The sequence below is a fragment of the Nonomuraea sp. NPDC050478 genome, from assembly GCF_044458265.1.
Classification (GTDB): Bacteria; Actinomycetota; Actinomycetes; order Streptosporangiales; family Streptosporangiaceae; genus Nonomuraea; species Nonomuraea ferruginea.
This window is the reverse complement of record NZ_JBITHT010000003.1, coordinates 1021637-1078644: the sequence shown is the minus strand read 5'-3', so window position 1 is coordinate 1078644 and position 57008 is coordinate 1021637. Positions and strand designations below refer to the sequence as shown.

At 71.7% G+C, this 57008-nt stretch carries 48 protein-coding genes (2 of these 48 running past the window's edge); 26 read left to right on the top strand and 22 right to left on the bottom strand.

Annotated elements, in window-relative coordinates; all coding sequences use genetic code 11:
* Positions 1-1553 carry the 3' portion of a transglycosylase domain-containing protein gene (locus tag ACIBF7_RS19260; RefSeq protein WP_397197732.1) on the top strand. Its footprint begins 556 nt before the window's first position, so 1553 of the gene's 2109 nt are visible here — the last part of the coding sequence; the start codon falls outside the window, past its left edge; the stop codon is at positions 1551-1553.
* A gap of 2 nt (positions 1554-1555) precedes the next feature.
* Here ACIBF7_RS19260 and ACIBF7_RS19255 read toward each other — a convergent pair whose 3' ends face one another.
* Together ACIBF7_RS19255 and ACIBF7_RS19250 are read right to left on the bottom strand one after the other, a co-directional pair.
* Positions 1556-2524: a TIGR03557 family F420-dependent LLM class oxidoreductase gene (locus ACIBF7_RS19255; protein ID WP_397197731.1), complete on the bottom strand. Its 969-nt coding sequence runs from the start codon at positions 2522-2524 to the stop codon at positions 1556-1558.
* 7 nt (positions 2525-2531) lie between these two features.
* On the bottom strand, positions 2532-2975 hold the full coding sequence (locus ACIBF7_RS19250; RefSeq protein ID WP_148030135.1) for a hypothetical protein: 444 nt from the start codon (positions 2973-2975) through the stop codon (positions 2532-2534).
* A 153-nt stretch (positions 2976-3128) separates the two neighbouring features.
* On the opposite strand from ACIBF7_RS19250, the gene ACIBF7_RS19245 reads away from it, so the two are divergent.
* On the top strand, positions 3129-6278 hold the full coding sequence (locus ACIBF7_RS19245) for a S41 family peptidase (RefSeq protein WP_397197730.1): 3150 nt from the start codon (positions 3129-3131) through the stop codon (positions 6276-6278).
* Between the two features lie 50 nt (positions 6279-6328).
* Here the strand turns inward: ACIBF7_RS19245 and ACIBF7_RS19240 are convergent, their stop codons facing one another.
* The 3 genes from ACIBF7_RS19240 to lexA all read right to left on the bottom strand — a co-directional run bounded on the left by ACIBF7_RS19240 (position 6329) and on the right by lexA (position 8839).
* Entirely contained in the window at positions 6329-7441 is a 1113-nt protein-coding gene (locus ACIBF7_RS19240) for a MalY/PatB family protein (RefSeq protein ID WP_397197729.1), read from the bottom strand.
* A 34-nt stretch (positions 7442-7475) separates the two neighbouring features.
* Complete coding sequence (locus ACIBF7_RS19235) at positions 7476-7883, bottom strand: DoxX family protein (RefSeq protein WP_148030137.1); 408 nt, start codon at positions 7881-7883, stop codon at positions 7476-7478.
* A 248-nt stretch (positions 7884-8131) separates the two neighbouring features.
* Positions 8132-8839, bottom strand: coding sequence for a transcriptional repressor LexA (lexA, locus tag ACIBF7_RS19230; protein ID WP_148030138.1), 708 nt, complete (start codon positions 8837-8839; stop codon positions 8132-8134).
* Between the two features lie 1164 nt (positions 8840-10003).
* Between lexA and ACIBF7_RS19225 the strand changes: the two genes are divergently transcribed.
* The 3 genes from ACIBF7_RS19225 (at position 10004) to ACIBF7_RS19215 (ending at position 15484) form a co-directional block, all read left to right on the top strand.
* Positions 10004-10660, top strand: coding sequence for a hypothetical protein (locus tag ACIBF7_RS19225; protein ID WP_397197728.1), 657 nt, complete (start codon positions 10004-10006; stop codon positions 10658-10660).
* Positions 10661-11165: 505 nt separating this feature from the next.
* Positions 11166-11621, top strand: coding sequence for a transcriptional regulator NrdR (gene nrdR / locus ACIBF7_RS19220; RefSeq protein WP_148030140.1), 456 nt, complete (start codon positions 11166-11168; stop codon positions 11619-11621).
* Complete coding sequence (locus ACIBF7_RS19215; RefSeq protein ID WP_397197727.1) at positions 11618-15484, top strand: vitamin B12-dependent ribonucleotide reductase; 3867 nt, start codon at positions 11618-11620, stop codon at positions 15482-15484. The genes nrdR and ACIBF7_RS19215 overlap by 4 nt, the downstream gene beginning before the upstream one ends.
* Before the next feature lie 95 nt (positions 15485-15579).
* On the opposite strand, the gene ACIBF7_RS19210 is transcribed toward ACIBF7_RS19215, so the two are convergent.
* The gene (locus ACIBF7_RS19210) at positions 15580-15978 is read right to left on the bottom strand and encodes an ester cyclase (protein ID WP_148030142.1); all 399 of its coding nucleotides are present in this window, start codon (positions 15976-15978) and stop codon (positions 15580-15582) included.
* 137 nt (positions 15979-16115) lie between these two features.
* Between ACIBF7_RS19210 and ACIBF7_RS19205 the strand changes: the two genes are divergently transcribed.
* Positions 16116-17213, top strand: a complete 1098-nt coding sequence (locus ACIBF7_RS19205) for a PrsW family intramembrane metalloprotease (RefSeq protein WP_187281028.1) — start codon at positions 16116-16118, stop codon at positions 17211-17213.
* Between the two features lie 63 nt (positions 17214-17276).
* Entirely contained in the window at positions 17277-17903 is a 627-nt protein-coding gene (locus ACIBF7_RS19200; protein ID WP_148034382.1) for a pyridoxamine 5'-phosphate oxidase family protein, read from the top strand.
* Here the strand turns inward: ACIBF7_RS19200 and ACIBF7_RS19195 are convergent.
* Together ACIBF7_RS19195 and ACIBF7_RS19190 are read right to left on the bottom strand one after the other, a co-directional pair.
* Entirely contained in the window at positions 17900-18073 is a 174-nt protein-coding gene (locus ACIBF7_RS19195; RefSeq protein WP_187281029.1) for a hypothetical protein, read from the bottom strand. The two genes, ACIBF7_RS19200 and ACIBF7_RS19195, sit on opposite strands and share 4 nt — an antisense overlap.
* A gap of 280 nt (positions 18074-18353) precedes the next feature.
* Positions 18354-18806, bottom strand: a complete 453-nt coding sequence (locus ACIBF7_RS19190; RefSeq protein ID WP_148030144.1) for a carboxymuconolactone decarboxylase family protein — start codon at positions 18804-18806, stop codon at positions 18354-18356.
* A gap of 146 nt (positions 18807-18952) precedes the next feature.
* On the opposite strand from ACIBF7_RS19190, the gene ACIBF7_RS19185 reads away from it, so the two are divergent.
* Positions 18953-19204: a hypothetical protein gene (locus ACIBF7_RS19185; RefSeq protein ID WP_148030145.1), complete on the top strand. Its 252-nt coding sequence runs from the start codon at positions 18953-18955 to the stop codon at positions 19202-19204.
* A 51-nt stretch (positions 19205-19255) separates the two neighbouring features.
* Complete coding sequence (sthA, locus tag ACIBF7_RS19180) at positions 19256-20659, top strand: Si-specific NAD(P)(+) transhydrogenase (RefSeq protein WP_148030146.1); 1404 nt, start codon at positions 19256-19258, stop codon at positions 20657-20659.
* Here sthA and ACIBF7_RS19175 read toward each other — a convergent pair.
* Entirely contained in the window at positions 20656-21378 is a 723-nt protein-coding gene (locus ACIBF7_RS19175) for a DoxX family membrane protein (RefSeq protein ID WP_397197726.1), read from the bottom strand. The two genes, sthA and ACIBF7_RS19175, sit on opposite strands and share 4 nt — an antisense overlap.
* A gap of 35 nt (positions 21379-21413) precedes the next feature.
* The gene (locus tag ACIBF7_RS19170) at positions 21414-22943 is read right to left on the bottom strand and encodes an MFS transporter (RefSeq protein ID WP_148030148.1); all 1530 of its coding nucleotides are present in this window, start codon (positions 22941-22943) and stop codon (positions 21414-21416) included.
* A gap of 209 nt (positions 22944-23152) precedes the next feature.
* Between ACIBF7_RS19170 and ACIBF7_RS19165 the strand changes: the two genes are divergently transcribed.
* The 8 genes from ACIBF7_RS19165 (at position 23153) to ACIBF7_RS19130 (ending at position 34181) form a co-directional block, all read left to right on the top strand.
* Positions 23153-24049, top strand: coding sequence for a haloalkane dehalogenase (locus ACIBF7_RS19165; protein WP_397197725.1), 897 nt, complete (start codon positions 23153-23155; stop codon positions 24047-24049).
* Positions 24050-24115: 66 nt separating this feature from the next.
* Positions 24116-26458 carry an AAA family ATPase gene (locus ACIBF7_RS19160; protein WP_271278988.1) on the top strand — a complete coding sequence of 781 codons (2343 nt, stop codon included), beginning with the start codon at positions 24116-24118 and terminating at the stop codon, positions 26456-26458.
* Positions 26459-26559: 101 nt separating this feature from the next.
* On the top strand, positions 26560-27546 hold the full coding sequence (locus ACIBF7_RS19155) for an ABC transporter permease (protein ID WP_219551337.1): 987 nt from the start codon (positions 26560-26562) through the stop codon (positions 27544-27546).
* On the top strand, positions 27543-28454 hold the full coding sequence (locus ACIBF7_RS19150; RefSeq protein ID WP_271278989.1) for an ABC transporter permease: 912 nt from the start codon (positions 27543-27545) through the stop codon (positions 28452-28454). Before ACIBF7_RS19155 ends, ACIBF7_RS19150 begins: the two co-directional genes overlap by 4 nt.
* Positions 28451-30460 (top strand): dipeptide ABC transporter ATP-binding protein, encoded by a 2010-nt coding sequence (locus ACIBF7_RS19145; protein WP_397197724.1) that lies wholly within the window; start codon positions 28451-28453, stop codon positions 30458-30460. Before ACIBF7_RS19150 ends, ACIBF7_RS19145 begins: the two co-directional genes overlap by 4 nt.
* A 32-nt stretch (positions 30461-30492) precedes the next feature.
* A complete protein-coding gene (locus ACIBF7_RS19140) occupies positions 30493-32181 on the top strand; it encodes an ABC transporter family substrate-binding protein (RefSeq protein ID WP_364230229.1) in 1689 nt (562 codons plus the stop codon).
* A gap of 35 nt (positions 32182-32216) precedes the next feature.
* Positions 32217-33326: a winged helix DNA-binding domain-containing protein gene (locus ACIBF7_RS19135; RefSeq protein ID WP_364230227.1), complete on the top strand. Its 1110-nt coding sequence runs from the start codon at positions 32217-32219 to the stop codon at positions 33324-33326.
* Positions 33327-33353: 27 nt separating this feature from the next.
* A complete protein-coding gene (locus tag ACIBF7_RS19130; protein WP_364230224.1) occupies positions 33354-34181 on the top strand; it encodes a PhzF family phenazine biosynthesis protein in 828 nt (275 codons plus the stop codon).
* Positions 34182-34202: 21 nt separating this feature from the next.
* Here the strand turns inward: ACIBF7_RS19130 and ACIBF7_RS19125 are convergent, their stop codons facing one another.
* The 7 genes from ACIBF7_RS19125 to ACIBF7_RS19095 all read right to left on the bottom strand — a co-directional run bounded on the left by ACIBF7_RS19125 (position 34203) and on the right by ACIBF7_RS19095 (position 39535).
* On the bottom strand, positions 34203-35057 hold the full coding sequence (locus ACIBF7_RS19125; protein WP_364230222.1) for a biotin-dependent carboxyltransferase family protein: 855 nt from the start codon (positions 35055-35057) through the stop codon (positions 34203-34205).
* Complete coding sequence (locus tag ACIBF7_RS19120) at positions 35054-35899, bottom strand: allophanate hydrolase subunit 1 (protein WP_364230220.1); 846 nt, start codon at positions 35897-35899, stop codon at positions 35054-35056. Before ACIBF7_RS19120 ends, ACIBF7_RS19125 begins: the two co-directional genes overlap by 4 nt.
* Positions 35896-36090: a hypothetical protein gene (locus ACIBF7_RS19115; protein WP_364230218.1), complete on the bottom strand. Its 195-nt coding sequence runs from the start codon at positions 36088-36090 to the stop codon at positions 35896-35898. The genes ACIBF7_RS19120 and ACIBF7_RS19115 overlap by 4 nt, the downstream gene beginning before the upstream one ends.
* Entirely contained in the window at positions 36087-36842 is a 756-nt protein-coding gene (locus ACIBF7_RS19110) for a LamB/YcsF family protein (RefSeq protein WP_148034384.1), read from the bottom strand. Before ACIBF7_RS19110 ends, ACIBF7_RS19115 begins: the two co-directional genes overlap by 4 nt.
* Before the next feature lie 70 nt (positions 36843-36912).
* Positions 36913-37680 (bottom strand): thioesterase family protein, encoded by a 768-nt coding sequence (locus ACIBF7_RS19105; protein ID WP_397197723.1) that lies wholly within the window; start codon positions 37678-37680, stop codon positions 36913-36915.
* 10 nt (positions 37681-37690) lie between these two features.
* Complete coding sequence (locus ACIBF7_RS19100) at positions 37691-39187, bottom strand: hypothetical protein (protein ID WP_148030159.1); 1497 nt, start codon at positions 39185-39187, stop codon at positions 37691-37693.
* Between the two features lie 123 nt (positions 39188-39310).
* Entirely contained in the window at positions 39311-39535 is a 225-nt protein-coding gene (locus ACIBF7_RS19095; RefSeq protein WP_148030160.1) for a hypothetical protein, read from the bottom strand.
* A gap of 153 nt (positions 39536-39688) precedes the next feature.
* Here ACIBF7_RS19095 and ACIBF7_RS19090 point away from each other — a divergent pair, with 153 nt between their 5' ends.
* The 3 genes from ACIBF7_RS19090 to ACIBF7_RS19080 all read left to right on the top strand — a co-directional run bounded on the left by ACIBF7_RS19090 (position 39689) and on the right by ACIBF7_RS19080 (position 44449).
* Positions 39689-40258 carry an HhH-GPD-type base excision DNA repair protein gene (locus ACIBF7_RS19090; protein WP_271279507.1) on the top strand — a complete coding sequence of 190 codons (570 nt, stop codon included), beginning with the start codon at positions 39689-39691 and terminating at the stop codon, positions 40256-40258.
* Between the two features lie 194 nt (positions 40259-40452).
* Positions 40453-42546: a SpoIIE family protein phosphatase gene (locus tag ACIBF7_RS19085; RefSeq protein WP_148030162.1), complete on the top strand. Its 2094-nt coding sequence runs from the start codon at positions 40453-40455 to the stop codon at positions 42544-42546.
* A 241-nt stretch (positions 42547-42787) separates the two neighbouring features.
* Positions 42788-44449 (top strand): RNA polymerase sigma factor, encoded by a 1662-nt coding sequence (locus ACIBF7_RS19080; RefSeq protein WP_271279508.1) that lies wholly within the window; start codon positions 42788-42790, stop codon positions 44447-44449.
* Between the two features lie 60 nt (positions 44450-44509).
* On the opposite strand, the gene ACIBF7_RS19075 is transcribed toward ACIBF7_RS19080, so the two are convergent.
* Positions 44510-45226, bottom strand: a complete 717-nt coding sequence (locus ACIBF7_RS19075; protein WP_397197722.1) for a YaaA family protein — start codon at positions 45224-45226, stop codon at positions 44510-44512.
* 367 nt (positions 45227-45593) lie between these two features.
* Here ACIBF7_RS19075 and ACIBF7_RS19070 point away from each other — a divergent pair, with 367 nt between their 5' ends.
* The gene (locus tag ACIBF7_RS19070) at positions 45594-46370 is read left to right on the top strand and encodes a GNAT family N-acetyltransferase (RefSeq protein ID WP_397197721.1); all 777 of its coding nucleotides are present in this window, start codon (positions 45594-45596) and stop codon (positions 46368-46370) included.
* A gap of 818 nt (positions 46371-47188) precedes the next feature.
* On the opposite strand, the gene ACIBF7_RS19065 is transcribed toward ACIBF7_RS19070, so the two are convergent.
* Complete coding sequence (locus ACIBF7_RS19065; RefSeq protein WP_148030166.1) at positions 47189-47419, bottom strand: hypothetical protein; 231 nt, start codon at positions 47417-47419, stop codon at positions 47189-47191.
* 247 nt (positions 47420-47666) lie between these two features.
* On the opposite strand from ACIBF7_RS19065, the gene ACIBF7_RS19060 reads away from it, so the two are divergent.
* Positions 47667-49733: a type IIA DNA topoisomerase subunit B gene (locus ACIBF7_RS19060; protein ID WP_148030167.1), complete on the top strand. Its 2067-nt coding sequence runs from the start codon at positions 47667-47669 to the stop codon at positions 49731-49733.
* Positions 49734-49748: 15 nt separating this feature from the next.
* Here ACIBF7_RS19060 and ACIBF7_RS19055 read toward each other — a convergent pair whose 3' ends face one another.
* The gene (locus ACIBF7_RS19055) at positions 49749-50240 is read right to left on the bottom strand and encodes a beta-class carbonic anhydrase (RefSeq protein WP_397197720.1); all 492 of its coding nucleotides are present in this window, start codon (positions 50238-50240) and stop codon (positions 49749-49751) included.
* 142 nt (positions 50241-50382) lie between these two features.
* Here ACIBF7_RS19055 and ACIBF7_RS19050 point away from each other — a divergent pair, with 142 nt between their 5' ends.
* Positions 50383-50730, top strand: a complete 348-nt coding sequence (locus tag ACIBF7_RS19050) for a hypothetical protein (protein WP_397197719.1) — start codon at positions 50383-50385, stop codon at positions 50728-50730.
* A gap of 18 nt (positions 50731-50748) precedes the next feature.
* Here the strand turns inward: ACIBF7_RS19050 and ACIBF7_RS19045 are convergent, their stop codons facing one another.
* The gene (locus ACIBF7_RS19045; RefSeq protein ID WP_397197718.1) at positions 50749-51312 is read right to left on the bottom strand and encodes a thioredoxin family protein; all 564 of its coding nucleotides are present in this window, start codon (positions 51310-51312) and stop codon (positions 50749-50751) included.
* Between the two features lie 41 nt (positions 51313-51353).
* Between ACIBF7_RS19045 and ACIBF7_RS19040 the strand changes: the two genes are divergently transcribed.
* Complete coding sequence (locus tag ACIBF7_RS19040; RefSeq protein WP_148030171.1) at positions 51354-51722, top strand: VOC family protein; 369 nt, start codon at positions 51354-51356, stop codon at positions 51720-51722.
* Here ACIBF7_RS19040 and ACIBF7_RS19035 read toward each other — a convergent pair.
* Positions 51719-54760 carry a glycoside hydrolase family 3 N-terminal domain-containing protein gene (locus ACIBF7_RS19035; RefSeq protein WP_397197717.1) on the bottom strand — a complete coding sequence of 1014 codons (3042 nt, stop codon included), beginning with the start codon at positions 54758-54760 and terminating at the stop codon, positions 51719-51721. The two genes, ACIBF7_RS19040 and ACIBF7_RS19035, sit on opposite strands and share 4 nt — an antisense overlap.
* A 132-nt stretch (positions 54761-54892) precedes the next feature.
* Between ACIBF7_RS19035 and ACIBF7_RS19030 the strand changes: the two genes are divergently transcribed.
* Positions 54893-56134 carry an FAD-dependent oxidoreductase gene (locus ACIBF7_RS19030; RefSeq protein WP_397197716.1) on the top strand — a complete coding sequence of 414 codons (1242 nt, stop codon included), beginning with the start codon at positions 54893-54895 and terminating at the stop codon, positions 56132-56134.
* A 63-nt stretch (positions 56135-56197) separates the two neighbouring features.
* Positions 56198-57008, top strand: the 5' portion of a protein-coding gene (locus tag ACIBF7_RS19025) for a serine hydrolase domain-containing protein (RefSeq protein ID WP_397197715.1). The gene runs 428 nt beyond the window's last position; only the first 811 of its 1239 coding nucleotides appear in the window; its start codon is at positions 56198-56200; its stop codon lies beyond the right edge, outside the window.

Below are 57008 nucleotides of genomic sequence, written 5' to 3'. Positions count from 1 at the left end.
ATCTGAACATCGCGTACTTCGGTGCCGGCGCCTACGGCGTCGAGGCGGCGGCCAAGCGGTTCTTCGGCGTCCGGGCGAGCCGGCTCACGCTGCCGCAGGCGGCCACCCTGGCCGGCGCCGTGCAGGACCCCAACGCCACGGACCCGAACCTCGGCGAGAAGCACCGCGCGCGACTGCTGAAGCGCCGCGACGTCGTGCTGAACCGGATGGCCGAACTGGGCGCGATCACCCCGGCGGAGGCGGCCAAGGCGAAGGCCACCAAACTGGGTTACAAAGGCAAGAAGCTCCCCGGTGGCTGCGAAGCCAGCAAATATCCGTACTTCTGCATATATGTCCGCCAGGAGATCGCCAACAACCCCGCCTTCGGCAAGACCGCCAGGGCGCGCCTGCGCATGCTCAACGGCGGCGGCCTGACCATCAGGACCACGCTCGACCCGGCCATGCAGGCCGCCGCCGACCGGGCCGTCAAGAGGTACGTGCACGCCTCGGACCACCCCGTCGCCGCCGAAGCCCTCGTCGAGCCCGGCACCGGAGCGATCAGGGCCATGGCGGCGAGCAGGCCGTACGGGCGGAGCAAGGCCAGGAACGAGATCTCGTACAACGTCGTCGCGGACGCCGGGCACGGCGGCGGCGCCGGCTTCCAGGCGGGCTCCACGTTCAAGACCTTCACCCTGATCACCGCGCTGAAGCAGGGCATGAAGACCGGCGACGGCCTGAGCGCGGGGGCGGGCTACCGGGCGCCGGGTCCCGCGGCGTTCAGGAACTGCGCGGGCGAGAACGTCGGCGACTCCGGCCACACGGTCACCAACGACGAGGGCTCGCCGGGATGGAAGACGCTGCGCACCGGCACCTGGAGCTCGGTCAACACGTTCTTCATGGAGCTGGAGCGGCGCGTGGGCCTGTGCGAGACGGTCACCACGGCCGAGGAACTGGGCATCCGCCGGGCCGACGGCCGCCCGCTGAGCGAGTACGAGACGTTCACGCTCGGCATCGACGAGATGGACCCGGTGACGGTGGCCGGCGCGTACGCGGGCATCGCGGCACGCGGCCGCTACTGCGCGCCGATGGCGATCACCCGGATCACCGGCCGCGACGGCGAGGCCACCGCCTACCGGCCGAAGTGCCGTCAGGCGCTGGAGCCCGCCGTCGCCGACGCGACCGCCGACGTGCTGTCCGGTGTGTTCACCGACGGCACGATGCGCGGCGTCGGCGGCATCGGCCGCGACGCGGCGGGCAAGACCGGCACCACCGACGGCTACGCGACCGCCTGGTTCGCCGGCTTCACCCCCGACCTGGCGGCGGCGGTGAGCATCGGCGACCCGCGCGGCTCCCAGGCCCACAAGCTGGCCGGGGTGACGATCGGGGGGAGGTACTACGGCGCCGTCGACGGGGCCGCCCTGCCGGGCCCCATCTGGAAGGAGACGATGATCGGCGCGCTGGCCGGCTCGCCGCCGCAGCGGTTCACCCCGATCGACTCCGCCCGGTTCGGCGGGTGCTCCCAGGACTGCCGGCCGGAGCCCGAGCCCACGGACGAACCCCGCGACGCGGAGTGAGCTCAGAGGCGGCGCAGAGCGGGCAGGAGCTCCTTCTCCGCCCACTGGAAGAACGGTTCCTGCTGGTCGGCGCCGATCTGGACCAGGGCGACGTGCGTGTGGCCGGCCTCTAGGTAGGCGCGGACGGCCTCGACGACCGCGTCCACGTCGGAGCCGCACGGGACGCTCCCCGCCACGTCGTCGGGCCTGACCGTGCCGGCCGCGGCGCGGAAGTTCACCGGGCCGGGCAGCTCGGCCATCACCTTCCAGCCGCCGACCGCCGACCAGCGCCACAGCCGGTGGGCCCGCTCCTTCGCCGCCTCCGCGTCGGTGTCGTAGGCGATCGCGAGCTGCCCGTACACCGGCTTGCCGGAGCCGCCGTCGTTCTGGAAACTCCGCACCACGTCCGGCATCGGCTCGTTGACGACCAGGACGTCCCCGTACTCGGCCGCGAGCCGCGCCGAGGCGTCGCCGGAGGCGGCGATGCCGATGGGCACCGGATCGTCCGGCAGGTCGTAGAGCTTGGCCGAGTCGACGTCGTAGAACTCGCCCTGGAAGGTGACGTAACCGCCGCCGAGCAGCTCCCTGATGATCCGCACCGCCTCGCGGAGCATGCGGTGGCGGACGTCGGCGGACGGCCAGCCCTCGCCGACGACGTGCTCGTTCAGGTTCTCGCCCGCGCCGAGCCCGAGCGAGAACCGGCCCTCGCTCAGCACCGCCATCGTGGCGGCCTTCTGCGCCACCACCGCCGGGTGGTAACGCATCAGCGGGCAGGTCACGTACGTCATCAGAGGCAGGCGTTCGGTCGCCTGCGCGGCGGCGCCGAGCACGGACCAGGCGTACGGTGAGTGACCCATCTCCTCCAGCCACGGGAAGTAGTGGTCGGAGATGACCGCGTAGTCGAAGCCGGCCTGCTCGGACCTGGCGGCGAAGTCCACGAGCTGCCGTGCGGGCGTCTGCTCGCACATCAGGGTGTAGCCGAACTCTGCCATGGTGGCCCTACTTTCCGGCGTACGGGGACGCCATCCGGTCGCCCAGCTCCTCCAGCACCAGCCCGAGTCCGATGCCGAGCATCCAGACGTCCTTGGCCAGACCGATGCCCTCGGGCGTGGGCTTGAGGCTGCCTTCCTGACGCATGCCGGGGGTCTTGAGATAGAGGCCGAGCAGCCCTCCGGCGAAGGCGGTCAATGCCGCCCCGGCCAGCAGCGAGGGCACCATCGGCAGCAGCAGCGCGGCGCCGAGCGCGATCTCGCTCTTGGCCAGCAGCCTGGTGAACTCCTGCGGCTCGTGCTTCTCCAGGAAGGGGTAGACGCCGACGGCCATCCCATGGGTGCCGGCGGCGGTCCCCTCGTCGGCGCCGGCCTTGCTCAGGCCGGAGTTCAGGATGAACGCCCCCGCCGCCACGCGGGGCGGGATCTGGTGAGGACGGGCGAAGATACGCATGTATGCCTCCCGACTATGCGTCGCAACACCCCCTTCCCGTGATTTTTCACGACATCCGGGAGTCTGTCTGGTTTTGACCGTGTCTTCATTCCTCGCAGCCCTCGGCGCGAAATCGTGTCATCCCCTCGGCGGAGCGCGCACTAGTGTCTACCTGTGACAACTGGCGCATACCTGAGATTCCCCCACCTGTGCGGTGACCTGGTCACCTTCGTCGCCGACGACGACGTCTGGCTCGCCCCGATCGCCGGCGGGCGCGCATGGCGGTTCACCGCCGACCGCACCCCCGTGTCGAACCCCCGTCTCTCACCCGATGGCGCCCGCATCGCCTGGACCAGCACCCGCGAGGGCGCCCCCGAGGCGTTCGCCGCCGAGCTCGACGGGCCGGAAGGCGAGCGGCTCACCCACTGGGGGAGCCCGTCGACCCAGGTGCGCGGATGGAGCGCCGACGGGCAGGTGCACGTCGTCAGCGCCGCCGGGCAGGGCGGCCGCACCAGGACGTGGGCCCACGCCGTCCCGCTCGACGGCGGCCCGGTCACCCGCCTGCCGTACGGGTGGGTGAGCGAAGTCGCCGTCAGCGGCGACCGGGTGGTGACCGTCTCGCCCATGTGGCGCGAGCCGTCCCAGTGGAAGCGCTACCGCGGCGGCACCGCCGGCAAGATCTGGATCGACGCCGAAGGCTCCGGAGAGTTCACCCGCCTGTTCGCCGACAACCCCGCCCAGCACTGGGCCGCCATGTGGATCGGCGACAGGATCGCCTTCCTCGCCGACACCGACGGCATCGGCAACCTCTACTCGACCCTGCCCGACGGCTCCGACCCGCGCAGGCACACCGGCCACGAGGAGTTCTACGCCCGCCACGCCACCACCGACGGCGAGCGGATCGTCTACAGCCACGCCGGTGACCTGTGGCTGCTGGAGAGCCTCGACGCCGAACCGTACCGGCTCGACATCAAGCTCGGCGGGCCGCGCCCGGCCCGCGCCAGGCGGCCGGCGCCCGCCCGCGCCGGCGGGTTCTCCCCGGACGCGACCGGCCGCGCCAGCGCGGTCGAGATCCGCGGCACCGTCCACTGGGTGACCCACCGCGACGGCCCCGCCGGCACGCTCCGCGCCGAGCCGGGCGTCCGGGTACGGCTGCCGCGCGTGCTCGACTCGGACGGCCGCGCCCTCTGGGTGTCCGACGCCACCGGCGAGGACGGCCTGGAGATCGGCACCCCCGGCGGTGAGATCCGCACCCTCGCCGCCGGCGAGCTGGGCCGCGTGCTCGACCTGGCCGCCTCGCCCGACGGCAAGCACGCCGCCGTCGCCACCCACGACGGCCGGCTCCTGGTCGTCGACGTCGAGACCGGCGCGCACCGCGAGCTCGACCGCACCGGCCACGGCGACATCAGCGGGCTCACGTTCTCTCCCGACTCCGCCTGGCTGGCCTGGGTGCACCCGCACCAGGAGCCGCTGTCGCAGATCAAGATGGGCCGCGTCGACGGCACCTCCACCATCGAGGTGACGCCGCTGCGCTTCGCCGACTACGACCCGGTCTTCACCCGCGACGGCAAGCACCTGGCGTTCCTGTCGGTGCGCACGTTCGACCCGGTGTACGACGCGCACGTGTTCGACCTGTCGTTCCCCGTCGGCTGCCGCCCGTACCTCGTGCCGCTGCGCGCCACCACCCCCTCCCCGTTCGACCCCAGCCTGCAGGGACGGGGCTTCAACGGCGAGGACGACCACCCGCAGGCGGAGGAGAAGAAGAAGGACGACGCGCCGCCGCGCACCGAGGTCGACCCCGAAGGGCTCGCCTCCCGCGTGGTGCCGGTCCCGGTGCCCGCCGGCCGTTACGTCAACCTGCGCACCGCCAAGGACGCGCTGCTGTGGCTGCGGCACCCGCTCGCCGGCCGGCTCGGCGACGGCACCGAACCCGCCGGCGAGATCACGCTGGAACGCTACGACCTGAAGAAGCGCGCCAAGAGCGAGCTGGGCAAGGAGTTCCGCGCCTTCGAGGTGAGCGGCGACGGCACCCGGCTCGTGCTCAACGGCAAGAACGGCCTGCAGACCCGCTCCGCGAGCGAGGGCGACGAGGTCGTCACCATCGAGCTCGACCGGGTCGCCGTCCAGCTCGACCCCGTCGCCGAATGGCGGCAGGGCTACCGCGAGGCCGGCCGGCTCATGCGCGACCACTTCTGGCGCGCCGACATGAACGGCGTCGACTGGCAGGGCGTCCTCGACCGCTACGCGCCCTTCGCCGAGCGCATCGGCGCCTACTCGGAGCTGATCGACCTGCTCTGGGAGGTGCAGGGCGAGCTCGGCACCTCCCACGCGTACGCCATCGGCAACGGCCCCACGGTCGACCCGCGCCGCCGCCAGGGCCTGCTCGGCGCCGACCTGGCCCGCGACGAGGACGGCACCTGGCGGGTCGAGCGCGTCATCGCGGGCGAGTCGTCCGACCACGACGCGCGCTCGCCGCTGCTCGCGCCCGGCGTCGCGGTCCGCCAGGGCGACGCCCTCGTCGCCGTCAACGGCCGCCCCGTCGATCCGGTACGCGGGCCGCTCCCGCTCCTGGCGGGCACCGCGAACCAGCCGATCCAGCTGACCGTCCGCCCGGCCGCCGGCGGCGAGACCCGCAAGGTCGTGGTCACCCCGATCGCCGACGAGACCCGGCTGCGCTACCACGACTGGGTCGAGGGCCGGCGCGCGTTCGTCCGGGAGGCGTCCGGCGGGCGGCTCGGCTACCTGCACGTGCCCGACATGGTGGCGTCCGGGTGGGCGCAGTTCCACCGCGACCTGCGTACCGAGATGGCGTACGAGGGACTCGTCGTGGACGTGCGCGAGAACGGCGGCGGGCACGTGTCCGAGCTCATCCTGGAGAAGCTGTCGCGCAAGGTCACCGGCTGGATCCGGGTCCGCGGCCACCAGCCGATGCGCTACCCCGAGGACTCCCCGCGCGGGCCCGTCGTCACCGTGACCGACGAGTTCGCCGGCTCCGACGGCGACATCGTGAGCGCCGGCATCAAGAACCGCGGCATCGGCCCCCTCGTCGGCGTCCGCACCTGGGGCGGCGTGATCGGCATCGACTCGCGCTACTCGCTGGTCGACGGCACCGTCGTCACCCAGCCGCGCTACTCGTTCTGGCTGGAAGGGCACGGCTGGGGAGTGGAGAACCACGGCGTCGACCCGGACATCGAGGTCGTCATGACACCGCAGGACCGCGCGGCCGGCCGCGACCCTCAGCTGGAGAAGGCCGTGGAGCTGGCACTCTCCGCCCTGGAGGAGCGCCCCGCCGCCACCCCGCCCGACCTCCCGCCCCTGCCGTAACGACCCCGGGGGACGGCTCCTCGGCCGGAGAGCCGTCCCCGCCCGGCCGATCAGGAGGTCACGGTGGCGATCCTCCGCAGGATCTCGGCGAGAACGGGCTCGGAGGTGGCGAAGTTCAGCCGGACGAACGTCTCGCCGCCCGGCCCGAACACGGCGCCGTCGCTGAGGAGGACCTTCGCCTCCCGCTCCAGCTGCTCCGCCACCGCGGGACGGCCGTAGTCGAGCCATGCCAGGTAGGTGGCCTCCGGCACGCGGTACGTGACGCCCTCGGGCAGGTGTTCGGCGATGACGCGCCGGTTCCGGTCGAGCAGCGCGACCGTGTCCGCCAGCCAGGCGTCACCGTGCCGCCAGGCGGCGACGGTCGCCTCCACGCCGAACACGTTCGCCGAGCCGAAGAGGAACGGCGGCTGGGCGTCCAGCGCCCCGCGCAGCCCGGGGGAGCCGAGGTGCGCCACCGAGCAGCGGATCCCGCCCAGGTTGAACGCCTTGGTGGCCGAGGTCAGGGTGACCGTCCGGTCAGGCAGGATCGTGCCGAACGGGATGTGCCGGTTCGGCTCGTACACCAGGTCCCCGTGGATCTCGTCGGAGATGACCAGCAGATCGTGCCGTTCGGCCAGCTCGGCGAGCTCCTCCAGCTCGGCCCGGGTGAAGACGCGGCCGGTCGGGTTCTGCGGGTTGACCAGCAGCAGCACCTTGCACCCGGACAGGTCGGGGATCTCGGCGCGCCACGAGTCGCCGTCCGGCACGAGCCGGATGGGGCGCAGCGGCCGGTCCATGGTCTCCAGCGTGCCGAGGAACGGATGATAGGCCGGGGTGTGCAGCGCCACCCCGTCTCCCGGGGCCGTCCACACGTGCAGCAGCACCTGCAGGGCCTGGTTGATGTCGGAGTAGGAGCGGACCAGGCCCGGATCGGGCTCCCACCCGTATCGGGCGGCCATCCGCTCCGCGAACGCCTCGGCGAGCGGCCCGCTCTGGGGGCTGTCGAGCCACGAGGGATAGCCGAGGTCGCCTTCCGCCCGGCGGCGCAGCGCCTCGACCACCTCGGGAGCGGACGGCAGGTCCATGTCGGCCACCCACGCGGGGATGACCCCCGGGTCGGCCTTCGCCCACTTGAGCCCGTCGTTGCGTGCTTTGAACGCTTCACCCACGAATGTGTCGCTCACCCAGACATTCTAGGAATGTCGGCCTTCGTACGGATCAGCCGCCGGCCAGCGACCGCCACAGCCGGTCCGTACGATCACGCCGCCCCCACGCGATCAGCCCGCTCACCACGAGCAGGACCAGCGGCAGCGCCACAGGCCCGCCGCTCACGAACGCCTCGGTCAGCACCGCACCGGCCATCAGCCCGGCGCCCGCCAGCGCGGCCGCTCCGGCCACCGGGGGCGCCAGCAGGCATACCGCCATCGCGACCTCCAGCACCGCGACCAGGTAGCGGAACCAGTCGCCCCATCCGATCGCCTCGAACGTGGACACCGACGGCTCAGCCCCGGTGAACTTGCCCATCGCCGCCATCAGCAGCATGCCCGCCATGACCACCTGGAGCACCCACAGGCCGGCCCCGGCCAGCCGCCGCCCGGCACTCGGCCTCGTCTCGATCTTCTCCATGCCGCCGAGATTATGGACTGCGATCAACCGCCGGAATGCGGCTGGTTACCGGACAAGGGTGGAGGTAGGTGCACTTGCCCGGAGACGCGCCGTGTGCGACGGAACCATGGAACCCGGGCAGCCGGAGAGGCGCCCGCCGGACAGGACGCGCGCGGAGAGGAGGACGGCGGCCATCGGCGGGCTGGTGCGCGAGAGCCGGTGAGGAGCGCGGTGCGGGACGGCCGCACCGCGTCTCACACGGCGAGGGGTCAGAGGCGGCGCAGGACCGCCACGACCTTGCCCAGGACGCTGGCCTCGTCGCCGGGGATGGGCTCGTAGTTGTCGTTGTGCGGCACCAGCCAGACGTGGCCGTCCTTGCGCTTGAAGGTCTTGACCGTCGCCTCGCCCTCGATCATCGCGGCCACGATGTCGCCGCTCTCGGCGACCGGCTGCTGCCGGACCACGACCCAGTCGCCGTCGGCGATCGCGGCGTCGATCATCGAGTCACCGGTGACCTGCAGGAGGAAGAGCGTGCCCTCGCCGACCAGCTGCTTGGGAAGCGCGAAGACGTCCTCGACGCTCTCCTCGGCCAGAATCGGGCCACCGGCGGCGATGCGGCCGACCAGCGGGACGTAGGCGGCGGTGGGCCTGTTGACGGGGGCGTCGTCGGTGGCGGTGTCGGGGTCGACCCACAGCACCGGCTCACCCGGCAGCCGCACCTCCAGCGCGCGCGGGCGGTGGGGGTCTCGCCGCAGATAGCCCTTGCGCTGCAAAGCCGTCAACTGGTGCGACACGCTGGACGTGCTGGTCAACTGGACGGCCTCGCCGATCTCGCGCATGGACGGCGGATAGCCGCGCTGCTGCACCGAGTCGCGGATCACCTCGAGGATCTTGCGTTGCCTGGGGGTCAGCCCCAGTGAGTCACGCCTTCGCACCGCGAGGTCACTGACCCCATTGGCGTCATCCCGCTCGCTCATGCCTCTCCTCCTCGCCCGGCAACCCGCCCCGCGGGCGAGGCTCCCGGTCCGTGGTCCTGATGTCGCACACAGCGACCGTATCTCTGTTGAAGATCATCTTCAAACAGTTGTTCGAGTCTTCCTCGAAAATGTCGGCAGTGTGGTGTAGAACATCGTACGGGAGTTCGATCGACACCGTGTTCGATTTGCCGATCTTTCTACGGCCGTTTCCGGGGGCCACGACGGCGGGAGGTCCATCATGCGAACGACCAGACGGAGCCACTGCGCAGCGGGCTCACCCACGGGCCGCATCCACGGGATGATCTGATGGCGGATCCGACCGGCGACCACGTCAAGCGCCTCACCCTCATCGTCGACGCCACCCAGGAGGGGAGCCCTCAGGGACGCCACCCTCGCCCCGAAGCGCCCAGGCGGAATAACGACGGCGGAGCGGGCCCTCGATCGCGATGGGCCGCCGACGGCAAGCGCCCCCACCTGTACCTCGTCCCCCCAGCCCGCCCCGACTCGGACACCAGCCCTGGCAGGTGGGGGAGAAGCGACGGCGGGCCCGTCCGAGGGGGAGAGCGAGCGCCCGGAGCCGGTCAGGTCGTCAACGGCGGGTCCGTCCGAGGGGGAGAGCGAGCGCCCGGAGCCGGTCAGGTCGTCAACGGCGGGCGCCAGGCGGCGGGCGAGCGTGCGCCGGGAGGCGTCGTCAATGGCGGGTCCGTCCGTACGGAAGAGTGTGCGCCTGGACCCGGTCAGGTCGTGAACGGCGGGTCTGTTCGAGGGGGAGAGCGTGGGCCGCGAGTTGGCCAGGCCGTCAATGGCGGGCGCCGGGCGGCGGGTGAGCGCGTGCCCGGAGTCGGTCAGGTTGTCAACGGTGGGCGCCAGGCGGGGGGCGAGCGGCGGGTCGTGGAGCGGCGCCGGAGGCAGGGTGCGCCGGAAAGGCGCCTGACGGACGACGGCCCTCTGCGGCGTTCCGGCCTCACCGGCGAAGACGGGCTCGGCGACGGTCGCGCTGAGCGGTCGCCGGTGTCCCCGGCCCGAGTGCGGGGGCTCCGGCGGGACGGGGCGTCGATGGTACCCAAGGGGAGTGCGCGCGCAGCGCAGGGGGAGCGGGCCCCGGCGGACCTGCAATCGAGGCGCCGGACGCGTAAGGGGGACGGCGCGATTGAAGGGGACGCGGTGCGGGCGCGTCGCCGCGTCGTCGTGCCCGGGACTCCAGCGCAGCTCGGCCGGCCAAGGATGGGCTGGTTCCCGAGGTTCGCGCGGATCGACAGGGCCGGTCGCGCCGCACAGGTTGACAGGGCCGGTCGCGTTACGCAGATCGATAGGGCCGGTCGCGCCGCACAGGTTGACAGGACCGGCCGCGCCACGCAGGTCGGCAGGACCGGCGGCACCACGCAGGCCGACGGGGTGGGCCGCTCCGCGGGGGCCGACAGTGGGCGGCGTGCGCGGGCGGGGAAGAGGCTGCGGGGTGGCGCGGCCGAGACCGCGCCGGTGCGGTTGACGCGGCGGGGCCGCGCGGCGCTGGTGCTGGTCATGGCGCTGCTGTCGCTGGGCGGGTTCTGGCTCGGCACCAGGGCGGCCGGCCACGCAGGGGTCGAGCGCTCGCCGGGCGCCGTCGGCCTGTCGTGGGCGCAGGTGCGTGAAGGTGACGACCTGTGGAGCGCCGTCGGCCCGCCGTGGGTACAGGTGCGTGAAGGCGCTAGCCCGAGAAGCGCCGTCGGCCTGTCGTGGGCGCAGGTGCGTGAAGGCGGCAACCTGTGGAGCGTCGCCGGCTTACCCTGGGCGCAGGTGCGTGAAGGCCACAACCTGAGGAGCGTTGCCGGCCTGTCGTAGGCACAGGTGCGTGAAGGCGACAACCTGAGCGGCGCCGGCGTCCACCCCGGCGAGGACCTAGGGGCCGTCGCGGACGAGGCAAAGCGGTTCGACGGGCTGACGAGTCCGCCCAGATGGGCGGGCACCCGCTTCCACGGCCCCGATGGCGTCGGCACCCCTTTACACCAGGGACAATAGGTGACCGTGCGATGCCCGCGAGCCTCCTGTGAACAAACATCACGTACGTGACGCGTACCAACAAAAGTGACACGTCCCGGACGACACGCCGAGGCGGGGCGGGGACGCGGGGGCTGATCAGCGACTTCGGCCGGGCGGGCCCGGCCAACTTGCGTTCATGGTCGCGCGCTTCTACGGTTGGACCACAACATCTAGTAGTTACACCGATGTAGTTCACCACACCTTGTGTTTCGGCGACCGCACCAGACAGAAGCTCCGGTGCGTGCGCGAGCGTCCCCAGAGGCGGATGCCGTGCCTGTGGTGACCCCTGAAACGAGGAGGCGTAAGCGTGCATTGTCCGTTCTGCCGCCACCCCGACACCAGGGTCATCGACAGCCGCTCCACAGAGGACGGCGCGGCGATCAGACGCAGGCGCACCTGCCCCGAATGCGGGCGGCGATTCACCACCCAGGAGACCGTGCTCCTCATGGTCAGCAAGCGCAGCGGAGTCACCGAGCCGTTCTCGCGTGACAAGGTCGTCGCGGGCGTGCGGCGAGCCTGCCAGGGCAGACCGGTCAGCGAGGACTCACTGGCGCAGCTGGGGCAGAGGGTGGAGGAGGCCATCAGGGCCAAGGGCGCGGCCGAGATCGCCTCCAACGAAGTGGGGCTGGCGATCCTCGGGCCGCTGCGCGAGCTCGACGAGGTGGCCTACCTGCGGTTCGCATCGGTTTACCGCGGTTTCGAGAGCCTGGCGGACTTCGAGGCCGAGATCAAACAGTTGAAGGCGGAGAAGGGGGAGTCATGACGGAGACGTCCAGCGGATCAGTGGCGCGCGGAGGCAAGCGTCCCCGCAAGGGTCTGAAGATGAAGCGGATCTTCACCACGCCCGGCGTGCACCCGTACGACGAGATCGCGTGGGAGCGCCGCGACGTCGTCATGACCAACTGGCGCGACGGCTCGGTCAACTTCGAGCAGCGGGGCGTCGAGTTCCCCGACTTCTGGTCGATCAACGCGACCAACATCGTGACCACCAAATACTTCCGCGGCGCGGTCGGCACACCCCAGCGCGAGCACAGCCTGAAGCAGCTCGTCGACCGGGTCGTCGGCGTCTACACGCGGACCGGCCTGGACCACGGCTACTTCGCCAGTGACGAGGACGCCGAGATCTTCGACCACGAGCTGAAGTACGCCCTGGTCCACCAGATCTTCGCCTTCAACTCCCCGGTCTGGTTCAACGTCGGCACCCAGTCGCCCCAGCAGGTGAGCGCCTGCCAGCCGTACGACGCGCTGGTGAGCACGCCCGACGGGCTCGTCCCGATCGGCAAGCTCGTCCAGGACAACGCGATCGGCGCCAAGGTCTACGACGCCCACGGCCTCACCCGCGTCATCGCCACCAAGGCCAACGGCGTGAAGAACGTGCTGCGCCTGCACACCAAGGCGGGCTACACGCTTGACGTCACCGGCGACCACCTGGTGTGGAAGGCCACCGGCGACGGCACCGGCCACTTCGTGGAGGCCGCCACCCTCAATCCCGGAGACCAGCTCGAGTGGCACCGGCGCGAAGCGTTCGGCGAAGGCGAGATCGACTTCACCGAGGTGGCGGAGGCGGCCCTCGCCGGCTGGCTGCAGTCCGACGGCTTCGTCGGACAGTACGAAGGGACCGACAAGTCCCTCACCATCGAGGCGATGACCGTCAACGACGCCGAGCTCGCCTGGGTGACCCGAGCCCTCGACGTCGCGTTCCCCGACGTGCACCGCAAGGAGTGCACGGTGGAGACGCAGGACACCTCGCTCGACTGCCGGCTCACCCGCCTCTACGGCAAGTCGCTGGAAGGCTTCGTGGACAAGTGGGACCTGCGTCGGCGCGGCGTCGACATGTCCGTCCCCGCCGGTCTCTTCACCGCTCCGCTGCCGGTGGTGGCCGCCTATCTCCGCAGCGTCTTCCAGGCCGAGGGCTTCGTCTCCGCGAGGGAGAGCTCCACCGTCGTCGAGGTCGACATGATCTCCGAGGAGCTGATCCGCGGCATGCAGCGCCTGCTGCTGCGCTTCGGCATCTACGCCCGCGTCGGCTTCAAGAAGGACGCCAGCGACGACCGCAAGGGCTGCTGGACGCTGCGCATCCAGTCCGCCGGCGACCGGCGCACCTTCGCCGACGAGATCGGCTTCGTCGACGAGACCAAGTCCGGCAAGCTCGAGGCGAGCTTCGACAAGCCGGGACACCCGTCGAAGGCGACCAAGCGGCTGGAGATCGACCGGGTCGAGGACCTCGGGCCGATGGAGGTCTACGACATTCAGACCGAGAGCGGCGAATACCTCTCGGGCAACCTCCGGGTGCACAACTGCTTCATCCTCGCCGTGGACGACACGATGGAGTCGATCCTGGAGTGGTACAAGGAAGAGGGTGTGATCTTCAAGGGCGGCTCCGGGTCGGGCGTCAACCTGTCCCGCATCCGCTCGTCCAAGGAACTGCTCTCCAGCGGCGGCACCGCCAGCGGTCCCGTGTCGTTCATGCGCGGCGCCGACGCCAGCGCCGGCACGATCAAGTCCGGTGGCGCGACCCGCAGGGCCGCCAAGATGGTCGTGCTCGACGTCGACCACCCCGACATCGAGGAGTTCATCGAGACCAAGGCGCGCGAGGAGGACAAGGTCCGCGCGCTGCGTGACGCCGGGTTCGACATGGACCTCGGCGGCAAGGACATCGTCTCGGTGCAGTACCAGAACGCCAACAACTCGGTGCGGGTCTCCGACGAGTTCATGCGCGCGGTGGAGAAGGGCGAGAAGTTCGGCCTGCGCGCCCGGCTCACCGGCGAGGTGATCGAGACCGTCGACGCCCGCGACCTGTTCCGCAAGATGGCGAAGGCCGCGTGGGAGTGCGCCGACCCCGGCGTGCAGTACGACGACACGATCAACGACTGGCACACCACCCCGGAGACCGGGCGGATCACGGCCAGCAACCCCTGCTCCGAGTACGTCCACCTGGACAACTCGTCCTGCAACCTGGCCAGCATCAACCTGCTGAAGTTCCTCAAGGACGACGGCTCGTTCGACGTGCCCGGCTTCGTCAAGCTGACCGAGCTGATCATCACGGCGATGGACGTCTCGATCACGTTCGCCGACTTCCCGACGGAGAAGATCGGTGAGACGACGCGCGCCTACCGGCAGCTCGGCATCGGCTACGCCAACCTGGGCGCCCTGCTGATGGCGACGGGTCACGCCTACGACTCCGACGGCGGTCGCGCGGTGGCCGGGGCGATCACGTCGCTGATGACCGGCGTGTCCTACCGCCGCAGCGCGGAGCTGGCCGGGGTGGTCGGCCCGTACGACGGCTACGCGCGCAACGCCGAGCCGCACAAGAGGGTGATGCGCAAGCACGCGGCGGCCAACGACAACCTGCGCGCGATCGGCGCGATGGATTCCAAGATCCACGCCGAGGCGTCGCGGCAGTGGGCCGAGTGCCTCAAGCTGGGCGAGCGGAACGGCTACCGCAACGCCCAGGCCAGCCTGCTCGCGCCCACGGGCACCATCGGCCTGATGATGGACTGCGACACGACCGGCATCGAGCCCGACCTGGCGCTGGTCAAGTTCAAGAAGCTCGTCGGCGGCGGGTCGATGCAGATCGTCAACCAGACGGTGCCCCGGGCGCTGGTGAAGCTCGGCTACCAGCAGGAGCAGATCGAGGCGATCGTCGAGTACATCGCCGAGCACGGCCACGTGGTCGACGCCCCCGGCCTGCGGCAGGAGCACTACGAGGTGTTCGACTGCGCGATGGGCGAGCGGGCGATCGCGCCGATGGGTCACGTGCGGATGATGGCGGCGACGCAGCCCTTCCTGTCGGGCGCGATCTCCAAGACGGTCAACCTGCCCGAGTCGGCCACGATCGACGACATCGAGCAGGTCTACCGTGAGGGCTGGGAGCTCGGCCTGAAGGCGCTGGCGGTCTACCGCGACAACTGCAAGGTGGGCCAGCCGCTGTCGGCAGGCGGCAGCAAGAAGGAGGAGCCGAAGGCCGCCGAGCCGGAGGTCAAGGTCGTGGAGGTGGCGCGGCCGACCAGGCGGCGCATGCCCAACCAGCGGCCGAGCACCACGACGCGGTTCACGGTCGGCGGCGCCAAGGGCTACATGACCGCCTCCTCCTACCCCGATGACGGGCTGGGCGAGGTCTTCCTGAAGATGTCCAAGCAGGGCTCGACGCTGGCGGGCGTCATGGACGCCTTCTCGGTGGCGATCTCGATCGGGCTCCAGTACGGGGTGCCGCTGGAGACGTACATGAGCAAGTTCGTCAACATGCGCTTCGAGCCGGCGGGCATGACGGACGACCCGGATGTCCGGATGGCGACGTCGGTGATGGACTACATCTTCCGGCGGCTGGCGCTCGACCACCTGCCCTACGAGGAGCGGGCGGCGCTCGGCATCTTCTCGGCGGCCGAGCGGGCGGCGCAGCAGCGCGGCGAGGACCCGGCGGCGCTGCAGGAGACGGTGGAGTCGCTGGCCCAGTCGGCGCCGATCGAGGAGAAGCCGAAGCAGGAGCCCAGCAAGGAGCTGACGCTGGAGAGCCACCAGCGCTTCACCGCCGACGCGCCGCTCTGCATGACGTGCGGCACCAAGATGCGCCCGGCGGGCAGCTGCTACGTCTGCGAGGGCTGCGGCTCGACCAGCGGCTGCAGCTGAGCGAGGGGTAGATCGTCCGCTAACGAGGTGCCGGTGCCGATCCGGCACCTCGTTCGCGCTTCCGGCCGCGGCGCCGTCACCAGGGTCGGGGCGTGTCAGCCCGTCCCGAGCTGGCGGGAGAGCGACTGGATGTCGGAGATGACCCAGTACTCGGCGAACCTGCCGTCCTCGGCGCGCAGGATGTCGTGGCCGCTGAAGGCGATCCGGGTGCCGGGGGCCGCGGTGGCGCCGGGCATGCCGCCCCGGTAGGCGCCGGCGAAGGTCCAGCGGGCGGCCACGTGGTCGCCGTCGACGACGGGGCCGACGTCGAGGGTGATCGTGACGTCGTCGAACGGCTCGTGTCCCTGGCGGAGCGTCTCGATCAGCTGGTCGGGGCCGTGCACGTCCATGCCCGGCCAGTGGCCGACGAAGCCGGGGGTGACGAGTTCGTGGGCTAGGGAGAATTCGCCCTGCCACAGGTGGAGCAGCCATCGCTCGTACAGTTTCGCCATCATGCCGGTGACCTCTACCCGGGTACGGGGCTTCGATAGATTGCTCGGCGCGTGTTCGCCATGGTTTCGTCAACCGTTCTGAAACCGGGCGTCGATCAGGACGCGACATGCTGGGTGTCCATGGAAAGGGAGGGCCTGCCATGACGGTTCCGCCGCAAACCCCGATGCTCGACCAGCGGCCCAGCAAGGCGCTGATCATCGCCCTGGTGCTGTCCGGCCTGCTGGCGCTGGGCGTGCTCGCGGTGCTGCTGCTGAGCGGCGGGCCCGTCGGCTTCGGTCTGTCGGCGCTGCTGGCCATCGCGCCGCTGCCGGTGTTGCTGGCGGCGGTGCTCTCGCTCGACCGGCTGGAGCCGGAGCCGAAGCTGCATCTGGCGTTCTCGTTCAGCTGGGGCGCGGGGGTGGCGGTGGGGCTGGCCATCCTGCTGAGCGTCGTGGGCATCGAGCTGTTCGCCCGCGCCGGTTACGGTCAGCAGGCCGTGAACCTCATCAGCGCGGTGGTGCTCGCGCCGGTCATCGAGGAGGCGCTGAAGGGCGCCGCGCTGCTGCTGCTCCTGCGGCGGCGGCGGGAGATCGACGGGCTGACGGACGGCATCGTGTACGCGTCCATGGCCGGGCTGGGCTTCGCGACCGTGGAGAACGTCGGCTACTACCTGACCGCTTTCGGTGAGGAAGGGGCGGGCGCGGCCTTCCAGCTGTTCGTCATCCGCGGGCTGATCGACCCGCTCGGCCACCCGGTGTACACGTCGATGATCGGGGTGGGGGTGGCGTACGCGCTGACGCGCCGCAACGCCGCCCGGTTCGCCGCGATCCCGCTCGGCTATCTGGGCGCGGTCTTCCTGCACGCCCTGTGGAACGGCGCGGCCTCCAGCGGGTCGCTGGCGGCGGTCGCCGGCGCGTACCTGGTGATCATGCTGGTGCTCATCGGGCTGATCGTCATCACGGTGGTGGAGCGCAGGCAGCTCGTCTCACGGATGGGCGCCTATCTCCCCTTGTACGGTCACACCGGCCTGGTCACCGAGCAGGACGTGGGGATGCTGACGACGATCGCGGCCCGTCGCGCGGCCCGCAAGTGGGCCAGGGGCGCCGGGCTGGGCCGTGAGATGAGCGACTACCAGCAGGCGGCCACCGAGCTGACGATGCTCCACCTGCGCGCGGAGCGGGAGAGGACGGATCCGGCCCGGTTCGCGGTCGAGCGCGATCTGCTGCTGGGCGCGATGGCCCGGGCCCGCCGCTGGTGACCCTCTCTGGCCCGGAAGCGCTTTCCTGACACAATGTCCGGGATGGGCGTGAAAGGAGAGCGGATGAGCTGGGTGGAGATCGAGTCCGAGGCCGAGCTGCGCGAGCTGCTGGGTGAAGTGATGCCGCGGGCGGCGACGAAGGAGCGCACCCGCCTGCACGACCGTGACCGCCAGTGGCTGGCGACCTCGCCGTTCTGCCTGATCGCCACGGCCGACGCCGATGGCAACTGCGACGTCTCGCCCAAGGGCGACCCGGCCGGGTTCGCCCACGTGATCGACGACACCACGATCGCCATCCCCGAGCGCCCCGGCAACCGCAGGGCCGACGGGTTCCGCAACATCCTGTCCAACCCGCACGTCGGCCTGATCTTCCTGATCCCCGGCCGCAACGAGACGTTGCGTGTGAACGGCCGTGCCCGGCTCGTGCGGGAGGCGCCGTTCTTCGACGAGATGATCGTCAAGGGTCATCGGCCCAAGCTCGCCCTGGTCGTGGAGATCGAGCAGATCATGTTCCACTGTGCCAAGGCGTTCATGCGCAGCGCGCTCTGGCGGCCGGAGAAGTGGGGCCCCGACCCGCTGCCGTCGCACGCCACCCTGGTCAAGGAGCTGCAGACCACACCGGAGACCCTTGAGGAGCTGGAGACGTACTACTCGGACGCCGCCTACCGCAAGAAGCTCTACGAGGTCTAGGCCGCGGGGGTGGGGCCGTCGGGGAAGCGGATCACGTTGCGGCCCGTGTAGGCCCGCAGGTCGACGACCTTCGGATCGACGGCCGCCTGCTTGCGGTGCACGGCCACTGACCGGATGTCGCGGATCTTGTGCGTGGCGATGCGCGGCGGGACCGTCACCAGCCTTCTCATCGTCCTCCCCCCGTGATGTTCCTGTTACCTATGTTATTAACAGAAACCCGGGTAAGGGCGGTGTAAGACAGAAATTCAGTAGGGCAGGCGGCGGCCCGACGGGGATCGCAGGTCAAGGTCCGCGCCGCGGACCGGACGCCGCCTGGTCGTCGTCCTGACGATGCGCACGCGCTTCATGGTGTGCCCCCTCTCGCCTGGCGCCAACCTAACCGGGCGCGCGTCGTACGCTCAACGCATTTGTCCGCACCGGGCGGGCGCCGTGACGCCCGCCCGGTGAGTGTCAGACGCCGCCGCCGGGGACGGCCCGGGTCGTGACGGCGAGCCGGTTCCACGCATTGATCATCGCGACGGCCACCACCAGCGACGCGAGCTGCTTGTCGTCGTAGTGCTCGGCCGCCTCCTGCCAGACCTCGTCGGAGACGCCCTTGCCGTGGTCGGCGAGCCTGGTAGCCTCCTCCGTCAGGGCCAGCGCCGCCCGCTCGGCGGGCGTGTAGACCGTGGTCTCCCGCCAGGCGGCCGCCGACCAGACCCGCTCGTCGCTCTCGCCGTCCTTCTTCAGATCACGGCTGTGCATGTCCACGCAGAACGCGCACCCGTTGATCTGGCTGGCGCGCAGCTTCATGAGCCCGATCGTGGCGTGGGGGATCCCGCAGTTGCCCAGGAACCCCTCGACGGAGAGGAACGCCCGGTAGGGCTCGGGGGCGAGGGCCGCGACGTTGAGCCGCTGAGTCATCGATACCTCCATGGTGAGTCGTAGCCGACGCGACATGGACGGGGCAGCCCCGCTGGATGTGACAGTCCGGAAAAATCTGAATAGGGCGGCCTTCTGCGGATATGAGACCTCTGCACGGACATCACTAATGATCAGGGGGGATCATCATGGCTGTCTGCGAGTCATGCGGCAACGACTACGACATGGCGTTCGAGGTCCGCGCCCAGGGCAGAACCCACACCTTCGACTCCTTCCAGTGCGCGATCGACAAGATGGCGCCGGTATGCGAGCACTGCGGCACCAAGGTCATCGGCCACGGCGTCCAGTCGGGCGACCACTGGTACTGCTGCGCCCACTGCGCCCGGCAGGAAGGCTCCAGCGGCATCGTCGACCGCGTCCCGGCGGGCGCCACCGCCTGACAGCCGGGATTCGGGCTTCTCCAGACCGTTACCGGCACGCACACTGGCGGTGTGGCCGACTTCGATGTGGTTGTCATAGGTTCTGGGCCCGGTGGGCAGAAGGCGGCCATCGCCGCCGCCAAGCTGGAGAAGCGGGTCGCCGTGGTCGAGCGGCGCAACATGATCGGCGGGGTCTGCATCAACACCGGCACGATCCCGTCCAAGACCCTGCGCGAGGCCGTGCTCTACCTGACCGGGCTCAACCAGCGGGAGATGTACGGGCAGAGCTACCGGGTCAAGGACGACATCACCGTCGGCGACCTGGGCATCAGGACCCAGCACGTGATCGGCCGCGAGGTCGACGTGATCCGCAGCCAGCTCTCGCGCAACCACGTGGCCGTCTTCACCGGCACCGCCAGTTTCACCGACCCGCACACCCTGGACGTCACCGACGAGCAGGGACGGGCCGTCAAGATCAGCGGACGGAAGATCATCATCGCCACCGGCACCCGCCCGGCCAGGCCGGAGTCGGTGGAGTTCGACGAGCAGACGATCATCGACTCCGACGGCATACTCAACCTCCAGCGGGTCCCCGAGTCGCTGGTGGTCGTCGGCGCCGGGGTGATCGGGATCGAGTACGCCTCGATGTTCGCCGCCCTCGGCACCAAGGTGACGGTGGTGGAGCGGCGGGAGCGGATGCTCGACTTCTGCGACCTGGAGATCGTGGAGGCGCTCAAGTACCACCTGCGCGACCTGGCCGTCACCTTCCGGTTCGGGGAGACGGTCGCCGCCGTGGAACGCCGGCCGAGGGGCGCCATCACGCTGCTGGAGAGCGGCAAGAAGATCCCCGCCGAGACCGTCATGTACTCGGCCGGGCGCCAGGGCATGACCGATCACCTCGGGCTGGAGCAGGCCGGGCTGGCCGCCGACGACCGGGGGCGGATCGCGGTGGACGCGCACTACCGCACCGCGGTGGAGCACATCTACGCGGTCGGCGACGTGATCGGGTTCCCGTCGCTCGCCGCCACCTCCATGGAGCAGGGCAGGATCGCCGCCCAGCACGCCTGCGACGAGCCGCTGGCCGGCATGACCCCGCTGCAGCCGATCGGCATCTACACCATCCCCGAGATCTCCTTCATCGGCCGCACCGAGGACGAGCTGACCAAGTCGCAGGTGCCGTTCGAGGTCGGCGTCTCCCGCTACCGCGAGCTGGCCCGCGGCCAGATCATCGGCGACACGTACGGGATGCTCAAGCTGCTCGTCTCACCCGAGGACCGCTCGCTGCTGGGCGTGCACGTGTTCGGCACCGGGGCGACGGAGCTGCTGCACATCGGCCAGGCGGTGATGGGCTGCGGCGGCGCCATCGACTATCTGGTGGACGCGGTCTTCAACTACCCGACGCTGGCGGAGTCGTACAAGGTCGCGGCCCTGGACGCGATGAACAAGCTGCGCCGCGTCGCCCGCTTCGAGCTCTAGTCCTCCGTGGCGCGCCGCGACCGGGGCGCCGGCTTCTTGCGGCCCGCCACCAGCGTGTCGCCGGGGGAGGGGGAGGGCTCCTCGGTGGTCGCCGCGCGCGGCCTCGGGTGCGGCGCGGTGTCTTCGAGGGCGGGCTCCGCTTCCTTGGAGGTACGGGGGCGCGCCGGTTTCTCGGCGGGCGGCTCCTTCTTCCCCGTGGTCTCCGGCTTCCCGGTGGCCTCGGGCTTGGCCGGGGCGGGCGGGCCGGTGGGCTTGTCGGGGTCGCGCAGCGAGGCGATGACCGCGTCCGCCTCCTTGTCGGCGGCGAACTCGTCGGCCGCCGCGGACTCCCGCCGCCTGATCACCACCATGTGGTCGACCGAGACGCGGCCCGCGCCCACCACGGCGAGCAGCAGCGAGGCCGCGCCGAGCAGGATCAGCTCGTTCAGCGTGATCGGGTTGAGCGGCGGGGCCACCCACAGCACCGCGACCGCCTCCGCGAACAGGACCAGCCCCATCACCGACACCATCAGCCCGGCGATCAGCAGCGCGCCGCCCACCAATTCGATCAGCATGGTGACTGTGGCCCAGGCGCGCGGGGCGGGGGCTCCCTGGGACTGGAACTGGACTCCGGTCTCCATCAGCCCGATTTCCAGCTTGCGCCAGCCGTTGGCGAAGAAGATGCCGCCCACACCCAGGCGGGCCACCAGCGCGGCGAGATCACGGAGGGACTGTCTCACGGTTGTTGACTGCCCTAAGGGGGACATCGCACACCTCAATCACGGCGGAGCAGCATGGCCACCGCGACGGCGGTCAGGCTGAGCAGGACGACGCTCACGACCACGGTCGTGTGCAGGGCGTTGACGAAGGCCCAGCGGGCCGCGTTCAGCAGGGCGCCGCCGGCGCTGCCGCCTATCTCCTCGGCGACGTGGGCGGCTCCCGCGAGTGACTGCCTGGCCTGGTCCATGCCCCCGCCGGGGATGCCCCGCACGTCGGGCACCGCGGGCGCGTACGCGATGGTGGTGATCGTGCCGAGCACCGCGACGCCGAGCCCGGCGCCGAGCTCGTAGGCGGTGCCCTCGATGGCGGCGGCGCCGCCCGCGTGGGAGGCGGGCGCGGCGGACATGATCGTGTCGGAGGCGGCCAGCAGCGCCACTTGCACACCGAAGCCGATGCCCACGAAGCAGCACGCCAGCATCACGGGATGGCCCTCGACGCCCCAGGTCAGCGTGGGGGTGAGGGCGAGCGCGACGAGCGCGAGGCCGCCGCTCATGGTGGCGCGCATGCCGAGCCTCGGCAGGATGTGCGCGGCGACCAGCCCGCCCGCGACAGCCGACAGCACCAGCGGGAGCATCCGGAACGCGGCGCGCACCGGGGTGTCGCCGAGCACGAGCTGCAGGTACTGGGCGAGCATCAGCTGCAGCCCGACCAGCGCGAACACGCCGAGCAGCACGCCCAGCACGCCGGTGGTGAACTCCCGCCGCCGGAACAGCGAGACGTCGAGCAGCGGCGTCTCCAGCCGGGTCTGCCGCCGGGCGAACCACACCAGCAGCCCCGCGCCCGTCAGGAAGACCGCGACGGCGGCCGGGAACGGCATCAGGCTGCCCGACCCGGCCTCCTTCAGACCGAAGGCCAGCGCCAGGATGCCGAACACGGACAGCACGGCGCTGGTCACGTCCCACGGGCGCGGCTCGGGGTCGCGGTACTCGGGGAGCATGCGCAGGGCGGCGGGCAGCAGCACGAGCAGGATCGGCACGTTGATCAGGAAGACCGCGCCCCACCACCAGCCGACCAGCAGGCCGCCGATGAGCGGCCCCACGGCGGCCCCGGCGGCGGCGACCGCGCTCCACACGCCGAGCGCGATGGCGCGCTCGCGGCGGTCGGTGAACACCTGGCGGATCAGCGACAGCGTGGCCGGCATGATCATCGCGCCGCCGACGCCGAGCAGTGCCCTGGCCAGGACGAGCGCCAGCGGCGTGGGGGCGAAGGCCGCCCCGGCCGAGGCCACGCCGAACAGCACGAAGCCCGCGATGACCAGGCGTTTGCGCCCGTAGCGGTCGCCGAGCGTGCCGAAGAGGATGAGCAGCGGGGCCACGATCAGCGAGTAGACGTCGATGATCCACAGCAGCTGGACGGCTGACGGCTCCAGGGCGGCGGTGAGTGCGGGGACCGCGATGTGCAGGACCGTCGCGTCGACCGTGATGAGCAGGAGGCTCACGCAGAGCAGCACCAGGATCTTCCAGCGGTTTTCCTGATGCTCGCGGCCGGCGCGGCGTGCGAAGGGCACGGCCTGGGTGACGGTCATGGACCTCCTTGCGGGCCGATCCCTTCACAGCGGGCCCGCACGAAACTTGCGTGGCAGCTTATGGCATGCCGCGGGATGGGTGCAGCGGTATCGAATGATCCAGGAATGGCTGTCCGTCTATTGACCGAAATGCCACCATTTATCGGGATCGGCATTCATGGTATCCGGACTCCACGCGCCGGGCCGCCCGCGGACTAGAATCATGTTCTATGCGGATCCTGCGTACACCCGACGACCGCTTCACCGACCTGCCCGGCTTCCCGTACGAGCCCCGCTACGCCGAGATCGGCGACGGGCTGCGGATGGCCTACGTCGAGACCGGGCCCGCGACCGGGGAACCCGTCGTGCTCCTGCACGGCGAGCCGTCCTGGTCGTTCCTCTACCGCCACGTCATGCCCGAGCTGGCCGCGGCCGGACTGCGCGCCATCGCCCCCGACCTCGTCGGGTTCGGCCGCTCCGACAAACCCGCCGAGCCGTCCGACCACACCTACGCCCGCCACGTCGAGTGGACCCGCGCCCTGCTGTACGACGCGCTCGGCCTGACCGGCGTCACCCTCGTCGGCCAGGACTGGGGCGGGCTCATCGGCCTGCGCCTGGCGGCCGAGCACCCCGGCCGGGTGGCCAGGATCGTCGCCGCCAACACCGGCTTGCCGACCGGTGACATTCCCATGCCCGAGGTGTGGCACCGCTTCAAGGACGCGGTGGCGAGCGCCCCCGCCCTGGACGTCGCCCGGTTCGTGCAGTCCGGCTGCGCCACCCGGCTCTCCCCGGAGGTGCGCGCCGCCTACGACGTCCCCTTCCCGGACGAGTCGTACAAGGCGGGCCCGCGCGCCATGCCGGGACTCGTCCCGCACACCCCCGGCGACCCGGCCGGGCCGGCCAACCGCGCCGCCTGGCAGGTGCTCACCACCCTCGACCGGCCGTTCCTCGTCGCGTTCTCCGACGGCGACCCGATCACCGGCGGCATGGCGCCGATCCTGCGCTCGTCCATGGCCGGCGCCGCGGGCCTGGACCATCCCGTCATCAAGGGCGCCGGTCACTTCCTCCAGGAGGACGCGGGCACCGAACTCGGCCGGCACATAGCCGCTTTCGTGACCTCCACCTAGCGTGTCAGGTCCGCCCACACCGGGGTTCCGTACGGTATAACCGGGGGCGGACACCGGGGAGGCGTGATGCAGGAGTCCGGCAGGGCCCGTCCCGCGGGCCGAGCCGCGGTGCGAGATCTGTTCGAGCAGGTGCGGCTGCGCTATTTCCGGCTTCCCCCCGCCGTGCGCAGAGTGCTCTACGCGGCGATCCTCATCGGGGCGGTCGGCACCGGCGCGGCGCTCGGCTGGGACCTGCTCGACACGTTCCTCACCACCGCGCTCATCCTCTGCTTCGTCGCGCTCACCCTCCGCTTCCCGCAGGCCGCGGCGACCGTGCTCGTCCTGGCGGGCTGGATCGCGCTGCTGCCGCTCTTCTCCCCGCTCTTCCCCGCGCAGCCGATGGCGCCGACCCTGCTCATGCTGCTCGCCGTGCCGGTCGCCGTCGCCGCCCACCTGATCCGCTGGGTCACCCCGTGGGTGTCCGCGCTGCTCGCGCTCGTGCCCGCCGGCGCGCTGGCCGCCGCGCTCTCCCTCGTCTCGGAGAACCTCGCCGTCTGGGTCGCCTACGGCGCCGCCGCGGTCGTGCTCGGCTACCGTTTCCTGCTCGCCCGCCGGGCCAGGGCCGAGCTGGGCGCGGAGGAGCGGGTACGGGTGCGCGCCCGCGAGGGCAGGCCCGAGGCGCAGCCGGAGAAGGCCCAGGGCCTGCCGCAGATCTCGGTCGAGGAGGCGCTCGCCGAGCTCGACGCCATGATCGGCCTCGCCCCCGTCAAAGAGCAGGTCCGCTCGATCGCCGCCTCCATCGAGGCCTCCCGGCTGCGCGCCGAGGCCGGCTACACCGCGGGCCGTCCGGTGCGCCACTTCGTGTTCGTCGGCCCGCCGGGCACCGGCAAGACCAGCGTCGCCCGCACCCTGGCCAAGATCTTCTACGCCTTCGGCCTGCTGGAGACCCCTTACGTGGTCGAAGGGCAGCGCGCCGACCTGGTCGGCGAGTACCTCGGCGCGACCGCGATCAAGACCAACGAGCTGGTCGACCGGGCGCTGGGCGGCGTGCTCTTCGTCGACGAGGCGTACGGTCTGATCAACTCCTCCGACGGCCAGCCCGACCGGTTCGGCGCCGAGGCCGTGCAGACCCTGCTCAAGCGCGCCGAGGACGACCGCGACCGGCTGATCATCATCCTGGCGGGCTACGAGCAGGAGATGACCTCGTTCCTGTCCAGCAACCCCGGGCTGGCCAGCCGGTTCGCCACCCGCGTGCGCTTCCCCGCCTACTCCGCAGCAGAGCTGGCCCAGATCACCGAGCTCCTGCAGCGCAGGCGCGGCGACACCATGGGCGACGACGCCAAGGCCGCGCTGCTCGGCCTGTACGAGGACGTCCACCGCCGCGGGCTGGTCGACGAGCTGGGCAACGCCAGGTTCGCCCGCAGCCTGGTCGAGGCCGCGGCCCAGGCCCGCGACGTGCGGGTGGTGGGCGCGGGCGGCACGCCGACCACCCAGGACCTGGTGACCACCACCACCGCCGACGTGACCAAGGCGTTCGACGAGCTCACCGCCCGCTTCCGCGGCTACGTCGCCACCCCCACGCTGGAGGAGGCGCTCGCCGACCTCGACCGGATGGCCGGGCTCGCCCCCGTCAAACGGCAGGTCCACGCCATCGCCGCGCAGCTCCAGGTGGCCCGCATGCGGCAGGAGCGCGGGCTGCCCACCCCGCCGCAGATGCGACACTTCGTGTTCGCCGGCCCGCCCGGCACCGGCAAGACCAGCGTCGCGAGGGTGCTGGGCCGCGTCTTCGCCGCGCTCGGCCTGCTCGCCCGGCCCGACGTGGTCGAGGCGCACCGCGCCGACCTGGTCGGCCAGCACCTCGGCGCGACCGCGATCAAGACGAACGAGCTGGTCGACCGGGCGCTGGGCGGCGTGCTCTTCATCGACGAGGCCTACAGCCTGGTCAACCCCGGCTACTCCGGCGGCGACGCGTTCGGCGCCGAGGCCGTGCAGACGCTGCTCAAGCGCGCCGAGGACGACCGCGACCGGCTGGTCATCGTGCTGGCCGGCTACGAGCGCGAGATGGACGCCTTCCTCGCCACCAACCCCGGCCTGTCCAGCCGCTTCAACCAGCGGGTCGCCTTCCCCAGCTACGCGCCGCGCGAGCTGACCGAGATCGCCGTGCTGCTCGCCCAGCAGGCCGGCGACCGGTTCGACGACGACGCGCTCAACGACCTCGACGAGGTCTTCACCTGGGTGTGCGAGGAACGGCTGATCGACGGGCTGGGCAACGGCCGGTTCGCCAGGTCGCTGTTCGAGCGCGCCGCGATGCGCCGCGACGTGCGGCTGGCCGCGGGCGCCTCGGCGGAGGAGCCGGCCAGCGCCGCCGAGCTGACGACGATCACCAGCGACGACGTCCGCACCGCCGTCGACGAGCTTTCCGGACGTTAACCAGACCCCTCTTTGGCACTCGCCTGCGCGGCGCCCGTCGCATCCTGTAGCAATATGGCTACGCAGTGTTGCGGTAGGAGCGGTGTCGCGGAGGAGGGGAGATGGCCGGGTTCCTGGCGCGCAGGCTGGTCAGCTCGGTGGTGCTGGTCGCCGTCGCGGCCTCCCTCGCCTACCTGCTCGCCGCCGCCGCGCTCGACCCGCGCGCCAACTACGCGGGCCGCACTCCCGCCCCGCCGCCCGCCGTCGTCGACGCGCAGCTCACCGCGCTCAACCTGAACGACCGCACCCCCCTGACCGAGCGCTACCTCACCTGGGCGGGCGGAGTCCTGCGCGGCGACTTCGGCAAGAGCGTCAGCGGCGCGCCGGTCGGCGACGACCTCAAGCGGCGGGCCGGTGTCACCCTCCGGCTGGTCCTGCTGGGGCTGGTGTGCGGGAGCGCGCTGGGCGTCATGGCGGGGGCGCTCGCCGCCGCCCGGCAGTACGGCTGGTTCGACCGGCTTTCGGCGGCCGTGTCCTTCCTGCTGCTCGCGGTGCCCGTGGTGGTGCTGGCCAACGTGCTGATCCTGGCCGGCACGTGGGCCAACGACCACCTGTTCGGCGCCCGGGTGCTGCTCGTGGCGGGGGAGGCGAGCGCGGGGCTGGAGGCCGGGCTCTGGGAGACGCTCCTCGACCGGGCCCAGCACCTCGTCCTGCCGACCGTCACGATCACGCTCGGGCTCGCCGCGGTGTTCAGCCGCTACCAGCGCAACACGATGCTCGACGTGCTCGGCGCCGACTACCTGCGCACCGCCATGGCCAAGGGCCTGACCAGGCGGCGGGCGCTGATCCGCCACGGGCTGCGCACCGCGCTCATCCCGGTCGCGACCTACTTCGCCTTCACCTTCGGCGCCCTGCTCACCGGGGCCACGTTCACCGAGAAGATCTTCGGCTGGCACGGGCTGGGGGAGCGGCTGATCAGCTCGATCTTCACCAACGACGTCAACACCGTGGCCGCCATCTCCTGCCTGGCCGCGGTCGCCGTGCTGGTCGCCTCCATGGCCGCCGGACTGCTGCAGGCCGTGCTCGACCCCAGGGTGCGGGCCGGATGACGCTGTCGGAGGAGGTCGCCGAGGAGTCCGCCGGCGACGACGCCGGCCGGCCGCCCCCGCCGTCCAGGGCCAGGGCGGTGACCGGCCGCTTCCTCTCCTCGTGGCAGGGCAGGGCAGGCGCGCTGGTGCTGGCGCTGGTGTTCCTGTTCGCGTTCGCGGGCCCGCTGGTCAGCCCGTGGTCCCACACCGACAAGGACTTCGCCGCGTTCCTCGCCCCGCCGTCGGCCGCCCACTGGTTCGGCACGCTGCAGACCGGCGCCGACGTGTTCGCCGTCACGCTGCGCGGCCTGCAGCGGTCGCTGGTCGTCGGGCTGCTCGCGGCCGTGGTGTGCACGGCGCTGGCCGCGCTCGCCGGGGCGTTCGCCGGCTACTTCCTCGGCTGGACCGACCGGGTCATCACCTGGGTGACCGACCTGCTGCTGGTGCTGCCCGCGTTCCTCATCCTGGCCGTCATGTCGCCGCTGTTCGGGTCCGGGCAGTGGCCGCTGTTCGTGCTCATGCTGGCGCTGTTCCTGTGGATGGTGACCGCCAAGATGGCCCGGGGGATGACGATCTCGCTGCGCGAGCGCGAGTTCGTGCGGGCCGCCCGCTACCTGGGCGTGCCGCCCGTAAGGATCGTGCTCTCGCACGTGCTGCCCAACCTGTCGTCGCTGCTCATCGTCGACGCCACGCTGAACGTCAGCGCCGCCATCCTCACCGAGACCTCGCTGTCGTACTTCGGGTTCGGCATCCAGCCGCCCGACGTGTCGCTCGGCACGCTCATCGCCGACGGCTCCAGGACCGCCGTGTACGCGCCGTGGACGTTCTGGTTCGCCGCCGGGCTGCTCGTGGTCACCGTGCTCGCGGTCAACCTCATCGGCGACGCGCTGCGCGACGCCTTCGACCCGACGGCGAGGGAGCCGCGATGACCCCCGCGCTGGAGGTGACCGACCTGCGGGTCACGCTCGGCGGGGCGCCCGTCGTGCGCGGCCTCGGCTACGCCGTGCGCAAGGGCGAGGTGCTCGGCCTCGTCGGCGAGTCGGGCTGCGGCAAGTCGGTGTCGGCGGCCGCGGTGATGGGCCTGCTGCCGCCCGGCGCCCGGGTGACCGGTTCGATCCGGCTGGGAGGCAGGGAGCTCGTCGGCCTGCGCGAGCGGGAACTCGCCGCCGTCCGCGGCAGCGCCGTCTCGATGGTGTTCCAGGACCCGCTCTCCGCGCTCACCCCGGTCTACCGCGTCGGCGACCAGATCGCCGAGGCCGTCCGCACCCACCAGAAGGTGACCAAGGAGCAGGCCGCGGTCCGCGCCGTCGACCTGCTCGACCTGGTCGGCATCCCCGACCCGGCCCGGCGGGCGCTGGCCTTCCCGCACGAGTTCTCCGGCGGCATGCGCCAGCGGGTGCTGATCGCCATGGCCATGGCCAACGACCCCGACGTGATCATCTGCGACGAGCCGACGACCGCGCTCGACGTCACCGTCCAGGCCCAGGTGCTGGAGGTGCTCAAGACCGCGCAGCGCCGGACCGGCGCCGCCATCGTCATGATCACGCACGATCTGGGGGTCGTGGCCGGCTTCGCCGACCGGGTGCTCGTCATGTACGCGGGCCGCCCGGTCGAGTCCGGCGACGTGGACGACGTCTTCTACCACGCCCGCATGCCGTACACCGCCGGGCTGCTCGGCGCGGTGCCGCGCATCGACGCGGCCGGCCGGGCCGCGCCCGCGCCGATCGACGGCGCCCCGCCCGCGCCCGGCGACCTGCCGCCGGGCTGCCCGTTCGCGCCACGCTGCCCGCTGCGGGTGGAGGCGTGCGACGAACGCGAGCCGCCGCTGTTCGAGGTGGGCCCGGGACACCGCGCCGCGTGCATCAGGTGGGACGAGGTGAGCCCGCCGCTCCCCGCGCCCCCGGGCAGGACAGGGCCGGGCGCCCGCGGGCCGCGCACGGTCCTGGCCGTCGACGGGCTGGTCAGGCAGTACCCGCTGGTCAAGGGCGCCGTGTTCAGGAGACGCGTCGGCACCGTCCACGCGGTCGCCGGCATCAGCTTCGACATCCGCGAGGGCGAGACGCTCGGCCTCGTCGGCGAGTCCGGCTCCGGCAAGACCACCGCGCTGACCGAGATCCTGGAGTTGACCCGCCCGCAGCAGGGCCGCGTCGTGGTGCTCGGCCGCGACACCGCCGCGCTCACCGCCGCCCAGCGGATGGAGATCAGGCGTGACGTGCAGGTCGTCTTCCAGGACCCGCTGGCCTCGCTCGACCCGCGGATGACGGTCCACGACATCCTGGCCGAGCCGCTGCGCACGCATCGGCGCGGCGATCCCCGGCGGCGGGTCGGCGAGCTGCTCGCCCTCGTCGGGCTGGACCCGGCGCACGCCGCCCGCTACCCGAAGGACTTCTCCGGCGGCCAGCGGCAGCGCATCGCCATCGCCCGCGCGCTCGCGCTGGAGCCGCGCCTGCTGGTGCTCGACGAGCCGGTCTCCGCGCTCGACGTGTCGGTCCAGGCCGGGGTGCTCGGGCTGCTCGGCGCGCTCAAGACCGAGCTCGGGCTGTCCTACCTGCTGGTGGCGCACGACCTGGCCGTGGTGCGGCACATCGCCGACCGGGTGGCCGTCATGTACCTGGGCAGGATCGCCGAGATCGGCCGCGCCGACGCCGTCTACACCGCGCCCGCTCACCCGTACACGCAGGCGCTGCTGTCGGCGATCCCGCTGCCCGACCCGGCCCGCGAGCGCGCCCGCGAGCGGATCCTGCTCACCGGCGAGCGGCCCGACCCGGCCTCCCCGCCGTCCGGTTGCCGGTTCCGCACGCGGTGCCCGACGTTCCGTTCGGTGCTGACGGAGACGGAGCGCGGCCTGTGCGCCGACACCGAGCCCGAGATGCGGCCGCTGGGCGAGGACCAGTCGGCCGCCTGCCACTACGCGGAGAGGCTCGCCGTCGTCTGACCCGGCTCGTACCCATTGGAGGAGAACCACCCATGAAAGCCCCGTTGACAGGCGTGCGGCTCGTCGTCGCCGCCGTACTCGCGCTGACCCAGGCCGGCTGCGGCACGCGCGGCCCCTCCGGCGGCGCGGGGCAGGGCGACGACACCATCAAGGCGTCCGACATCAACCTCCAGCCGCGCGACAAGGTCAAGGAGGGCGGCACGCTCCGCTGGGGCATCAACGAGTTCCCCACCCAGTGGAACCGCAACCACATCGACGGCAACCTCGCCGTGGCCGCGGTGGTCAGCAACGCGCTGCTGCCGTCGGCGTTCACCTCCGACGGCAACGCCAGGCTCTCGGTCAACCGCGACTACGTGCTCGAAGCCCGCATCACCGACCGCAGCCCCCACCAGGTCGTCACCTACACCCTCAACCCCAAGGCCCGCTGGTCCGACGGCAAGCCCATCACCTGGGCCGACTACCGCGCCCAGTGGGAGGTCATGCGCGGCGCCGACCCGGCCTTCCGCATCGTCTCCGCCACCGGCTACCAGGACATCGCGAAGGTCGAGCGGGGCGCGGGCGAGCACGAGGTGGTGGTGACGTTCACCCGGCCGTTCGGCGACTGGCAGGCGCTGTTCGGCCCGCTGCTGCCCGCCTCCGTGAACGAGAACGCCGAGGCGTTCAACTCCTCCTGGGTGAACGCGATCCCGCTGACCGCCGGGCCGTTCAAGGTCGGCGCGCTCGACCAGACCGCCAAGACCGTCACGCTCGTCCGCGACCCCGCCTGGTGGGGGGACCGCGCCAAGCTGGACCGGATCGTCTACCGTGCCGCCGAGCAGGACTCCCTCACCGGCATGTTCGGCAACGGCGAGCTGGACGTGGCCGACATCGGGCCGTCCGCCCCCGACTACGCCAGGGCCAGGAGCGCCACCGGCGCCCAGGTGCGGCTCGCCGCGGGGCCCGACTTCCGCCACTTCACCCTCAACGGTTCCAGCGAGAAGCTCCGCGACGTGCGTGTGCGGCAGGCGATCCAGCTCGGCGTCGACCGGATGTCCATCGCCCGATCGGACCTCCAGGGTCTCGACTGGCCCGCCACGCCGCTCGGCAACCACTTCTTCATGCCGACCCAGGAGGGCTACCGCGACAACGCGGGCAGCTTCGGCGCCTACGACCCTGAGCGGGCCAAGCGGCTGCTGGACGAGGCCGGGTGGAAGCTGGACGGGACCGTACGGAGTAAGGACGGACACCCTCTGGACCTGCGGTTCGTGGTGCCGGCCGGGTCGCAGCTCAGCAAGTCGGAAGGCGAGCTGGCGCAGAGCATGCTCGCCAAGATCGGGGTCAAGCTGACCATCCAGGCGGTCCCGGGCGACGACTTCTTCACCAAGTACGTGATCCCCGGCGACTTCGACATCGCGCCGTTCGCGTACATCGGCACCCCGTTTCCCGTGTCGAGCAGCTACGGCGCTTACGTGAACAGCCCCGACGGCAAGACCTGGAACGCCAACCTGGGGCGGTCCGGCTCGGACGACATCGACGCCGCGCTGGACCGCGCGGTGGCCGCGCTGGACCCCGCCAGGGCCCGCGCCGGGGTCAACGCCGCCGACCGGCTCATCTGGGCGCAGGCCAACGTGCTGCCCCTCTACCAGCGGCCGCAGGTGGTGGCGGTCAAGGACACCCTGGCCAACGTGGGCGCCCGCGGCTTCCACGACCTCCGCTACCAGGACATCGGCTTCACGCGCTGACGTCGTTGTCGGGGGCGGCTGGTAGAAGTGTCCGGGTGACCACTTCCGTGACCTGGCCGCAGATCCTGGCGTGGCGGCTGCGCCGTCAGTTCGTGAGCGAGCCCTGCGACGGCGGGCCGGTGGAGGTGGCCCGGCGGCTCTGCGGGGTGCAGGCGCAGGTGGCGTCCTCCGCCCAGCTCGCCGTCGCGGTGCGGAGCGACCGGCCCGACCCCGGCGCGATCGACCGCGCGCTGTGGGCCGATCGCACGCTCGCCAAGACGTGGATCATGCGCGGCACCCTCCACCTGGTGCCCGCCGACACCCTGCCCGACCACTGCGCGGCCCTGAGCACGCTGCGCTTCTGGGAGAAGGGTTCCTGGCAGCGCGGCCACGGCGTCACCGCGGGCGAGATCGAGGCTATCGTCGACACCGTCCCGAAGATTCTCGGCGAGCGCCCGATGACCAGGGAAGAAGTGGTCGACGCGGTCGTGGCGGCCACCGGCGACCGGCATCTGCGCGAGGCGCTCGGCTCCGGCTGGGGCGCCCTGCTCAAGCCGCTCAGCCGCCTGGGCGAGCTGTGCTACGGCCCGCCCCGCGAGGGCCGCGTCACCTTCGTCGCCCCGAGAGCCTGGCTGTCGGGCTGGCCCGGGGCCCTCCCGCCGCCCGAGGAGGCCGGGGTCCGGGTGGTCCGCGCCTTCCTGGGCGCCCACGGCCCGGCGACGCCGGAGATGCTCGACGGCTGGCTGTTCGGCGGCGTCGCCAGGAAGGCCGTGCTCAAGGGCTGGTTCCGCGACCTGGCCCCCGAGCTGGCCGAGGTGGAGACCGGCGACGGCCGCACCCTCCTGGCCCTCGCCGAGCACCTCGACGACCTGGCCACCACCCGGCCCTCCGAAGAGGTCCACCTGCTGCCCGGCTTCGACCCGTACATCCTGGGCGCCCCGCGCGCCCTGGAGCCGCTCGTCCCGGCCGCCGCCAAGCCCAAGGTGAGCCGTCAGGCCGGCTGGATCTCCCCGGTCGTGGTCCACCGGGGCCGGGTGGCCGGCGTCTGGAAGGCCGAGGCGGGCCGGGTGGAGGCCGAGCTGTTCGAGGACGTCCCCGAGCCGCCGCTCGCCGCCGCGGCGGCCCGCGTCGAGGCCCTGCTCACGACCGTCCGCACCGCGGAGTGACCGGTCCGCCGTGCGACACTCGCGTGCATGGGACGAGCCTTCCGCCAGGTCGACGTGTTCACCGACACCGCCTATCACGGCAACCCGCTGGCCGTCGTGGTCGACGGCGCCGGGCTGACCGACGAGGAGATGGGGCGCTTCGCCAACTGGACCAACCTGTCCGAGACCACCTTCCTGCTGCCGCCCTCCACCGGCGAGGCCGACTATCGCGTGCGGATCTTCACGCCGTCGGGCGAGCTGCCGTTCGCCGGGCATCCCACGATCGGCAGCTGCCACGCCTGGCTGGAGACCGGCGGCGCGCCCCGTGACCCCGGCATGATCGTCCAGGAGTGCGCGGCGGGCCTGGTGCGCGTCCGGCGCGACGGTTCCGGGCTGGCCTTCGCCGCGCCGCCGCTGCTGCGCTCAGGGCCCGTCGACGAAGACCTGCTCGGGCGGCTCGCCGACGGGCTGGGCATCGGCCGGGGTGAGATCGCCGACGCCGAGTGGGCCGACAACGGGCCCGGCTGGGTGGCGCTCCTGCTCCGCGACGCCGACGCCGTGCTCGCCCTAAGGCCCGGCCGCCTTCCCGTCGACACCGGCGTCGCCGGGCTCTACCCCGAGGGCTCTCCTTACGCGTACGAGGTGCGCGCGTTCTGCCCGTACGAGGGCGGCATCATCGAGGACCCGGTGACCGGCAGCCTCAACGCCTCCCTCGCCCAGTGGCTGCTGCGCACCGGCCGCGTCACCGCGCCGTACGCGGCGAGCCAGGGCACCGCGCTCGGCCGCGCCGGCCGCGTCCGGATCTCCGCCGACGACACCGGCGTCTGGGTGGGCGGCTCCGCGGTCACCTGCGTGACCGGCGAGGTCACGCTGTGAGGTCACGGTTCGCACCTGACCTCAGCGGTGCGGCACGACCTTGAACCGCACCGCGTCGCCGGGGCACAGCTGGGCCGCGACAGGCAGGTCCGCGCTCGACACGACCGCGATCACCGGATAGCCGCCGGTCGGCGGATGGTCGCTGAGGAACACGATCGGCTGGCCGCTCGGCGGCACCTGCACCGCGCCCGTCACCATGCCCTCGCTCGGCAGCTCGCCCGCCCGGGCCCGCGCCGGCTCCGCGCCGCGCAGCCGCACCCCCACGCGGTTGCTGTCCTGGCTCACCGTGTACGGGGACGCGCACAGGGTCTCCAGCGCCCCGGGGGCGAACCAGTCGTCGCGCGGCCCGGGCAGCACCCGCAGCACCGGCGGCCGGGGACCGGCGGGCGGCGCCAGATCCACCGTGATCTCCCCCAGCCCCGCGCCCGGGCCGACCGGCAGCACCGTGCCCGCCCGCAGCGGCGGCGGGCCCAGCCCTGACAGCGAGTCGGTCGAACGGCTGCCCAGCACCGGCTCCACCGCGATGCCGCCGCGCACCGCGAGGTAGGTGCGCAGCCCCCACTCCGGTGTGCCCAGCCGCACCTCGGCCCCCTTCGGCACCCAGAACGGCACCCCCATGCCCGCCCCCGCCGCGCCGGACACCGGGCACGGCGCGCCCGCGAGCGCCGCCCACGCCCCTGTCAGGAAGCGCAGCCTGGCCAGCCCGAACGTGACCTCCACGCCCGCCAGCCGCTCCGGGTTGCCGACCAGCCGGTTCGCCAGCCGCAGGCTCGCCGCGTCGGCCGCGCCCGAGGACGGCACGCCGAGGTGCGCGTACCCGTGCCGGCCCAGATCCTGCACGGTCGCGTACGGGCCGGGCGCCAGAACCTCGATCATGCGACCTCGAACCGCACCCGCGTGCCGGGCCGGAACGGCGTCGGCGGCTCGGCCGACACGTCCCACACCCGCGCGTCCGTACGCCCGAGCAGCCGCCACCCGCCGGGCGACGCGCTCGGGTAGACCGCCGAGTACGGGCCGGCGATCGCGACCGACCCGGCCGGCACCGACGTGCGCGGCGTCGCCAGCCTGGGCACGTGCAGCACCGGATCCAGACCGATCAGGTAGGCGAACCCCGGCGCGAACCCCAGCCAGCCGACCACCAGCTCCCGGCCGGCGTGCCGGGACACCACCTCGTCCACCGAGATCCCGGCCGCCTCCGCCACCGACTCCAGATCCGCACCGTCGTACACCACAGGAATCGTCAACACCTCCGCACCCCCAAGAGCCGCCCCCGACCTCACCGTCGGCTCCCCACCCGCGCCCACAACGTCGAGCGGCACGGGAGTGGTCCCCTCAGCCGTACCGCGCCCCGTGGTTCGCTCGGTCGTACCGTCGCGCCCGGTGGGGGTCGTCTGTGGAGTCGCGGTGTCGTGCCCGGTGGGGGTGGTTCGCTCGGTCGTACCGTCGAGGGCTGTGCGGGGTGCTGTTGTGGTCGTGTCGTCTCGCACGGACTGGTCGTCTGACGGGACGTCGTGGCAGTGGGACAGCAGCGTCTCCAGCAGGCCGCGCAATCTGGACTGGTCGGCGCCGGGGGCCACGACGAGGACCGTCTCGGGTCCCGGCACCACTTCCAGCACCTCCGGAGGCCGCTCGGCGCGCAGGGCCGCGTCGAGCCGGTGAGAGACCTCCAGTGCGCCCGTCTCCACGAGCAGCCCGTGCTCCCCGGCCCGCCGGATCATGCGTACTCCACGACACCCGCGTCACGACTCCCGGCGAAGCCAGGCCCGCTCGCGGCGGCCACCCGGGACGGCAGTTCCGCGACCGGACGAACGGCGGGAGGCGGCGCGTCCGTCGTACGGGTGGTGCCCGCGAACCGCCCGCCACGACGGGAGGTCTCGCCGGACGCGCGGCCGAGGGCAGGAGGTGTCATGCGAACGCCTGCAGGACCACACCGGCCTCCAGGAGCCGGTCGCGGACGGCGCGGGCCAGGGCGACCGCGTCGGGCGTGTCGCCGTGGACGCAGATCGACCGGGCGGCCACCGGAACCTCGGTGCCGTCGGCGGAGGTCACCAGCCCTTCCTTCGCCATCCGCACCGCGCGCGCGGACACCGTCTCCACGTCGTGGACGACCGCCCCCGCCGCCCGCCGTGACACCAGCGTGCCGGCGGCGGTGTAGGCGCGGTCGGCGAACGCCTCGCTGACCGTCGGCACCCCGGCCGCCGCCGCCACCTCGTGCACCACCGACCCCGGCAGCGTCAGCACCGGCAGCGAAGGGTTGTAGTCGGCCACCGCGTCGACCACCGCCGCGGCCTGCTCCCGGTCGCGGCAGACCCGGTTGTAGAGCGCGCCGTGCGGCTTGACGTACGAGACCCGCCCGCCCATCGCCCTGGCGATGCCGTCGACCGCGGCGAGCTGGTAGAGCACCTCGGCGCAGAGCTCCTCGGGCTCCACGTCCATCTCCCGGCGCCCGAAGCCGGCCAGGTCGCGGTAGGACACCTGCGCCCCGATCGCCACCCCCCGGTCGACCGCCGCCGCGCAGGTGCGCCTGATCGTCACCGGGTCGCCGGCGTGGAAGCCGCAGGCGACGTTGGCGCTCGTGACGATGTCGAGCAGGGCGAGGTCGTCACCGAGGCGCCAGATGCCGAAGCCTTCGCCGAGATCCGCGTTGAGGTCGATCACCATGGGGTCCATCGTGGCTCCTCCGCGCCCCCGAGGGAGCGGATTCCGCCCTCACGGGCATGCGGAAACGCTATCAGGACGCCTCTCGCGGGGCGACGAACAGGGTCTGGGATGCCGAGCCGACCTCGCCGGCCGAGTCGTACAGCGTGGAACGGACCAGGCCGCGCCCGGACGGGCCGACGACGGTCTCCGCGTCCATGCAGATCCACTCGCCCTCGGGCGCCCGGAACAGCGAGATCACCAGGTCGACGTTGACGAACAGGTGGGTGTCGAAGTCGAGCGCGTAGCTGATGCCGTTGCCGCTGTCGGCGAACATCGCCAGCCGCTCCAGCGGGGTGGTCTCCTCGTCGCTCACCAGCGGCACCCGCGACCGGCCCCAGGCGGTGGCGGGACCGGTCTCCGCCGCGCTGCCGCGGGTGAAACGCCATTCGGTCGCGCGCCCGTACCCGAAGCCCGTCGTCAGCCACGACGGCTCGCTCTCGGACGGCGGCAAGGGCGGCGGCGGGCTGGAAGTGCCCGGCGTCCCGGCCTCGCGGATGCGCCAGGCGGTGGCCCTGACGTGCTCGCGGCCGCCGGAGGAGACGGACGCGGCCAGGCACTGCACGCGCTTGCCGTCGCGCACGACCTCGGTGCGCACCTCCAGCTCGCCCACCGGCACCGGCCCGAACACATCCACCGCGAGCCTGGCCAGATCGAGGCCGGGGCGCGGCGCGGTCCGCGCCAGCTCGTGCGCGATCAGGGCCGTGACGGGGCCGAGGTGCTGGGTGCGCGGGTCCCAAGGGCCCTGGGTGTGCTCCGTCGCGCGGTAGCGACCTTCGCTCAGGGGGACGTACATCGCCATACGGGGCAGCCTAGATCCCGTCGGGTATGTCGGCGATGTCGTCGAGGGCGGCGGCGAGCTCGTCGGGGTCGCCGCCGATCCGCTCGGCGATCTCGATCAGCACGTGCAGCACGTCGTGGCGGTCGTGGCCCAGGTCGAGCAGGCGCTGGGCGGCCTCCCACAGCTGCGGCGGGTCGCCCTCCCACAGCCGGGTGGCGATCTCCTCGTGCCAGGCGAGGTGTTCCTGGTCGATGCCGCCCACGTGGTCGATCTCCAGCAGCACCCGCCGGTCGGCCTCGTCGGCGGGGTTGAGCCGGTCGAGGTCGACGCCGTTGTGGGTGCCCTGCAGGAACGGGAACGCGAAGGCCCGCCTGGCCAGCGCCGACAGGTCGCCGTCGGGCAGCAGCCGCACCAGCAGCGACCGGTCCAGCCCGAACGAGGCGGGATCGCGGTACGCCTCGGGGAACTTGCCCGTCGCCTCCCACACCGCGTCCAGCGTGGCCTTCAGTCCCTCGTCGGGCAGGCCCGTGCGGTGCGCGGCGAAGCGCGCCCACGCCGCCAGCACGTGCGGCATCGCCTCCTGCTCGGCCTCCGACAGCATCACCTTGCGCGGCAGCCAGTCGAGCAGGAACGTCTCGCACTTGGTCGGGCTCACCCGCAGCGGCCTGCTGAAGTCCTGGTCGCACCCGTAGTCGATGATGTGGTCGGCGCACCGGGAGGCGGCCGACGGGTCCGACAGGTGCTCGGCGTCGTCGGAGGCGAGGAACTCGGCCGCCAGCATCGCCCGCCGCTCCCTGTTGTACGGGGCCTCGATGTGGAGCGGCGCCGGCCGCTTGCGCCCCGGCGGCAGCGCCTTGAGCCGCGCCCGCGCGAAGGCGTGGTAGGCGCTGTAGCTGTCGCTGACGGGCGGCGGCGTCTTCGGCTCGCCGGTGGCCTTCATGGCCGACTCCAGCAGCGCCCTGGCCTGCTGCGGCTCGATCTCCTCGAACAGCAGCATCGCGTTGCCCGCCGCCTCGGCCCTGGCCTGGTCGAGCAGCTTGTCGACCTGGGAGGACACCCAGGCGTCGCGGGCCATGCCGGACATGTTGTAGTCGACGACCATCACCAGCGCGTGGCGGTCCTGCCGGTTGCGGGCCTCGTCGCCGTTCCACCGGTAGCCGAACGTGCAGATCACCGTGTCCTGGTCGCCGTAGGCGTCGCGCGAGACGTAACAGCCGGTCGGCTTGACCGCGCCGACCCGGTCGGCCCAGCCGGGCCTGGCCACGCCGGACTCCATCATCGCCAGCGCCGCGCCCTCCGCCTTCGCGCCCTGGCGGGCGGTGCCGAGGTAGGCCAGGCAGATCAGCAGCGTCAGCGAGGCGGGAGTGCCGGTCTTGGCGGCGTAGTCGACCAGCCCTTCACCGAGCACCTGTTCGACGTCGCCACCTCGGACCCGGCTGCCCCACCAGGCGCCGATCATGTCGGAGACCATCAGCTCCGCGTCGAGCGGGCTCCGCACGGCGAGCAGCTCGCGTGCGGCTTGGACCATCTCCTTGAAGACGTCGTCAGGCGGAACGCTCTCCCGGGGGTCTCGTCGGTGTCGGCGCACGCCCTCACTCTCTCGCATTCCAGGCGCAAACGGTGCGTAGAACGCGGCCTGATGACTTCGATGTTATCGATGGCTTCGGGGCGGTGGTGCGGAGTTGACGATGGCGAGCAGATGCTCACGCGCGACGCGTTCCACGATCTCGGGCGTCGCCGTGATGCCGAGGTGCTGCGCGCACGCGCACACGTCGGCTACACACCGGTCGATGGTGTCCACCGGCACGGTGAGGAACTCTTCGGCCAGCCGTAGACTGACCGGCTCCCGCAGGAGGCGAGTGGCCAGAGCGAGCATAGGTGTCAAATTCCTCTGGAGACCGGGGGGCAAACCCCCAGGAGTGGACGCAGGCGACTTGCGCTCCCATTTCATCTTTTATCGAGGCAGTGTCAAGGCTCCGAGGCGACTGTGTTCGCTTCTCCGCGGCGGCTTTCGTGCGAAGCTGTCTCCATGCGCATCCAGCTCACGCAGCGCGCCGATGCCGACGAGCTCCTCGGCCGCAGCCCGCTCGCCCTGCTCGTCGGCATGCTGCTCGACCAGCAGGTGCCGATGGAGTGGGCGTTCACGGGTCCGCAGACCATCTCGGAGCGGCTGGGGCACGACCTGACCGCAGAGGAGATAGCCTCCTATGACCCCGAGGCGTTCGCCGCGCTGCTCGCCCAGAAGCCGGCCGTCCACCGCTACCCCAAGTCGATGGCGGCCCGGGTCCAGCAGCTCGCGGCCTACCTCGTGGCGCAGTACGACGGCAAGGCCGAGCTCATCTGGGCCGACGCCGCCGATGGCCAAGAGTTGCTGAAGCGCCTGCTGGCTCTGCCGGGTTACGGCAAGCAGAAGGCCCAGATCTTTTTGGCATTGCTCGGCAAGCAACTGGGGGTCCGGCCGCCAGGATGGCGCGAGGCGGCCGGCGCGTACGGCGAGGAGGAGTCCTACCGATCGGTGGCGGATGTGGTCGACGCCGACAGCCTGGCGCGGGTGCGTGCTTACAAGCAGGCTGCCAAGCAGGCGGCGAAGGCCGAGTAGCCTGATCTTGCTGCGCAACGTGGAGCGATTTTGACAGGATGCGTTGACCGTATGGCGGCCGGGGCTTCCGTCCGCGCATGCCCATCGCCGATGATGTACTGCAGAATCCGGTCGCCCGGAGCTGCGCTACGCCGATACACGATTATGGAGATGTGCCGCGTGGGAGACCCTGGCACGCGACGGAGGTACGGACCATGAGCGCCGAGACCTCCGTTCCCCGTCCCCGGGAGTCGGATGTGGACATCTCAGACTCCGCCCTCCTGAAGGGCCTGCTGTCCGAAGCAGAGTTCGCCTTCGCCTTCTTCGACGTCGAGGGCCGCATCCAGCGGGTCAACGACGTGTTCAGCGATCTTGTCGGCGTGCCCGCCGACCGGCTGGCCGGCCGCGCCCCCGTGGAGGCGCTCGCCGCCGACCTCAGCCAGGCCGTGACGCAGGGCGTCCAGGCCGTCATCGAGAGCGAGGGGCCGGTCGCCGAGCGGCGGCTGCGAGTCCGCTCGACCGAGGGCTCCGACCGTCACTGGTCGATGTCGTTCTCGCCGATCCACGACGAGGGCGGCGAGCTGCGGGCCGTCACCCTGGTCGGGCTCGACGTGACCGAGAGCCGCCAGATCGAGGAGGACCTGCGCCGCAGCGAGGAGCGCTACCGCTCGCTGGTCGAGGCGCAGTCCCAGCTCGTGTGGATCACCACGCCCACCGGCACGGTCGCCGAGGACGCGCCGCAGTGGCGCGCCATCACCGGTCAGGGGCTGGAGGAGTACCTCGCCTACGGCTGGCTGGACGTCGTCCACCCCGACGAGCGCCCGGCCACCGAGGAGGCGTGGAAGGAGGCGCTGCGCGGCCGCACCATGTTCGAGTGGAACTACCGGGTGCGCACCCGCGCCAGCGGCTACCGCCACTTCGAGGTGCGCGCGGTGCCCATCATCCGCCACGGCCGGGTGGTCGAGTGGGTCGGCGCCAACACCGACGTGACCCCGCAGCGCGAGGCCGAGGAGATGCGCGGCAGGCTGACCGACCAGCTCGGCGCCGCCGCCCTGCGCACCGCCAGGCTCCAGGGCGCCACCGCCCAGCTCGCCGAGGCGCTGACGGTCGAGCAGGTGGTGCAGGTCATCATAGATGTCGGCCGCACGGCCCTGGCCGCGGACCGGTCCGCCGTCGCGCTGCTCGACACCGACCGCGCCGCGCTCAAGCTGATCAACGGCGAGGGCATCCCGGAGGCGTCCGGCTCCTCCGGCGAGGAGATCCCGCTGTCCCACTCCAGCGTGATGACCATGGCCGTCAACAGCCGCAGGCCGGTCTTCGCCGAGTCGCCGGTGAGCCTGAAGATGCAGCTCCTGGAGGCCGGCGGCGACGAGCAGGTGCTCGCCCACTACCTCGCCAGCAGCGACGAGCAGGCCTGGGTGGGCCTGCCGCTGCTGGCCGCCGGCCGCGCGCTGGGCGCGCTGCGGTTCTCGTTCACCAGGCCGCAGAAGATCTCCCAGGAGGACGGCGTCTTCCTGGAGGCGCTGGCCGGCCAGTGCGCGCTGGCGGTGGAGCGGGCGACGCTGTTCGAGCGCGAGCACCGCACCGCCGAGACGCTCCAGCGCAGCCTGCTGCCCGACCACCTGCCGGTGGTCAAGGGCCTGGAGCTGGCCCAGCGGTTCCGTTCCGGCAGCCGCCACGTGCAGGTCGGCGGCGACTGGTACGACGCGTTCGTGCTGCAGGACGGGCGGGTCGCGGCCGTCGTGGGCGACGTCATGGGCAAAGGCGTCAAGGCGGCGGCCGGGATGGGCCGCATCCGCAACGCGATGCGGGCGCTGGCGCTGACCAACCCGCCGCCCGCCGCGGTGCTGGCCGGGCTCGACCGGGTCTTCGACGCGACCGAGGAGGAAGACCAGGTCACCACCCTGGCCTACATGGTCGTCGAGCCGGCCACCGGCGAGGGCACGCTCGCCCTGGCGGGCCACCCGCCGCCCGTGCTGGTCTCACCGCAGGGCACGGCGATCCTCTGCGACGCCGAGCCCGGCACGCCGCTGGGCTGGCCGACCAGCCGCCGGCAGTTCCGGTTCGTGGTGCCGCCGGGACACACCGCTGTGCTCTACTCCGACGGTCTCGTGGAGAACCGCAAGCGTGGCTTGGACGCCGGCCTGACAGAGATTTGCAGTGTTGTGACCGAAGCGCCGCCTGAGGTGGTGGCAAATCCGCACATGCTGCTGGATTTCCTGGTTGACGGGATGTTGTCGGGATATGAACAGGATGATGACGTTACTGCGCTGGCCATCCACGTCCCGGCCATCACGAAGAGTGACTGAATGAAACAGTCATAAGGGTTGCTTTCGGGTATCAGTGCCGCCCTTGCGTACGCACTACTCTCTCCGTCGGCCTAGGGTGGAGGACAACCGCCGGGAGGTGGCCGTATGGAGTGCGTGGGCGTGCCAGAATGCTGGAAGGTCCGTAGCGGTCCGCACGGCCTCACCGATCTCCGAGAGAGGCAACAGCCCCCTAGCGGGCATCTGGGTCCATTGTCGCCACGCGTTCGTTCGAGAGGTGTTCGTGTCGCCTGCAAGTTCGACTCGCTCGAAGCCACAAGAGCTGAACGAGCCCGTCATTCAGCGACTGCTCGAGCGTGGGCGCTCGCAGGGTTTCCTCGAGTCTGAGGATGTCCGTCAGGCCTTCGAGGAGGCGGACATCCCCATGTCGCACGCCGCCGCGTTCTTGCGGAACCTCAGCAAAGAGGGCGTGACCGTGGTGGTGACCGCCGCGGATTCGGCTGCGCCGAAGAAGAAGTCTCGAGGTTCAGCAAAGCGCCAGACCGCCGCGCCCGTCAAGAGCAAGACGGCGGCGGCCGCCAAAGAGCAGCAGCCGGAGACCGTGACCGCGGTCGTCGGCACCGCCGAAGCCGAGCCCGCGCCGAAGAAGCCGGCCCCCGCCAAGAAGGCCGCTCCCGCGGCCAAGAAGGCGGCCCCGGTCAAGGGCGCCCCCGCCAAGAAGGCCAAGCCGGAGAGCGCTGGGCCTGCCGAGACCAAGCAGAAGACCTCCGACGGCGTCAAGTCCGAGGTCGACGACGACGACATCGAGCTCGACGGCGACGTGGAGCTGGAAGACCTCGAAGACATCGAGGTCGACGACGAGGAGATCGTCGCCGAGGGCGACTCCGAGTCCGAGGGCGACTCCGACGACGACACCGAGGACGAGCCGAAGGCCGAGACGGCCCCGGCGGTCAAGGAGAAGAGCGAGGACGAGGTCCTCATCCTCTCCGATGACGACGACGACGCGCCCGTGGCGCAGGTCGCCGCCGCCGGAGCGACCGCCGACCCGGTCAAGGACTATCTGAAGCAGATCGGCAAGGTCCCCCTGCTCAACGCCGAGCAGGAGGTCGAGCTCGCCAAGCGCATCGAGGCGGGCCTGTTCGCCGAGGAGCAGCTCGCCAGCGACGGCGACGGCCTCCCGGTCGACGTCCGCGCCGAGCTGGAGTGGATCGCCGAAGACGGCCGCCGGGCCAAGAACCACCTGCTGGAGGCCAACCTCCGCCTCGTGGTCTCGCTGGCCAAGCGCTACACCGGCCGCGGCATGCTCTTCCTGGACCTGATCCAGGAGGGCAACCTGGGCCTGATCCGCGCGGTCGAGAAGTTCGACTACACCAAGGGCTACAAGTTCTCCACCTACGCCACCTGGTGGATCCGGCAGGCGATCACCCGGGCCATGGCCGACCAGGCGCGGACCATCCGCATCCCGGTCCACATGGTCGAAGTGATCAACAAGCTGGCCCGCGTCCAGCGGCAGATGCTCCAGGACCTCGGCCGCGAGCCGACCCCGGAGGAGCTGGCCCGCGAGCTCGACATGACCCCCGAGAAGGTCGTCGAGGTCCAGAAGTACGGCCGCGAGCCGATCTCCCTCCACACGCCTCTGGGCGAGGAGGGCGACAGCGAGTTCGGTGACCTCATCGAGGACTCCGAGGCCATCGTCCCGGCCGACGCGGTCAGCTTCACGCTCCTGCAGGAGCAGCTCCACTCGGTGCTCGACACCCTGTCGGAGCGCGAGGCCGGTGTGGTGTCGATGCGCTTCGGCCTCACCGACGGGCAGCCCAAGACGCTGGACGAGATCGGCAAGGTCTACGGGGTGACGCGCGAGCGCATCCGGCAGATCGAGTCGAAGACGATGTCCAAGCTCCGCCACCCGTCCCGTTCGCAGGTTCTGCGCGACTACCTCGATTAGGTCGACGCGCGGGAAAGGGCACGGCCACTCGCGGGCCGTGCCCTTTCCGCTGCCCGGCGTTCAGGGCAGGAGGACGTCGAGTCTGCCGCCCGTGAGCGTCACCTGGTAGCCGAGGTCCTCCAGGGTCTTGACCAGCTCGTCCGGGGTCTCCGGTGCGAGGCCGCTCTCCAGGAGCCGCCTGGCGACCTCGCCGCGGGTGGCCTTGGCCATGTGGCTGACGACCTTGCCGCCCTTGAGCACCCGTACGGACACGCCGCGCGAGCCCGGCCGCCAGGCGGCCGCGTACGCGGAGGAGCGCAGGTCCACCACCAGCCCGGGCAGCCGCTCCAGCTCCGGGGTGATCAGGGGCCTCCAGAATGCCGCCAGAGGGCCGATCGGCGGCAGACTGACCCCCATGGCCAGCCGGTAGGGCGGGATGCGGTCAGCGAGCCGTAGCACGCCCCACAGGCCCGAGAAGATCAGCACGTGCTCCTCGGCCCTGGCCCGGGCCTCAGGGGAGAACTCGCTCAGGGCCAGGTTGTCGTACAGCACCCCGGTGTAGAGCTCGCCGGCGGGTAGCGTCGGCGCCGTCTGGAGTTCCAGATTTTTCGCGAGTTCCGGTGCCAGGCCGGGGGACAGCCCGAGCACCTCCAGGGCGTTCCGCCGGCGGGACGCGCGGACGAGGGCGTTCAGCACCCGCTTGCGGGGGCGGTCGAGCTTGGGGAACGACAGGTCGCCGACGGGCGGCCCGTCGCCTGCCGAAGCCTTGCCCTCCGACGGGGGCAGCAGAATGAGCACGTCCCGCAGCTTACTGGCGGTGAATCGCCGCTGTGCCTGGTCAGGGGGTTGTGGCGATCCGCTGGGCCGATTTCCGCCACTCACGTCCGGGGGGCGGTGCCGGGGAGGTACGGATCCGTTCGGCCGGTTTCCGTCACCCGCGTCCGGCTGGGGGTGGTGCCGGGAGGTGTGGGTCCGCTGGGCTGGTTTCCGTCACCGGGGTCCAGGCGGGGGTGGTGCCGGGAGGTGCAGGTCTGCTGGGCTGGTTTCCGTCACCGGGGTCCGGCTGGGGGTGGTGCCGGGAGGTGCGGGTCCGCTGGGCCGATTTTCGTTACCCGCGCCCGGCTGGGGGAGGTGGCGGGAGGTGCAGGTCAGCTAGGCTGCGCGGGTGGATGTCGATCTTCTGGTGGACGGGGCGTGGCCGGCCTGGGAGCGGCGGGTGCTCGGCGGCTGGGTGTTGCGCTACGCGGGAGGCGTGACGAAGCGGGCCAACTCGGTGCTCGCCGTGGGGGAGTCGCTCGTGCCGGACGATCTTCTTGCCGCCATCCGGGTCGCCGAGGAGTTCTACGCGGAGCGCGGGGCTGCGTGCGCCTTCTCGATCGGCGCCGGCGCGCCGCCGGGACTGGACCGCGCGTTGGACGCGCGTGGGTACGCGCTGGTGGATCCCACCGTCGTCATGTCCGGCACGATCTCCGGTGAGCCCACGGTGCCGGTACGGGTCGAGCCGCGGCCCTGGCGGGGCTGGCTGGAGGCGTGGTGGGAGGTCGACGGCCGCTACGGCACCGGGCTGGAGGCGGCCGAGCGGATCGTGACCGGCGTGCCGGCGCTCTACGCGGCCGTCGAGGAGGACGGGGCTCCGGTGGCCGTCGGACGGGGCGTGCCGCAGGGCGACACGCTCGGCGTCTACTGCATGGCCACGCTGCCGTCGGCCCGCCGTCGCGGCCTGGCCCGTGCCGTGCTGCGCGCCCTGGCCGTTGAGAGCGGGGTGCGGAGCGCGTACCTGGTCGTCACGGAGCGCAACACGGCCGCGCGGAACCTCTACCGGAGCGAGGGCCTGGAACAGAAGGGCGGCTACCACTACCGTGTGCGCTCAACCATGGACCCGCGCCCTCCGGCCCTGGACGCTGGCGCCGCGCGTGTCCGGTCGCGGACGGTGGGTGCGTGATTTGTGCGGGATCGGCCTCAGACGTCCAGCGTGTGCGGCGCGGGTGTCCGGTCCCGGACGGCGGGTGCGTGATTTGTGCGGGTTCAGTCTGGGGCGTCCGTTGTCTGCGGTGTTCGTGTCCGGTCCCGGGTGGGTGGGGGGCTCGTACGGGTGCAGTTTCGGGGATCCGGCGCGCATGTCTCGCGTGCCCGGTCGCGGACGGCGGGTGCGTAGTTTGTGCGGGTTCAGTCTGGGGCGTCCGTTGTCTGCGGCGTTCGTGTCCGGTCCCGGGTGGGTGGGGGGCTCGTACGGGTGCAGTTTCGGGGATCCGGCGCACATGTCTCGCGTGCCTGGTCGCGGACGGCAGGTGCGTGACTCGTACGGGTTCGGTCTGGGGCGTCCGGCGCACGCGCCTCGCTGTCCGCTTTCGAACGGAGGGTGCGTGACTCGTGCGGGTGTTTCGGGCATCCGGCGTGCCGCACGTGTCCGCGCTCAGAGGTGGGATGTGGGTCGCATGGGGCGAATGCGTGCGCGCCCGGCACCGTGCGGCGGGAGCGTCATATGCCCGGCCTTGTGCGGCGGGAGTGTCACATGTACGTGCTCGTGCGGCGGGAGCGCATACGTACGTGCTCGGCTTGGGGAGCCCGGAGCGTGAGCTGCTCGTGTTCGTGCGCGGGTGCCGGGGGTGTGCGCCGCGTGTGGCCGCCGGTGGGCCCTGTGGGCGTGCTGCTGTCTGGGCGGAGGGCGGGCTGGGTCGTGGAGGCAAGACGGCGATCCCGGTTGAGCCGGGATCGCCGTCTTGTCGAGATATATGTGGTTATGTCATCACGGCGAGCACGTCAGCGCTCGTCGTTGGGGCTTATCTTCGGTGTTTCGCTGAGACGTGCCGACTCGTCCAGGATGTCAGCGCCCTTCTCGCGCAGCGCCGCGATGTGCTTACGCCCATGGTGGGCGCAGAACAGCAGCTCCCCACCTACCGGCAGGGTCGCGCGAATGTACGCCTGGGCACCGCAACGGTCGCAGCGGTCGAGGGCCGTCAGCGGCTTAACGGGGGCAAGAGCTCCAGTCACGTATCGCCTTTCGGGTCACCCCCGCCGAAGCGAGGATCTGGCGTCAGTCACTTGGAACAACATCTAACCGGACGTGGACGTTCCCAACCCACAGGTCTCTACGCCCAGAGCGGAATGTGTCCGAAAGTAATGGGGATCACCCTGCTGGTAACGGCAAACATGGCGCCATGGCAAGCTTGTACGCGTGCGTAAGGGAAGAACGGTAAGCTACGCACACGTGTTCGAACTATAGACCCGGAGGGCTGGAGTGACGGTAGTGGAGGCGGGTTACACGGCTCGGCACCTCTCGGTGCTCGAGGGCCTCGAGGCCGTCCGCAAGCGCCCGGGGATGTACATCGGATCCACCGACAGCCGCGGGCTCATGCACTGCCTCTGGGAGATCGTCGACAACGGCGTCGACGAGGCGCTGGGCGGCCACTGCGACCGCATCGAGGTCGAGCTCCACGCCGACGGCTCCATCGAGGTGCGCGACAACGGCCGCGGCATCCCCGTCGACGTCGAGCCCAAGAGCGGCCTGGCGGGCGTCGAGCTGGTCTACACCAAGCTCCACGCGGGCGGCAAGTTCGGCGGCGGCTCCTACACCGCCTCGGGAGGCCTCCACGGCGTCGGCGCCTCCGTGGTCAACGCCCTGTCGGCGCGGCTCGACATCCAGGTCGACCGCGACGGCAAGGTCCACGAGATGAGCTTCCGGCGCGGCGTGCCCGGCGTGTTCGACGGGCCGGAGCCGACCGCCAAGTTCAAGAAGAAGTCCGGCCTGCGCGACGGCGGCAAGCTGCCCGAGAAGGTCACCGGCACCCGCGTGCGCTTCTGGGCCGACAAGCAGATCTTCCTGCCCGACGCCGAGGTGTCGCTCGACGAGATCCACGTCCGGCTCCGCCAGACCGCCTTCCTGGTGCCCGGCCTCACCCTCGCCGTCGTCGACAGCCGCCACGAGGAGCAGGTCCGCGACGAGTTCCGCTTCGAGGGCGGCATCTCCGAGTTCACCGAGTTCCTCGCCCGCGACGAGGCCGTCTGCGACGTGCTGCGGCTGCAGGGCGTGGGCCACTTCCGCGAGACCGTGCCCGTCCTCGACGACCAGGGCCACATGACCTCCACCGAGGTCCAGCGCGAGCTCAGCGTCGACGTGGCCGTGCGCTGGGGCAAGGGGTACGAGTCCACGGTCCGCTCCTTCGTCAACGTGATCGCCACCCCCAAGGGCGGCACCCACGTCAACGGCTTCGAGCGCGGCCTCGTCCGCACGATCAACGAGCAGCTCCGCGAGACCCGCCTGCTCAAGAACGGCGACGACCCCGTCACCAAGGAGGACATCCTCGAAGGGCTCACCGCGGTCGTCACCGTCCGCGTGCCGGAGCCGCAGTTCGAGGGCCAGACCAAGGAGGTCCTCGGCACCTCCGCCGCCGCCCGCATCGTCTCCCACGTCGTCAGCCGCGATCTCAAGGAGCTGTTCGACAATCCGCCGCGCGGCTACAAGCAGCCGCTGCGCGCGGTGCTGGAGAAGATCGTCGCCGCCGCCAAGGCCCGCATCGCCGCCCGCGAGCACCGCGAGAACCAGCGCCGCAAGAGCGCACTGGAGAACTCCGCGCTGCCCGCCAAGCTCGTCGACTGCCGCAGTGACGACGTCGACCGCAGCGAGCTGTTCATCGTCGAGGGCGACTCCGCCCTAGGCACCGCCAAGCTGGCCCGCGACTCCGAGTTCCAGGCCCTGCTGCCGATCCGCGGCAAGATCCTCAACGTGCAGAAGGCGTCCGTCAGCGACATGCTGAAGAACGCCGAGTGCGCCGCCATCATCCAGGTCGTCGGCGCGGGCTCCGGCCGCTCCTTCGACATCGACGCCGCCCGCTACGGCAAGATCATTCTCATGGCCGACGCCGACGTCGACGGCGCCCACATCCGCTGCCTGCTGCTCACGCTCTTCCACCGCTACATGCGGCCCATGGTGGAGGCGGGCAGGGTCTTCGCCGCGGTCCCCCCGCTCCACCGCATCGAGCTGACCAACCCCGGGCGCGGCAAGGACAAGTACATCTACTGCTACTCCGACGCCGAGCTGCACAAGGTGCTGCGCGACCTGGAGCGGCGCGGCAAGCGCTGGAAGGACCCGGTCCAGCGCTACAAGGGCCTCGGCGAGATGGACGCCGACCAGCTGGCCGAGACCACCATGGACCCGCGCCACCGCATCCTGCGCCGCGTCCGCATCGAGGCCGCCGAGGAGGCGGAGCAGATCTTCAGCCTGCTGATGGGCAGCGACGTGGCCCCGCGCCGCGAGTTCATCGTCAAGAGCGCCGCCGAGGTCGACCGCGACCACATCGACGCCTGACCCCGCGCCCGGGGGTCAGCCGAGCGGGATCAGGCGGCCCGTCTTCACGTCGTAGACGGCGCCCACGACCGGCATGCCCGCCGGCAGGAACGGTGACGACGTGATGCGGGTCAGGTCGTGCACGAGAGCCTCGGTCTGGTCCGGCACCATGTGGAACTCCAGGCTCCGGGTGTCCACGCCCTGGTCACGGGTCAGCTGGTGCACGTCCGCGTCGGTGGCCTTGGTCATGCCGCAGTCGGTGTGCGGCATGACCAGCACCCGCTCCACCCCCAGCAGGTAGACCGCCAGCACGAGCGTACGCAGGACGTCGTCGGTGACCCGCGCGCCGGCGTTCCTCAGGATCTTCGCGTCGCCCGGCTGCAGCCCCAGCAGGCCGAGCGGGTCGATACGCGAGTCCATGCAGGTGACTACTGCCAGCCCACGTGCCGCGCGCCCGGTCAGGTCGGACCCGCGGAAGGTGCGGGCGAACTCGGCGTTGGCGGCAAAGAGGTCGTCGAACGCATCCATGCCAAAGATGATCCCCCATGACCGTTTCGTCGATGCGTCCGGGGGCCACGAATTCGCCGGAGGTGAGCAAGCTCACGCGATCACTGCTAACTTTGCGTGATGATTCCGTAGCCCATTGTGCGCATGATCGAAGAAGGTCGTCTTGAGCAGGTCCGAATCGCTTGCCGCGTATCTCCGTGCCCAGGCCCGGCGCTGTCTGGATCGAGTGGAGTCCGACGACGGCGGATGCAACGCCAGGCGCACGCTGGCCCTGCTCGACGCCGCCGCCTACGCCGGCGGGCTGGCCGACGACGACCCGCTGATCCTCATGCTCGACCAGGCCGGCTGCTACGGGCCGCTCGGCTGCGAGGCGTTCGACCCCGGCGAGGCCGGCACCCGGCTCGTGCGCACGTGGGAGGGAGCCGAGCCGCACGAGCTCCTCCTGTCGCTCCCGGCGGCGATCACCGCCGCCGGGCGGCGCGACCAGGAACACGGCACCAGACCATGCTGACGTGCGGCCCCCGGCTCCTCAGGCCGGTTCGTTGCCCGGCTTCCACTTGATGCCGCAGCCCAGCGACGGCGTCTGGTCGTCCTCGACGGGCTTGCCGGCCAGCAGCGCGTCGACGGCGGCCCGGAGCGAGGCGCCCGTCACCGGGACCTTGTTGCCCGGCCTGGCGCCGTCGAACTCGCCCCGGTAGGCCAGCTTCAGAGCGGCGTCGTACAGGAAGAAGTCGGGCGTGCAGGCCGCGCGGTAGGCCTTGGCCACCTCCTGTGTGTCGTCGAGCAGGTAGGGGAAGGTGAAGCCGGCCCTGGCCGCCTGCTCGGCCAGGTGTGTGGGATCGTCGTCGGGGTAGTTCACGCTGTCGTTGCTGCAGATCGCGACGACCGAAAGGCGGGAGCCGTATTCGGCGGTCAGCTGCCCGAGTCCGTGCTCGATGTGGCGGACGTAGGGGCAGTGGTTCGACAGGAAGATCACGAGGGTGGCGGGGGAGCCTTCGAGGTCGGCGAGGGACACACTGCCGCCGTCGACGGCCGTCAGGTCGAAGTGCGGTGCGGGTGTGCCGAGCGGAACCATGAACGAATGCGCAGCCATGTCTCCCATTGTCGCCGGTCGTCCCTGTCGGAGGTGAATCCATGGAAGGCATCGCCCGGTTCCGGTCGACGGTGTTCGACTGCCCGGACCCGTCGGCTCTGGCCCGGTTCTACTCCCGCCTGCTCGGCTGGCCGATCACGGACGAGGACGACGGCTGGGTGGTGGTGAGCGACGGCGGATCGCCGGACCGGCTGGCGTTCCAGCTGGTGGAGGACTACCGGCCGCCGATGTGGCCGGAGGGGGAGCGGCCGCAGCAGCTCCACCTCGACCTTCGGGTGGACGATCTCGACGACGCGGAGAAACGGGTGCTGGAGATCGGCGCGACCAAGGCGGAGGTCCAGCCGAGCGAGGACGACGCTTTCAGGGTCTTCCTCGACCCGGCCGGACACCCGTTCTGCCTGACGGTCTAGCGGGCCGACCGCGCCAGCAGTTCCACCGCCTCGCTCAGGTCGCCGGAGGCCAGTTCGTGGTCCGCCCGCGCCTGCAGGTCGAACCGCTTGCCGGCCGCCTGGGCGGCGTCCCTGGCCACCGAGACGACCGTGTCACCCTGCTGGAAGGTGGCGCTGCGCGACCTTTCGAGCAGCGCCGCCGCACTCTGGACGGCCGCGGTGCTCCGGATGGTGCCGCCGGGGTGCCAGTTGCCGGGACGGAGCGCCGGGGTCAGCGCCGCCGCCGCTGCCTTCGCCGGTCCGTCGCCCTTGAGCAGCCGGTCGCGTACCTTCTTGAGCCGGTCGAGGCCGGAGTCCGTGCGCAGCCCCCACCCGTACGGGTAGAGCGGGTCGTAGGAGGCGTCGCCGACGTTGATCGGCACCTGCTCCTCGCCGCGGAACCAGGTGAACGGGAGCCGCCCGGTGTACGGGACCGCGCCGAACAACGGGTCGGCCACGCCGTCGCCCTCGGTGCCCGGCAGCCAGGCCGCCACCACGGCCTCCACCCGCGACAGGTCGCCGAGCAGCAGCGGCCGGCCGGAGACGACCAGCACCACGCAGTCCATCGCCCCGCACACCCGGTCGATCGCGGCCCGGTCCGCGCCGGTCAGGTTCAGCGTGCGCCCATTGACGCCCACGTCGCCCTGGCCTTCCGCGTACGGGGTCTCGCCGACGACCACCACGCCCACGTCATGCCCGTCGAGCGGCGCCGAGGCGTCGCGCGAGTAGGTGACGGACGGGGCGCGCTTCCGGATCGCCGACAGGATCGTGGTGCCCGGCGTGATCGGCCCGGACGAGCCCTGCCAGGTGATGGTCCAGCCGCCGGACTGGTTGCCGATGTCGTCGGCGTTCGAGCCCGCCACGTACACGCGGGCGTCCCGGTCCAGCGGCAGCAGGCCGCCGTCGTTCTTCAGCAGCACCTGCGAGCGGGCGGCGGCCTCGCGGGCCACCTCGCGGTGCGCGGGCGAGCCCACCTCGGCCAGCCGTGACCGGTCCGCGTACGGGCGCTCGAACAGGCCCGCCTCGAACTTCTGGGTGAGGATCCTGGCGACCGCGTCGTCGATCCGCGACATCGGGATCCGCCCGGCCCGCGCCTCGGCCTTCAGCGCGCCGACGAACTCCTGGTACGCGTACGGCACCATGATCATGTCCAGCCCGGCGTTCACCGAGGTCCGCACGTCGCTCGCGTAGTCGCCGGGGATCTGGTCGATCGCCTGCCAGTCGCTGACCACGAACCCCTTGAACCGGAGCCGCCCCTTCAGCACGTCCGTGATCAGCTCCCGGTGCGCGTGCATCTTCAGCGGCCCGTCGCCGGAGTCCACGCTGGAGAACGACGGCATGACCGTCGCCACCTCACGCTTCACCGCCTCGGCGAACGGCGACAGGTGGATCGCCTCCAGCTCGGCCCGGCTCACCTCGGTGACGCCCTGGTCGATGGTGTAGTTCCCGGTCGTGGACGAGCCGTACGTGGTGCCGCCGTCGCCGACGTAGTGCTTGGCGGTGGCCAGGACGCCGTTCTCCTGCATCCCGTCGATGATCGTCGCCATCCGCTTCACCAGCGCGGGGTCCTCGCCGAAGGACTCGTACGCGCGGCCCCACCGGTCGTCGCGGGACACGCACAGGCACGGCGAGAAGTTCCACGGGACGCCGGTCGCCTTCACCTCGCGTGCGGTGATCTTCCCCGTCCGCTCGGTGAGTGCGGGGTCGCGGGCGGCGCCCAGCCCGACGTTGTGCGGGAAGATAGTCGCCCCGACCACGTTGTTGTGGCCGTGCACCGCGTCCACGCCGTAGATGAGCGGGATCTGCAGCCGGGTCTGCCGGGCGCGGAGCTGGAAGCCGTCGATCATGTCCGCCCACGCCTCGGGCGTGTTGGTGGCCGGCGTGGAACCGCCGCCCGACAGGAGCGAGCCGAGCAGGTAGGCGGCGATGTCGTTCTGGCTGCCGAGCGCGCCGCGCTCGGCCTGCGTCATCTGCCCGGCCTTCTCCTCCAGCGTCATCCGGCCGAGCAGGTCGGCCACCCGCTGTCTGACGGGCCTGCGTTCGTCCAGGTACGGCAGGCCGTGCGCGTCGATGACGACGACCGGGTTCTCGGCCGGCGGCCTGACGCCCTCGCCGGACAGCAGGATCGGGATGGTCTCGGCGACCTCGGCGTCGCGGTCGCCCTTGGTCCTGACCAGGAACGATCTGGCCGTGCCCGAGGGGGTGCCCGCCGGGAAGGTGAGCGTGCCCGCGGCGGGGGTGTAGTCCTCGCCGGGCGTGGCGGTGCCGGCGCCGGTGGCGTAGTGCACGGTCAGGTCCGAGGGGAGCGGCCCGCCGGTGGCCGTGCTGACGGACACCCGCACCTCGGCCGAGCCGCGCTCCTTGACCGGGTAGACCGGCTCGTCGGTGGCCAGCCGGGCCGGCCGGGGCGGCGCCGTCCCGTACACCTGGACGTCGTCCCAGAGCAGCGTGCCCGAGGAGGCGGCGGGGAGCCGCATCGAGTAGCCCCACATGGCGATCAGGTCCAGCTCGCCGTCGGTGGGCGAGCCGCCCGGCTGGTAGTCGGCGCGGCGGGTGAAGTCCGCGAACGGCACGCTGACCTGCCGCCATCCGGCGGTGTCGTCGGTGAACGACGACTCGAACAGCTCGGCGCTGCCCGCGCCACCTCCTCCGTCCTTGACCTCGAAGAAGACGCGCTGGCCGGTGCCCGCGCCCTTCACCCAGAACGAGAATCCCTCGTACGGTGACCAGTCCTGGGCGGTGGTCAGGTCGTGAGACCAGCCGCCCCACTGGCTGACCGTGTAGACGGTGCTCAACGCCCGGTTGCCCGCCGCCGCGCCCGGACGGTCGTCGGCGGGGGTCACGGTGAGCGTGGGGGTGGAGGCCGCGTCGTTGCCCCAGCCGGTCACGCCGGGCGGCAGGGTGGCGGACTCGAAGTCGGTCACGGTGTGCGGCTCGGCGGACGCCTGCACGGGTGGTGCCACCAGGAGCGAGGCGAGCACGGCCGCCGCGGCCCACAGCGGAGTTCTTAATCGGATCACTGAACCTCCCAGAGAGCGCTCTCGCCAAGAGATCGGACACGGGCCGTGGTTCATAACAGACGTTTCTTGACGAGAGTGAACCAGAGGCGCAAGATGACCTTATTCAACGAGTGATGAAATCTGGTGAGAGCGATGACCGGACACTGCGTCATCATCGGGGGCGGCCCCGCCGGCATGGTCGCCGGGCTGCTGCTCGCCCGGGCGGGCGTGCGGGTGACGGTGCTGGAGAAGCACGCCGACTTCCTGCGGGACTTCAGGGGCGACACCGTCCACCCGTCGACGCTCGCCCTGCTCGACGACCTGGGCCTGGGCGACCGGTTCGACCGGCTGCCCCAATATCACATCACCGAGATCGCGTTCCCGGCCGCCGACGGGCCGGTGGTCATCGGAGACCTGTCGCGGCTCAAGGTCCGCCGCCCGTACATCGCCATGGTCCCGCAGTGGGACCTGCTGAACCTGCTGGCCGGGGCCGCCCGCGAGGAGCCCGGCTTCACCCTGCGGATGCGCACCGAGGTCACCGGTCTCATCCACGAGGGCGGGCGGATCGCCGGGGTGCGCTACCGCACCGCCGGCGGACAGGACGGGGAGATCCGCGCCGACCTGACCCTGGCCTGCGACGGCCGCTGGTCCCTCGCCCGCCGCGGGGCCGGTCTGCGCGTCAAGGAGTACGGGGTGCCGTTCGACGTGTGGTGGTTCCGGCTGCCGCGCGACCGGGAGAACGGCATCGGGGCGCTCGTCCCGCGCGTCGTCGGCGACCGCCTGCTCATCGTCCTGCCCCGCGAGACCCACTTCCAGGTCGGCTACCTCGGCCCCAAGGGCCACGACCGCGAGTTCCGCGCCCGCGGGCTCGGACCCCTCCGCCGCGAGATCGCCGCGGCGGTGCCCGCGCTGGCCGGCGAGGTGGACGAGCTGACCTCGATGGACGACGTCAAGCACCTGGACGTCCGGCTCAACCGGCTGACCCGCTGGCACGCCGACGGGCTGCTGTGCATCGGCGACGCGGCCCACGCCATGTCGCCGGTCGGCGGCGTCGGCATCAACCTGGCGGTCCAGGACGCGGTCGCCGCCGCGACGCTCCTGGCCGTACCCCTGCGCAAGGGGCGGCCCACGCCCGCCGCGCTCGCCCGCGTCCGCGCCCGCCGCCTCATGCCGACGGTGGCCGTGCAGACCCTCCAGCGGCTGCTGCACCGGGCGTTCACCCTGCGGGTCATCCAGGGCACCTGGTCGGGGCCGCCCAGGTCGCTGGTGTGGATCATGCGCCGCTTCCCGGCGCTCTCGTACGTCCCGGCGTACCTCATCGGCGTCGGCCCGCGCCCCGAACGCGCCCCCGCCTTCGCCCGCCGCCTGCCCGAGAAGACCTCCACGGGTACGTGAGCAGGCACGAGCTCACGGACCGAGGATCACCGTCTCCTCGGCCGCTGTCGTCTCGCCCCCGGCATGCGCCGCGAACGCGGCACCGCCGGCGAAGGACATGATCAGCGCGGCTGCCACCACGGCGACCGGGCGCAGGCGTTCCCGGACCGCCGGTGGGGCCGCCGTGCCGGCGGCGATCTCCGCACGGGCGGTCACCCACGATCGTGCGTCGTCCCCGTCGAGACCGCAGGCCCTGACGAACGTCACGAGGAGCTCCTCGCGCGGCAGCCGGTCCCTGCCGAGCATGGTGGAGGCGGTGGAGTAGGGCGGGACGTCGCCGGCTTCCTGGCGCGCACACTGCCCGACGGGTCAGGCGGCACCGTCATCACCGCGCACGGCGACCGGATCACCTACTGCGAAGGCTTCGGCCTGGCCGACCGCGCCGCGCGGATCGCCGCCACCTGCGACACCGTGTACGACGTCATGTCGATCACCAAGCAGTTCACCGCGGCGGCGATCCTGAAGCTGGAGGCGATGGGGGAGCTCCGGGTGACCGACCCCATCAGCGCGCATCTCGGGCCGCTCCCCGGCGGCGAGCGCGGCATCACCTTGCACCACCTGCTGACGCACACCGCGGGCCTGCCGGAAGCGCTCGGTGACGACCACGACCCGGTGTCGCGCGACGGCCTGCTGGTCGGGGCGCCGGCCGCCGAACCGGCGGGAGCGGAGTTCCGCTACTCCAACACCGGCTACAGCGTGCTGGCCGCGATCGTGGAGAGGGTCTCCGGCCTGAGCTACGAGGGCTTCCTGGCCGAGCACCTGTTCGGGCCCGCCGGAATGACGGCGACCGGTTACGTGCTCCCCCGCTGGGACCGCCACCGGGTCGCCGTCGAGT

Excerpts from the sequence above, each read along its gene's own strand:
- ACIBF7_RS19195 (WP_187281029.1), bottom strand. The coding sequence starts at position 18,073 with ATGAGAAGGCTGGTGACGGTCCCGCCGCGCATCGCCACGCACAAGATC.
- ACIBF7_RS19235 (WP_148030137.1), bottom strand. The coding sequence starts at position 7,883 with ATGGAGAAGATCGAGACGAGGCCGAGTGCCGGGCGGCGGCTGGCCGGG.
- ACIBF7_RS19155 (WP_219551337.1), top strand. The coding sequence starts at position 26,560 with ATGGCCGGGTTCCTGGCGCGCAGGCTGGTCAGCTCGGTGGTGCTGGTC.
- ACIBF7_RS19095 (WP_148030160.1), bottom strand. The coding sequence starts at position 39,535 with ATGCTCGCTCTGGCCACTCGCCTCCTGCGGGAGCCGGTCAGTCTACGG.
- ACIBF7_RS19190 (WP_148030144.1), bottom strand. The coding sequence starts at position 18,806 with ATGACTCAGCGGCTCAACGTCGCGGCCCTCGCCCCCGAGCCCTACCGG.
- lexA (WP_148030138.1), bottom strand. The coding sequence starts at position 8,839 with ATGAGCGAGCGGGATGACGCCAATGGGGTCAGTGACCTCGCGGTGCGA.
- ACIBF7_RS19170 (WP_148030148.1), bottom strand. The coding sequence starts at position 22,943 with ATGACCGTCACCCAGGCCGTGCCCTTCGCACGCCGCGCCGGCCGCGAG.
- ACIBF7_RS19200 (WP_148034382.1), top strand. The coding sequence starts at position 17,277 with ATGAGCTGGGTGGAGATCGAGTCCGAGGCCGAGCTGCGCGAGCTGCTG.
- ACIBF7_RS19125 (WP_364230222.1), bottom strand. The coding sequence starts at position 35,057 with ATGATCGAGGTTCTGGCGCCCGGCCCGTACGCGACCGTGCAGGATCTG.
- ACIBF7_RS19215 (WP_397197727.1), top strand. The coding sequence starts at position 11,618 with ATGACGGAGACGTCCAGCGGATCAGTGGCGCGCGGAGGCAAGCGTCCC.
- ACIBF7_RS19055 (WP_397197720.1), bottom strand. The coding sequence starts at position 50,240 with ATGGATGCGTTCGACGACCTCTTTGCCGCCAACGCCGAGTTCGCCCGC.
- ACIBF7_RS19160 (WP_271278988.1), top strand. The coding sequence starts at position 24,116 with ATGCAGGAGTCCGGCAGGGCCCGTCCCGCGGGCCGAGCCGCGGTGCGA.
- ACIBF7_RS19040 (WP_148030171.1), top strand. The coding sequence starts at position 51,354 with ATGGAAGGCATCGCCCGGTTCCGGTCGACGGTGTTCGACTGCCCGGAC.
- ACIBF7_RS19165 (WP_397197725.1), top strand. The coding sequence starts at position 23,153 with ATGCGGATCCTGCGTACACCCGACGACCGCTTCACCGACCTGCCCGGC.
- ACIBF7_RS19105 (WP_397197723.1), bottom strand. The coding sequence starts at position 37,680 with ATGGCGATGTACGTCCCCCTGAGCGAAGGTCGCTACCGCGCGACGGAG.
- ACIBF7_RS19100 (WP_148030159.1), bottom strand. The coding sequence starts at position 39,187 with ATGGTCCAAGCCGCACGCGAGCTGCTCGCCGTGCGGAGCCCGCTCGAC.
- ACIBF7_RS19085 (WP_148030162.1), top strand. The coding sequence starts at position 40,453 with ATGAGCGCCGAGACCTCCGTTCCCCGTCCCCGGGAGTCGGATGTGGAC.
- ACIBF7_RS19145 (WP_397197724.1), top strand. The coding sequence starts at position 28,451 with ATGACCCCCGCGCTGGAGGTGACCGACCTGCGGGTCACGCTCGGCGGG.
- ACIBF7_RS19210 (WP_148030142.1), bottom strand. The coding sequence starts at position 15,978 with ATGATGGCGAAACTGTACGAGCGATGGCTGCTCCACCTGTGGCAGGGC.
- ACIBF7_RS19120 (WP_364230220.1), bottom strand. The coding sequence starts at position 35,899 with ATGATCCGGCGGGCCGGGGAGCACGGGCTGCTCGTGGAGACGGGCGCA.
- ACIBF7_RS19255 (WP_397197731.1), bottom strand. The coding sequence starts at position 2,524 with ATGGCAGAGTTCGGCTACACCCTGATGTGCGAGCAGACGCCCGCACGG.
- ACIBF7_RS19030 (WP_397197716.1), top strand. The coding sequence starts at position 54,893 with ATGACCGGACACTGCGTCATCATCGGGGGCGGCCCCGCCGGCATGGTC.
- ACIBF7_RS19150 (WP_271278989.1), top strand. The coding sequence starts at position 27,543 with ATGACGCTGTCGGAGGAGGTCGCCGAGGAGTCCGCCGGCGACGACGCC.
- ACIBF7_RS19185 (WP_148030145.1), top strand. The coding sequence starts at position 18,953 with ATGGCTGTCTGCGAGTCATGCGGCAACGACTACGACATGGCGTTCGAG.
- ACIBF7_RS19140 (WP_364230229.1), top strand. The coding sequence starts at position 30,493 with ATGAAAGCCCCGTTGACAGGCGTGCGGCTCGTCGTCGCCGCCGTACTC.
- ACIBF7_RS19115 (WP_364230218.1), bottom strand. The coding sequence starts at position 36,090 with ATGACACCTCCTGCCCTCGGCCGCGCGTCCGGCGAGACCTCCCGTCGT.
- ACIBF7_RS19090 (WP_271279507.1), top strand. The coding sequence starts at position 39,689 with ATGCGCATCCAGCTCACGCAGCGCGCCGATGCCGACGAGCTCCTCGGC.
- ACIBF7_RS19110 (WP_148034384.1), bottom strand. The coding sequence starts at position 36,842 with ATGGTGATCGACCTCAACGCGGATCTCGGCGAAGGCTTCGGCATCTGG.
- ACIBF7_RS19250 (WP_148030135.1), bottom strand. The coding sequence starts at position 2,975 with ATGCGTATCTTCGCCCGTCCTCACCAGATCCCGCCCCGCGTGGCGGCG.
- ACIBF7_RS19045 (WP_397197718.1), bottom strand. The coding sequence starts at position 51,312 with ATGGCTGCGCATTCGTTCATGGTTCCGCTCGGCACACCCGCACCGCAC.
- ACIBF7_RS19205 (WP_187281028.1), top strand. The coding sequence starts at position 16,116 with ATGACGGTTCCGCCGCAAACCCCGATGCTCGACCAGCGGCCCAGCAAG.
- ACIBF7_RS19130 (WP_364230224.1), top strand. The coding sequence starts at position 33,354 with ATGGGACGAGCCTTCCGCCAGGTCGACGTGTTCACCGACACCGCCTAT.